The following is a 55,391-nucleotide window of genomic DNA, read 5'->3' as shown; positions in this document are numbered from 1 at the left end:
TACCCATGTGAGAGTAGGGAGCCGCCAGACTTTTAAATATAGAGAGAGCCCAGCAGGAATGCTGGGCTTTTTTGCATATAGAGATTATAAAACTGACTGAAATTTATATAAGTGTTATATTCAAGTATATAACTAAACATAAAAATCAACGTTATATTTATCTTACACATCATACATAACCTTAAATATTTCTTATAAGTATCATTATTTTAACTATATTAATGATATACAATTCTATTCTATTGAAAACTAAAATTTGTTTTTTTACTAAAACTATATTGGTATTCAATGAAAATACATATAACATATTCGTTAGTGATGATAAGGAATTTATATGGATTTATTGGAATTACGCGAACAATATAGAAGTGGTAAACAATACAAATATATATACTTTTGGGGGCATGTAGAAAAGCAACCTTCTATCATAACAAAGAGTTGTTTTAGCCAATGGTATCCAAGTCGTTTTGAGGTTGATAATATTTACTATGCAACAGCAGAACATTATATGATGGCTGAGAAAGCAAGATTATTCGGTGGTGAGCAAATATTATCAAAAATACTTACTGCTAATTCACCTGGATTAGCAAAAGCATTAGGGCGTCAAGTAAAAGGCTTCATACCGGATATTTGGGATGCACACTGTTTAAATATAGTCATAAATGGTAATTTTGCTAAGTTTTCACAGAATCCAAAGTTAACTGATTTTATATTATCAACCAAACAAAGAATATTAGTAGAAGCAAGCCCCGTCGATAAAATATGGGGGATAGGTTTGTCTATGGATGATCCTAATATTGATAATCCGTTAATGTGGCGTGGAAAAAATTTGCTTGGATTTGCTTTAATGAATGTTCGACAACAGTTACAAAAAAAATTATGAAATTATTTAACTAATCTTGGATAAGAAGCAATATTCTGCTAATAAATATTGCTTCTTGATTTATTAACCTAATAATAAGGCATCGTCAGTTACTTTTTCACCACGAGTTTTTTCAAACATAGCGAGCAAATCGTTTACTGTTAGCTTTGAACGTTGTTCTCCAGAAACATCAAGTACGACCTGACCTTGATGAAGCATTACTGTTCTATTGCCGTACTCTAATGCTTGTTTCATAGAATGGGTAACCATCATGGTAGTTAAATGATTTTTAGAAACAATTTCATCGGTTAGGTCTAAAACAAATTGTGCTGTTTTAGGATCGAGAGCTGCTGTGTGTTCATCAAGTAATAATATCTTGGATGGTTGTAATGTTGACATGAGTAGACTGACGGCTTGTCTTTGTCCACCAGAAAGCAATCCCATCATATCGGACAATCGATTTTCTAAACCTAAATTCAGCGTTGCTAGTTTTTCTTTAAATATTCCGCGTAACTTTTTATTTAAAGCAGGAGATAATGTAAAGCTATGACCCCGGTTATAAGCAATAGCAAGATTTTCTTCAATGGTTAAGTTTTCACAAGTCCCAATCATTGGGTCTTGAAATACTCGAGCAACTAAACCAGCCCTTTTCCATGCAGGCCATCGTGTTACATTTTTTCCATTAATAATGACACTGCCTGAGTCGGCAAGTAAATCACCACTAATTACATTGAGTAATGAGCTTTTTCCAGCTCCATTACTACCTATAATTGTAACAAATTCACCTTCGCTTATATTAAGATTTAATCCTCGTAATACATGATTTTCGATAGGTGTCCCTTGATTAAAAGTTAATTGTAATTCTCCAACTTTAATCATGCTTACTTCCTCTTTTCTTTGCACGTTTTTTTAACTGTTTAGGTAAAACTAAAGCAAGTACTACCAAGATTGCTGTAATAAGATTTAAATCTTCGGTTCCAACACCAATCGCTTGTAAAAATTCATTACTGAGTGCAAATGCAATGAATAAGCGATATAAAATCGAACCAAAAATAACCGCCAGCATAACAGCCCAAATACGCTTAGTTGGAAAAATACTTTCACCAATAATAATTGATGCAAGCCCTATAACTATAGTACCTACGCCAATCGTAATATCTGCTCCGCCTTGGGTTTGTACGAATAATGAACCGCCAAGAGCAATTAAGCCATTCGATATTGCCATACCAAGAATCGTGATACCACCAGTTGGAATACCTTGAGATTTAGCCATTCGTTGGTTGGTTCCTGTTGCTCTTAAAGCTAATCCCATTTTAGTATTTAAAAAGAGATTAAGTAATAACCAAAATAGAATTACAAAACCTAATATCATAAGTGGTTGTACAATATATTGGTTACTGTAATCCTCAGCAATAAATGGTGAAAATATTGTTTTGGCATCAAGCAAAGAAAGATTAGGCGAACCAGCCAACCTTGGTGTTTCGTCCATAATATAAGGTCCAATACCTAATATTCTTAAATTGATAGAATAAAGACCTATCATGACGATGATACTTGAAAGTAGTTGTAGTATATTGAGTTTAACATACAATATTCCAGTCATTGCTCCAGCAATACAACCTGCAAACATACCTAACAATGTCGCTATCCATGGATCAATACCTACGTAAATACATAGACCACAAATAGCCCCTCCAAGCGGAAAACTTGCATCAGCGGTAAGATCCGGAAAATCGAGTAAACGGAATGAGATAAAAACACCTAAACTAACCAGTGCATAAATAAGTCCAATTCCAATAGAACTTAATAAAAATTCAAAAGACATGAAAACATCCACTAAAAATTAACCGCCAAAATGGCGGTTTAGTTATCAAAAGTTACAATTATTTTTCAACAATTTTGGCTGCTGATTTTAATACATCTTCAGATAAAGTAATACTTTGGCGTTCAGCAGCTTTTTTATTAATTGTTAATTGAGTAATATTACCAACTTGTGGTGGAATATCCCCCGGTTTTTCGCCATTAAGTATACGAATAACTATTTTACCAGCTTGGCGGCCAAGATCATAATAACTCATTCCTAAAGCTGCAATTGCACCACGTTCGGCTGATTCAGGATTTGATGCAACAAGAGGAATTTTACTTTCATTAGCAATTTTAGCTAAAGCTTCATAAGATGAAACAACGTTATTATCGGTAGTCGTATAAATCATATCAACCTTACCTTTTAAACTTCTTGCCGCTGTTGATATATCAGAGGTTCGCTGTGCAGGAGCTGCGATAATTTTCATCCCTCTTTTTTCAAGTTCGATTTGCAATTGTTTTAATATAATCGTTGAATTAATTTCACTTGGACTATAAACATAACCAATATTTTTAGCATCAGGTTTAATTTTTAACATCATCTCAATTTGAGAATCTAGAGATAAGGCATCGGATACGCCTGTCACATTAGTTTTTGATGCATCCCAACTTGGTGTTAATTTAGCAGCCACAGGATCAGTAACAGCGGTAAAAACAATAGGAATAAGTTTTGTTGTTGCAACTAAAGTTTGTGAACTTGGTGTTGCGATACCAACAATTACATCAGGTTTATTTGCGACAAATTGTTTCGCTATTTGAGCTGCATTTGCACTGCTACCTTGTGCACTGGCAAACTGAAGTTTTAAATTTTCCCCAGCAATATAGCCATTATCTTTAAGTTCATCTTCAACACCTTTGCGTACATTATCTAGTGCTGGATGTTCAACAATGGCAGTAATGGCTACAAATTTTTGTTCGGCTTTTGTATCTGCGTAAGAATAAAATGCAGCGAACGGTAAACTGAGAAGCATAAAAAGTTTTATAATATAATTACGCATAGAGAGTACTCCTGTACTGTTTTTTTTACAACCAAGCTAAATTTTGACTTACTATAAAGCAAAATTAAATATTTTTCCAGAATAAAAAAAGAACTCGCAAGTGTAAATATTTCATTACACTGTGAGTGATGATTGGCTATAAATAGGATGTTATTTGTAATATCACACTCTGCTCATACCATTAAGCAAAATTATTCTATACTATTTTTAATAAAATTTTAATTAATTATTGCCCAATTATTTTATAAGCTGATTGAATAATTTCGGGGGATAAATTTACTCCTTGTTTTTTTGCTGCGTCAGTATTAATTACAAGATGTAAGGTTTGTCCAAGTTCTGGGGCAATACTTCCAGGTTTTTCACCATTTAATATCCGAACAACAAGCTTACCTGATTGGCGGCCAACATCATAATAACTCATACCGTAAGCAGCAACAGCTCCTCGTTCGATTGCATCAGGAAACGATGCTAAAAGGGGGATTTTATTTTCATTGGCAAATTTTACTAACGATTCATAAGCGGAAACAACATTATTGTCTGTTGTTGTATAGATTAAATCTACTTTACCTTTTAAAGTATTGGCTGCTGTTGAAATATCAGCAGTTCTTTGTGCGGGAACAGCTACAAGTGAAATATTTTGTTTGGATAAATGAATTTGTAGATTTTTTAGAACCACGGTAGAGTTAATCTCACTTGGACTATAAATATATCCTACAGATTTAACATTCGGCACAATTTTCTTCATAAAATCAATTTGAGGAATAATTTCTTGATAATCTGAAACTCCAGTAATATTTGTGCCCGTCGGTTGCCAGTTTTTAATTAATTTTGCAGCAACGGGATCAGTAATTCCTGCAAATATAACAGGGATTTGTTTGGTTGCTGCAGCAGTTGCTTGTGCGCTAGGAGTTGCAATGGCTACAATGGCATCAGGTTTTGCTGAAACAAATTGTCTAGCTATTTGAGCGGCAGTGGCACTACTTCCTTGTGCACTTTTATATTGTACCGTTAAGTTTTCGTTTAACTTATAGCCACTATCTATTAATTCATCTTTCACGCCATCACGGATTTGATCTAATGATGGATGTTCAACGATTGCTGTAATTGCTACATGTTTAATCTTATCAGCGAAACTAAGCTGCGGGATAAATAGCATTATTATCAAAAAAATAAAGCGTCTCATAAAATACACTCATAAACTAGTACATTAGTTCAATTCTAACCTTATTAATATAAAATGTTAAGATGTATTTTATTCAAATGATAAATATCGCTAATCAAGGCTCTCGTTTGCAAATAAAATTGATTGTGAAATTAATAATATTGATAAAAATTAGTTTAAAACTATCAATGTCAATTAACGCTGTTATTGCGCAAATATAAAAGGATTTATGCCACTTTTAGCAAATCCTTCCTCTTCTGTTTTGATATCTAAGATCAACGAAGCGATATCATCTGCAATAATTTCAATACGAGGATCTTTATCTTGATCTAGAATTTTTAGATAACTATGGCAAGCATCACAACATTCTGTTTTTGTTGCAGATAGCTCTTTATCCAGTGAAAAATATTGAATGTCTTGCATATTATCACAACAAGTACACTTTATTCGAGGTACGTACCATTCACTTTCACATAAGCTACAGTGTAAATAACGTAACCCATTGTTACTTCCAAGTTGAATAATACTGGCAACGGGCATACTATTACACACTGGGCATAACCAGTTTTTATCGGTGCTCTCTGCGATAGCCTTACCTTTGATTTGACTTGCTAGCTGGCTATAGTAAACCGATAATGCTGACCAAATAAACATAGCTTCATTACCTTCTACACAATTAAATTCACCATTAATTAAATGGGTTGCTTTATCTTGTAGTTGTTCTGAACTATTTTGTCTGAGTTGTTCTATCACTAATCGAATTTGTTCTGTGGTTGCGGTAACTGAACTTAATAGGTCGCTTAAATATGTCTGCCAAAAAGTGGATAAAGTAAAGTTATATAAACTTAAAGGTGGGTGTTGACCATCAAGGATATTAGGTAAATCAATGTTCACTGGTTTTTGTTTTACAATATTGGCTTGTACTTCAGCAATTGTGGCACAAAATTTCAAATATTCACTAAATGAACTACTTGTTGCCAGATCTTTTAAACGTTCCGCGCGATGAATATACAGTGTTTTCGGAGATGGATAAAAGAGTAGTGGAATTTGTCGAATAACTGAATTTGTTGTTTGTTGTTCGAGTTGCTCTTGTGGGATGATTTTTATACTCATTATTGATTACCGTTTACTATCGTTTTATCCATAATTTTTCATAATTAAATGTTATCGGTTAATTGAAATTAACCGATAACATTTATTCGATGTAATGAGTTATTACGCTGGTTTATGCTCTACTTTTGTTGTTTGTTCTGTTTCTGTTTCTGCTTCTGCTTCGGTATTAGCATTAAGTTCTTTCTGATATATTTTTGCCATTTCTTCTTCATACCATGCAGAATGGTTTTTACGAGCCCAAGCACGTGATACATAACCGGTTATCATGCCTTTAATTGATCCTTTAACCCAAAGAGCCATATAAGCATGGCCAATAGCGAGTAAAATTAATCCTATTGCAGCAAGCGAGTGGAAGAATATCGCGATACGGACAATTTGAACTGGAAAATAGTCAGAAACATACCTACGCCACATAATCATTCCAGTGATAAATAACACAGATATCAGGCTCATAATACACCAGAATAAAAACTTCTGACCAACATTGTATTTACCAATTGGAATACCTTCTTCTTTACCCATAATTACATGCTTAAAGTTCTTTATCCATATAATATCTGCTTTATTTGGAATATTATGGTGTGCAAGTTTCAGAAACATAAACATTAATAGTACGAACACAACACAGCCAATCATTGGGTGCAATGCTCTAACTAATTGAGGGGTTCCGAGTACTAAACCAAACAGTTTAATTGATGGAAAAAATAAAAATAGGCCAGATAGTGCAGTTAGAATAAAAAGACACACCATGCACCAATGACAAAAGCGAACAATAAGTGGTGTTCTTAATATCATGTCTTTTTTATTCATGACGATTCTCCTGTTGTGCTGAATTAGTGCTATTTTTACGTTCAAAAATTGGTAATCCTAGACGTTTTCTAGCTTGTTTATCAGCTTCTTTTTCATGCTCTATATCTTCTTCATCAACTTCAATTGCACCAACACCCATATAATGGAATAGTAGGCCCCCAAATGTTGCAATGAATGCAGCTGCGGATAACGGTTTCCATGCACCTTTCCAGAATTTAACAATTTCACTAATGTGAGGATCTTTAGGTAAACCGTGATATAGTTCTGGTTGATCTGCATGATGTAAAACATACATTACATGAGTACCGCCAACACCTTGAGGATCGTAAAGACCAGCGTGTTCAAAACCACGTTTTTTAAGATCCTCAATGCGATGTTCTGCATGACGAATCATATCTTGTTTTGTACCAAAATGAATTGCTCCCGTTGGACAAGTTTTGACACAGGCGGGCTCTTGTCCCACTGAAACGCGATCGACACATAATGTACATTTGTACGAGTGATTATCCTCTTTACTGACTCGTGGAATATTAAATGGACAGCCAGCAATACAGTAACCGCAACCAATGCAGTGTTCTGATTGAAAATCTACAATACCATTTGCATATTGAATGATTGCACCTTCTGATGGGCAGGCTTTTAGACAACCTGGATCAGAACAGTGCATACAACCATCTTTACGAATCAGCCATTCAAATTTACCGTTTACTTCGACTTCAGAATAACGCATTACTGTCCAAGCTTTAGGCTCTAAGTCTGCTGGGTTATCATAAACACCAACAGTATGACCGATTTCTGCACGTAGATCGTTCCATTCGCTACATGCAACTTGGCAAGCTTTACAGCCGATGCAGGTAGTCACATCAATCAGTTTTGCCACTTCCTGTTGATAATCTCGAACTCGAGGAGCTGGAGTTAAAGCATTCGTTGCTGAGCGGCGGATAATATCTTGAGTTTGTAATGACATATCTTTTATTCTCCCTAACTTATGCCGCTGTAGTTACTTTTTCGATATTCACTAAGAAAGATTTGTATTCCGGTGTTTGCGAATTAGCATCACCTAAATGAGGAGTTAATTCGTTAACTAAAAATCCTTTCTTTGTTTGCCCAGTAAAACCCCATACGATTGGAATTCCAATGGTTTCAACTTCTTTACCATCAACGGTTAGTGTAGGAAGGCGCTTAGTCACAACCGCTTTTGCTTTGATGTAACCGCGGTATGACGTTACTTTAACGGTATCACCAAGTTTTATTCCTTTTTTATTTGCTAAATTCTCACTTAGCTCAATAAATTGTTCCGGTTGTGAAATAGCGGCCAACCTTGCATGTTGCGTCCAAAAATGGAAATGCTCTGTTATGCTGTAAGTTGTTCCGACATAAGGGAATTGGCTGGCATCTCCTAAGCGAGCCAAGTCTTCTTTAAATGCACGAGCTACCGGATTGTTGATCTGGTTAGGATGTAATGGGTTATTGGTAATTGGTGTTTCAAAAGGTTCATAATGTTCTGGGAATGGCCCATCGACTAACCGATTCAAACAAAATAGTCCGCCTAAACCATCATTATTCATAATGAAAGCTCCTGCGCCAGAACTTGGCGATAATGTTGCGGTGAAATCGGCAACGTCATTACCATCCCAACTTGAACCATTCCATTTTACTAAGACTCGTTTAGGATCCCATGGTTGACCATTTTTATCAGCAGAGGCGCGATTATAAAGTACGCGTCGATTCATTGGCCATGCCCAAGCCCAGCCAGCGTGAATACCTTTACCTGATGGATCGCTTGGATCGCGCCGAGCCATTAGGTTGCCTTGCTCTGTCCAAGAACCGCAGAATATCCAAATCCCTGATGACGTTGTACCGTCTGCTTTTAATTGAGAAAAACCACTTAATAATTGTCCTTTTTTAAGAATAATATTGCCATTCGCATCAGTCATATCTGCCAGTGTTCGGCCATTACACTCTTTTGCTAGCTCTTCAGCAGATGGCCCTTCAGGATCTTGATAATCCCACGATAAATTATTAATTGGTTCGTGATAAGCACCACCTTCTTCTTCATAAAGTTCTTTGATTCTTAAATAAATGCGCGCAATAATTTCTGGATCATAAAGTGAATCATAAGGTGGTCTTGCCGCTGCCCAGTGCCATTGCAATAAACGTGATGAGTTAACGATTGTACCGTTTTCTTCAGCAAAACAGTTAGCAGGTAGTCTAAATACTTCGGTTTGAATTTTGCTTGGATCTACATCATTTGATTCGCCATGATTTTTCCAAAATTCAGCCGTTTCTGTTGGCATTGGATCAATGTTAACCAGAAATTTTAGCTTAGATAATCCTTCACGAATACTATTTTTATCTGGTAGCGCAGCAAGCGGGTTAAAACCTTGACAAATAAAGCCATTGGCTTGACCATCACGCATCATTTTGCTGAATCTTAAAACATCATAGGTTTTATCCCATTTCGGTAACCAATCAAATCCCCAATTATTGTCAATAGTGGATTTATCACCATACATAGTTTTCATGAAACTGATAAAAAATTTAGGGTAATTCCCCCAGAAATTAACTTCATTAGGACCGAGTGGTTTTGGTGTTTTTTCATCTAAATATTGTTGAAGTGAAACTTGAGAATCTTTAGGGAGTTCAAGATAGGCAGGTAAACGATTGGATAATAAACCAACATCGGTTAAACCTTGAATATTCGAATGTCCACGTAGGGCATTAATGCCGCCACCCATCATACCAATATTACCTAAAATTAGCTGGATCATCGCGGCCGTACGAATAATTTGTGTACCGTAGCTATGTTGCGTCCAACCTAATGCATATAAAAAGGTTGCAGCTCTGTCATTTGTTTTGGTACTCGCTAAGGATCGGCAAACATGTAAAAATCCTTCAATAGGACTACCAGTTACTTTATTAACCATTTCAGGTGTATAGCGACTTACGTGCTGTTTGAGTAGATTCCAAACACAACGAGGATGATTTAATGTTTTATCACGAAGTGCAAAACCATTTTCATCTTTTTGATATGCCCAACTGGTTTGATCATATTGTTTGGTTGTTGCATCGTAGCCACTAAAAAGTCCACTGTTTGCATCAAAATTAAAATCATCACGAATAATTAAACTTGCGTTACTGTGAGTAACTAAATAATCATAATTAACTTCATTATGTGTAATAAGATAATTAATGATACCGAGCAGAAACGCAATATCCGATCCTGCTCTAATCGGTACATAATGATCAGCAACAGAAGCAGTTCGGTGAAAACGTGGATCAATGGCAATTAATTCTGCGCCGTTAGTAATTTTCGCTTCAATCGCCCATTTAAAGCCAACCGGATGTGCTTCTGCGGCGTTCCCTCCCATGACAATAACAACATTGGCATTTTTAATGTCATTCCAATTGTTGGTCATTGCTCCTCGTCCATAAGTTGCTGCTAAGCTTGATACTGATGGGCCATGACAAACTCTTGCTTGGGTTTCAAGACTTAACATACCTAATGAACGTGCCACTTTAAATGCTAGCCAACCTGTTTCATTGCTAGCGGCAGAAGTAACAAGCCAGCCTGTTGTTGTCCAACGGTTTACTGTTGTACCTTGTTCATTTTTTTCAATAAAATTTTTGTCACGATCTTCTTTCATCAAACGAGCAATGCGATCAATCGCTTCATCCCAACTAATACGTTGCCATTTATCCGAGCCGGGTGCACGATATTCTGGATATTTAACGCGTTGTTCACTTTTGATGTAGTCAAGTACTCCTGCACCTTTTGGACAAAGCGAGCCACGACTAACAGGATGGTCAGGATCACCCTCTACATGAAATATTGATGATTCGGCATTTTTGGCGCCATCTCCCCGGCTATAAAGCAACATTCCACATCCAACAGAACAATACGTACAGTTATTGCGGGTTTCTTTTGATTTTAGTAATTTAAATTGGCGCGTTTGTGCAAGCGCTACATTCGGCATTAAACCCAGTGTAGCTACAGTTGTTCCTGCCATGCCACCAGCACAGATCTTAAAGAACTGCCTACGGTTAAATAGCATATAGACTCCTTAGAAAGCAGACATTACATTATTAAATTTATTGTATTGGAGGCGATAAATATCCTTATTGCTATTAATAATAATCGTTTATTGAACAGAAATAAAGGGAAAAACAAATAGTAATTGTTAAAATTTGATGTTTGTCAAAAAATAAATTGATGTATATATTTAATACGATGAATTTAAGAAAAAGAAAGGTTATATCCTAGTGAAAAAGCTTTAGGAATACATAATGGTTAAGCATATTTATCGCTACTTATTTAATAGTGTATCAAATAAAAATAATTATATATTCCTAAAAACAATACATTTTTAATCTTTTATTAATGGATTGATTTCATCAATAGTTTGCATGACTCGCGCGGTAATTAAAGGTTTAAGTATTTTGTTCATAATTTCAATTTTTGGCAAATTGGCTTCATCTTTATCATCTAAGTAGCCTTGTTCACGTAGTGATGCGACTAATATTGAAAATACGCCTTTGTCAAAAAATTCAGGCGCATTAATACCATGTAAAACAGACAATCTTTCAGCAATTAATCTACCTTCTTTTTCCAAAGTAGCACGACTGATAGATGGATCCTTTTGTAACAAAGAGAATGCAATCATATAGCGCTGTAATGTATCTTTCGATGATGAAGCAAGTAATTGCAATCCTAAAATTTTTAAATAGTTTAACGTTAATTTATCCGGTGAATAATTGATTAAATTTAGTTCAGCATAAGTTGCAATTATATTATTCACATATTCAGTGAGCTGTTCATCATTGTGGTAAAGGAATAATTCGGATTTTATCAATGGGAAAAGTAATTTTACTTGTTCAATGACCTCTTGTGATGAAATTCTATTATGCTTTAACAATATTCTGGCTACTATTGCAGGAATAATGAGTAAATGTTGGATATTATTACGGTAATAGGTCATTAATACCGCTTGTTCGGGTGTAAGACCAACCATTTCACCAACTTCATCTGTTGTGATAATAAATTTTCCCATCTGTTTTGCATGTTCAAACAGCTCTTCGGGAGTTTGATCTGGGATAGTAACTAAATCAGAATAGGGCACTTTGTTTAATAATTTTATGAGATAACCAATATGTTCAATTAATCTAACTTTCGTTAATGCACACTGATCTGCTGCTAATAATATTGAGCTACATAAATTCATTGCATTAATTGCTGCTGATGAATTAATGCGTTCCATTATCTCCTTGGCAAGTAAGTTGGTTGTTGGTGTTAACCAGTGTGGGCGTTGAGAGCCTGTTGGTTCAATTTCATCACGCCAATTAGGGATATGTTGATTTAAAAATTGATTTAATGGGATAGGTTGCCCAAAATTAACATAACCAAAACCTAATTTTTTTAGTTTAAAAAAGGCTTTAATGGTCCGCCATAAACTCTCTTTTTCTTTTTTGGCTCCTCGCAATTCATTTGCATAGGTTGCAACTTCTAAAACATGTTCATAACCAATATAAACAGGAACAATCGTAATTGGTCTGCTATCGCCACGTAATAAGGTCTGTACTGTTATTGTTAACATGCCTGTTTTAGGATCGAGTAATCGTCCTGTACGAGAGCGACCACCTTCAATAAAATATTCAACAGAATAACCACGAATAAATAGTTCAGCTAAATATTCACGAAAAACAGCGGTATAAAGTTTATTTCCTCGAAATGAACGACGAATAAAAAAAGCACCTAAACGTCGAAAAATGGGACCAGCTGGCCAGAAATTTAGGTTAATACCTGCGGCAATATGTGGAGGAACTAATCCTTGACGATAAAGAACATAGGATAACAACAAGTAATCCATATGACTACGATGGCAAGGCGCATAAACAATCTCGTGCCCGTTTTGTGCTAACTCCCGAATTGGGTCCGCATTGGTAACTTTTAATCCTTGGTAAAGTCTATGCCATGCCCAAGTCAGAATAAAGTCAGTTACTCTGAGCATACGATAAGAAAAATTAGCTGCAATTTCATTTAAAATGGATAAGGCATTTTTTTTAGCTTTATCAAGATTAATGTTTTTGCTTTTTGCTTCTTCTTGTATGGCTTCTGAAATGTTTGGATTATGTAATAATTTATTAAGCATTTCTTGTCGAACAGGCAGTTTTGGCCCAACTGATGCTGTTCTTTGTTTAGCAAAATGAATTCGAGCAACACGTGATAATTTGCGTGCTAATGTTGAAATATCTTGGTTATTGTCAAGTTGGAGCGTTTTAAATGAAACGGTTCGAGAAAAGTGAGTATAACAATCTCGCCCAGAAACAATTATTTTATATAACTTATACGTTGCACCCACCACTTGCAGTGATGGCATTTTTTTGCCTTCTTTATCTGGTCTTCGCCCAAACATTACCGAAACTGGTAACATTTGCACATCCAGATCATGATTTTGCTGATGTGCAGAAATATAATCTCTTAGAATCTCAATAGCTTTAGTTTGTTGTCGATAAGAGGCAAAAATACCCGGTCCTTTATCAATATAAATATACGACGGTACGATCTTTCCATTGATTTCAATGCCTGTCAGGGGATCAGGTAAATGATATTTTAAACAAAGAGATCTAACGACCATCAAATCAATTTGTGAGTTATAAGGAAGTACATATAAAATAGGTTTACTTGAATCCAGATTCAGTTCTTCTATTGGATCGGTAGGAATCGGTTTACTTTTAACAAAAAGTTTGACTAAGATTTGGATAAGCAAAAAATAGACTTTAGTCCACCATGAAAACATAAAAAAATAAACCTCAGAATTTTACACTATTGATATACTTAAATAAATTTAATTATAAGCTTGTTAATTAAACAGAACTATTTGTTAATCTTATAAAACTAAACGTTTTTTAAATAAAGAGATAACTTAAGTATATACTCGTTACTAATTAATTGTTAGCAATTTTGCACGATCTTTAGGCTATGCGATTTACTGAACGTAATTAATTTTTAACGAAATATAAACTTATTATAAGTGGTTATTAATCTCAACTCTACAAATCAAATCTATTCGGTACTATTTTCAGAAAAATATTGAAAAATATTAAATTTAACTACCCATGTAACCACACTTAAATCATTATTTAAGCCAAACTCACTTAACCTCATAAATATGACGATTTATTCTATTTTTAATGATGTTTACTTAAACAGTATTTTTTATTGATTAGATTGAATTACATAATTTTATTAAGCTTTACTTCGATACAAGACATTTAAAATATATCGTAACTCTTTCACATCTAATTGACCTGGCGCGGATGCATTTTTAGCTGCACCAAATGTCATTGAAGATCCAAAGGTTATTCCAGACACTCGACTGATTGCGCCAAGACCTGCCATCGACATAGTAATAATAGGTTTTTCAGCGTAGTTTTCGTTCATTTCGGTTGTTGCAGCAAGTAATGTTAAAACATCATCCGTTGTTTTTGGCATAACTGCAATTTTGGGAATGTCTGCACCTAAATCTTGCATTTTTCGTAACCGGTAGATGATATCGCTTTTAGAAGGTGTTTTGTCAAAATCGTGATTGGATGCTACTACAAAAACATTGTGCTTATGGGCAACATGAATCATCTCTTTTACATAATCATCACCAATAAACACTTCAACATCAATAAGATCGATTAAACCACTATGCACCATTTGTTTATTTAACTCGATATATGAGGTTAATGGCCAAGGTTTCACGCCACCTTCGTTTGCGGTTCTGAAAGTAAATAAGATCGGCTTATTAGGTAAAAGTTCTCGAATTTGTTTTGCTGTTTGTTTTACAGCATTGATATCGTCAACTTGAGTAAAGTGATCAACACGCCACTCTAAAACATCAAAATCGATTGATTGTAAAAACTTTATTTCGTCAAGTAGTTCTGCTTCGGTTTTACCGACAACAGGAACGATAATTTTAGGTGCGCCTGAACCTATTTCAAGTCCTTTAATATTAATGGTTTTCATTTTATATCCTGTTAGTAAAAAATCATATTAATTCAAACTAGTTAAATAAATTTTATCACCAATTATGGTGGTGGTATTTAAGTCTAAAAAACAAGTTTAATTATCTATTAATCATTAAATCCCATTTTTTCTTTTACATATTCAATCGGAGCTTCTTCGCCAGTCCAAATTTTAATTTGTGCAGCACCTTGCCATAGCATCATGCCAATACCATTGAGTATCTTACAACCTTGTTGCTCTGCTATTTCAAGTAATTTTGTTTTTCTAGGACTATAAATACAATCAGTTACCACAAGATCAGTTCTTAGCATCGTTGGATCGGTTATTAAACTTTGGCCTTCTAATGGTTTCATACCTACGCCAGTAGCATTACAAAGTACGACACTTTCGGCAATCTCTTTACGTAATTGCTCTTTATCATCAAGATCCGTCACATAAACTTTACATTGAGTATTTTGGTTTAATTTTTTTGCTACTGCTTCGATTTTTTGGTAACACTCGTCTTTTTGGTTAAATATGGCAATCTCTTTTACACCATCTAATGCCGCTTGTACAACAATCGCTGTTGCCGCACCACCCGCCCCCATAATTGTCATTTTTTTACCAATAACCTCAACGCCAGCCTCTTTGAGCATACGCATATAGCCTATACCATCGGTGTTGTAACCTGTTAGCACGCCATTGTCATTTGAAATTGTGTTACAAGCACCGCTCATTTCGACCGCTGGGGTTAATTTATCTAAATATTGGCAAACCAATTGCTTATTTGGCATCGAAACGGCACTTCCACGCAGCCCTAATGCCCGTAAGCCTTTTATTGCGCCGGGTAATTTTTCTTGATCTACTTCGAAAGCTAAATATACATAAGGTACATTCAATTTAGAATAGATTGTATTTTGCATTTGTGGCGATAAACTGTGGCGGATTGGGTAGGCCATTAATCCGATTAATAAAAAATGACCGTCGATATTATCTCTCATTGAAATTCTCCAGAATAACCTTATTGATACGCAACGTTTTATAAAATAGATATTTTTATACAAATTGTGTAAGTCATGCGCAAATATTTTCAATATACATTATAGCGCGTTTAATGAGTGATTTTGACAGGGATAGTTCATCATTACAACATTCAATTTAACTAGTTATTTAAATAATGGTTTTAATAATGACACAAGATCAATTTTTATAAACCCCATTAATAAATGATAATTACGTGCTTGGTAAAGTCATTCTTTTCTATCTTTTATTTTTTTATGTCATGGTAACGTTGCATATATCATTGATAATGATTTTTTTAGATTTTTAGGTGAGTTTGCGTCATGATGAAAATTAAGTAAATTGGTTATCATGCCTCAATTATGGTGGTATGCTTCTTTCAGTTGTTCATTACTGGTATTAATATTTGGCATATCTTTCTTCTTAATTAAAAATTTAATTCATATAAAATATAAATTCTATGTAATTTTTAAATTAGCCTAAGTATGATTTGTCATGATATTTGTATAAATATTTATTGTTTAAATTAAAGTGATATTGTTCACTTAGTAAGTTAAAAAAGGAATTTTCATAAAAATGGGGTCTATATCAAAAAATTAAAAATCAGTAGATTAAAAGTGATGTTGCACAAATATAAGACAATCTATTGATTTTATTTTTAATTAAAATATTTTTAGAAATGTTGCAAATTTGTTCAAAAGTCAACATGTTTTGCGTTAACGTTATTTACAATCTATGTATTACGCTATCAATTGCACTTTCCATATCTATAGCCTAAAATGTTAAACTTTGCTTCTTAACCCAGAATCTTCTTATGAATACAGTGCTTGATTTGTTCTCGTCCATAAATGCAGTTGTGGTCGCGGTAATTTGTATGTTAATTTTGTCTCTTTGCCGTGTTCATGTGGTAATCAGCTTAATTATTGGTGCATTTGTCGGTGGATTATTTAGCCATTTATCATTGAAAGAAACGATCGATGCCTTTAATACTGGTATTAGTAATGGTGCCAATATTGCGCTTTCTTATGCTATGCTCGGCGCTTTTGCTGTGGCGATTTCAAAATCAGGCTTACCTGAATTATTAGCAGATAAGGCGATAAAACAGCTTACAACCAGTAGTGCCAAAAAGCGTATTAAATGGTTATTAATTATCATTATTGCACTAGTTAGTATTTCGTCACAAAACATTATTCCTATACATATCGCTTTTATTCCTCTCTTAATTCCGCCACTTTTATATGTAATGTCGCGGTTGCAATTAGATAGAAGAATGATTGCTTGTATTATGACCTTTGGTCTTATTACACCTTATATGTTCTTACCAGTTGGTTTCGGTAATATCTTTTTAAATCAAATATTATTAAAAAATATTATTTCATCGGGTATGGATGTCAGTCATGTTAATGTCATGCATGCGATGGCGATTCCTGCATTGGGCATGTTTCTTGGCTTATTATGGGCTATTTTTGTCAGTTACCGCAAACCAAGAGAATATAAAATTATTCGTGAAGAAACCAATTTAGACGCACTAAACAATGTGAATAAGCGTTCACTTATTGTTTCGTTATTAGCGATTGTTTTATCGTTCACGATTCAACTTTACACAGGATCAATGATTTTAGGCGCATTAGTTGGTTTTATTTGCTTTATTGTATCAGGCTCTATTAAATGGGGTGAAGCAGACGGCGTATTTACCGATGGCATCAAAATGATGGCAATGATTGGTTTTGTGATGATTTCAGCCCAAGGCTTTGCCGAAGTTTTAAAACAGACTCACGAAATTGAACCTTTAGTTATCAATAGTGCTGAGTTGTTTGCGGGCAATAAAGTTATTGCTTCATTTATGATGATGCTCGTTGGACTGGTTATTACCTTAGGTATTGGCTCTTCGTTTTCAACTGTACCAATTATTGCCGCTATTTATGTACCGCTTTGTGTGCAACTTGGTTTTTCTCCTATTGCTACCGTTTGTTTGATCGGTGCATCTGGAGCGATTGGTGATGCGGGTTCTCCACCTTCCGATACCATTTTAGCAACATCAGCAGGTTTAAATAGCGATGGTCAGCATGATCATATCCGTGATAGTGTTATTCCAACATTCACCCACTTTAATATTCCATTATTTATTGCGGGTTGGGTTGGATCATTAATTTTATAATCATTTAGGTAGATGAGTTAAGGTCATTATTAGTTATGAATAAAAAGTTACACTCAAATATTCGAGCTATTTGTGCGCAAGCGATTTTTAATGTACTTGAAGATGGGCAATCGCTAAGTACGGCCTTAACGTTATCGAGCCATAAAATAGCGGAAAAAGATCGCGCATTAGTACAAGAGATCTGTTTTGGTGTGATGCGAGTTTTGCCTGAACTTAACTTTTATATTCATACTTTGATGAGTAAAGTACTTACTGGCAAAAATCGAGTTCTTCACTATTTATTGTTAGTGGGTATTTACCAAATTTTATATACCCGAATACCTGAGCATGCTGCAGTAGGTGAAACGGTTAATGCAGTAAATGATTTAAAAAAGTCAGCGCTCAAAGGGTTAGTAAATGGTGTATTGCGTGAATTTTTACGCCAACAGGCATCATTACAGCAAAAATTTATACAGGATAACAAACAACAGACAAGTCAAACCTTGCACCCAAGTTGGTTACTTAACCGTCTTAAGCAAGCTTATCCACAGCAATGGCAAAATATTATTAATGCAAATAATCAAAAACCACCAATGTGGTTACGGGTTAATCTTAATCACTATTCTGTCAGTGAGTACCAACAATTATTGGCTGAACAGCAAATTGAGTCAGAAGCTTTTGCTGATTTGCCTTGTGCAATCCGGTTATTGTCACCAGTGAATGTAACGAAATTACCTTATTTTGCTGAGGGAGCGGTTACTGTACAGGATCTATCAGCACAGTATGCTGCATATTTACTAGCACCAAAAAATGGTGAGCAAATTTTGGATATGTGTGCCGCTCCAGGTGGTAAAACAACTCATATTTTAGAAATTGCTCCGAAAGCGAATTTATTAGCGGTAGATGTTGATGCGAGTCGTGCCAAACGTATTGAAGAAAATCTGGCTCGCTTAAAACAAGTAGCAGAAGTTAAAGTAGGTGATGGGCTTACTCCTGAAAAATGGTGCTCAGGCAGACAGTTTGACCGAATTTTGCTTGATTCACCATGCTCGGCAACTGGCGTGATTCGTCGTCATCCTGATATTAAGTGGTTACGTCGTGATAGCGATATTGCGCAATTAACTGAGTTACAACACGCTATTTTAACTAATATTTGGTCATATCTAAAAACAGATGGCACTTTAGTTTATGCCACCTGTTCAATCCTACCCGATGAAAACAAATTACAAATTGAGCGTTTTTTAAAAGAAAACAACAATGCTCAACTCGTGGGTGACATGAAGCAATTTTTACCAACGGCACAAGGTGGTGATGGGTTTTTCTATGCTGTTTTAAAAAAGAGTAGTTAGTACATGTTAAAAATGTCATACTCTATTAAAAATGATTAACCTATTATCTATCGTTGCTCTACTTACTATAATTTTTAATCAATTGAGCTAATTGCTTACTGTGCTGTGATGCTTTTACTTTTATCGTTGCTTTTTCTCCTTCAATAACAGGTGATACACCATATAAAAGTATTGGAGGAAGATATTTCATTTGTGTGTAGAGTGCTGAAACTTTAACGGATTCAAGTAAATTATTTATTAATTCAGAGCTATATTTTTGGTAATTCTCCTCTACTTGTCCTACTGTTAAACTTTGTAATAACTTTTTATCTTTCAATTTATCTCCCTGCGAGCCATAAGCAAATTGGTAGGTTAATACCTCATCAAACCATAATTTAAGTATTGCTGGCATATTAAACCAATACATAGGGTATTGTAGAACGATAAGATCATGTCTAAGTAAAGCGGCTTGTTCTTCTTGTACATTTATTTTGTAATCTGGATAAAGCTGGTGAATATTACGAATTTCTAAATCAGTAATATGTTCTTGCAATGATTCTATGATGGTTTTGTTTGCAATAGATTGTTCAATATTGGGATGACCTAACACGATTAATGTCATGATAATTCCTTTTTAATTTATGCTATAAAAATTTGAGTTACTATAATTAGTTTATTCCTTAATGAGGTTATGGCAATATCTATCAAATTAGATAGTTATAAAAAAATAGTTAGGTAAGTTAAATGGAACAAGACAAACAAAGACTTTCAAAAATTTATAAAAATAAAACGTATTATTGTCCTATCAGTCTAGCGATGGATTTAGTTGGTGGAAAATGGAAAGGTGTAATACTTTACTATTTACTTTCTGGAGAAAAAAGATTTAGCGAACTAAAAATAGTGATCCCTGAAATTACCGATATGACGTTAAGTATTCAACTAAAAAAACTTGAAGATGATGGTTTAATTACTCGCACAGTTTTTGGCGATAAGCCCCCGTTAAAAGTATTATATAAATTAACGTCACTCGGTGAACGAATTGGTCCTGCATTAGAACAACTTTGTTTGTGGGGATTAACTGTATAGTGTTAAATGATTATATCAGTATATGTTTAAAGCTTTTTCGAAGATCGATGTTTGAATATAAAATTAATTTTTTGTGATAATTCTTATATAGTTAACATTAATTTAAGAATGACCAATATTATTATATTTAGGGAATTGATACTCTTCTGGAATGCTATCTAAATATTCACCTGAATAAGCATTTGGCATGGTAAAAATTAAACTTAATAACATAAACAGTACTATTTTATATCTCACTGTAACTCCTTATTTAAAAGAAACAGAATTAAAAATTTTTGCTCTATTTAGTTTTTCTAACCAACAATTTTATATTCTGTTTTCATTCTTGACCTATTTTATAGAGATTGAGTGTTGTTATCATACAATTTTGTTCATGATGATATTCCAAATGATTTAATAGTACTATTATTAGATAAATTATTACCTACTTTTCTCTTTATCAAGATATTTTATTAATCCCTCTTTCGTTGAAAATTCACAACGTTCATCGGTTTCAAAATCATCAATACAAATAATTTTTGATAGGAGTTCATTTTCACCTAAAAAAAACAACACCCTTAGTATACCATCTTCTTCTATAAATAAAGATAATTCAGTAAAGTTATAACTGTACGATTTGTTTGGTGTTATAGTATCTTTAAATAAAATATATATGTATTTGTCACCTGTTTTTTTATCAGCATATTCAAAAGCGCTTACTAGTTCCTGATTACCATATTGATATGTATAAAGTTCGTATGCTTTATTCAATTCTTTATTATTATTTGTTAAAAAATAAACCTCTAAATTACGCTTTCCATCTTCAAAAGTATTACTAAGAAACATCGCTGTTCCTTTATGGCCTTTATATTCAACATTAATTGGAGGATGGGCTATATTATTATATTTAGGAAATCGATATTCTTCTGGAATGCTACCTAATTCAAAATATTCACCTGAATAAGCATTTGGCATGGTAAAAATTAAACTTAATAACATAAACAGTACTATTTTATGTCTCATTGCTACTCCTTATTTGAAAGAAACAGAATTAAAAATTGTTTACTTCATCTACTTTTTTATATAACTTACAATTTACCCATAGATAACTGTTTGATGATAATGAATAATTTTTAGCAACAAAGTAGGATTTGCAAGAGAAACATTTATTTTAAATGTTTCTCTTGCCGTTTAAGATTTATTTTATTAATCAGAAATACAAGCATTAATAGCAGAACAGTGAAGCCATTTTTTAATTATCTTATTTTTTTTTGTTGTATAATTAATCTCATAAAAATTATTTTGTGATCGTACTAAATCAACGATATCTCCCTTGATCAAATACATATTTGTCATATTATTTTTATCGGGTTTATCAAATAGGTGGGATTTCATAATAATATTGTAAGAATTTTCGTAACCAACTACTTTTTTGCTCACAATACAATTCCCTTTTACTGTACCATTTTCCCATCCATAATAGGTAGGCCGTATTTTATGAAACCAATCATCATCATTCATTAACTCATTTAACTCTTGATTGATTTGATGGTAACAATAAATAGTGGTTACATCTGTATCCGATGACCACACTTGTGATTCGAAACTTACTTTATTTAGCGTAAATAAATTTCTATTTTTATTAAATCCTATATCATAATATATTTTATAATGACCTCGATCAGGGAAACGAGTAATTACCCTAATGATATTATTTTCATCATAGCGGGTTAATATTTTCTCGACACGATTTCCACCATCCTCATCAAAAAGATAGTTAATATTAATTTAAATTTCATTATTGTATTTACCTCGATTAAGGTATTTACTAATCCTTTTTTAGTTAAATAGTTGCCTAGCTTATTTATTTTAAATACTTTATACGAATAATTTTTAATTTCTACTATTCAAATAATTCCGTATAAGATTATTTTTATCGACGGGACAAAGTTTATTAACTGATTCAAGTTTAAAATATTTTTCATTACTCCACCGCTATGCAGTTCATTCATATCTTTCTTCTATTTTTTAGATATTTACTTAGTTAATAATGTGATCAATCACAATTTTAATTAAGTTCTTAATAAGTTAATTATCTTAAACAAGTTAAATATTTTGTTTAAGGCTCATCTCCAACCTCTACTACAGCTTTTTCACAATCCAGTCTTTCTTTTTTGGTACATTGTCTTAAATAATAATTATCACCATCAGGAATAGCTTCACAATACTTATCTATATAAGTATATTTTTTTCTTTATTATTAAAATAATATAATTTTTTTAATAAAACATTAGATGAATAAATAACTACATCACCACATGTTTTTGTACTGGTTGCTGTTTTATTTTCTGAATCAAACTGAATCGAATATCCTTCTAAATTCGCTTCAATATATTTATTTTGTGTACTTCCTAAATATAAATATTCTTTATTTGAAGAGTCAATAAATACTTCTTGAGCTAATAGTAATTTAGGAAAATCAATAAAATTAAAATTTTCATAAAGTTACTTTATTTTTTATGAGGATTACCATCTAAAACAAGGGAATATAGATAATTATCCTTTGTATATAATTTGTTAGATTCAGCCTTGTCACCAACAACGTTCATAATTAAATTGTTAATGATTATTCATAAATATTTTTTTCTCAAGTTGGATTAATCTCTAGAAATATTCACCTTTATCCGAAAATCAAATAGACAATTATCTATTTTTAGAGCGTATTTTTTTTGTCTTAATCTTAGAAGCCAGTTGACAAGCATCGGTTAAATCATTTTTGCAAGCTTGATTAAGCCACAATAATGCTTGTTGGTAATTTGATTGAGCCATTTGAATAATACCTAAGTTAAGTTGAGCAAACGCATTATTCTTTTGTGCTGCTTTTTCATACCAATAAACTCCTTTTTTGTAGCTATCTAAATCTGAACCCAAATCGAAAGTTGTTAAATATAAATTACCTAATTCAACTTGCGCAGGAATATAATCTTGTTGAGCCGATTTTTCTAAAAAATATAATGCTTTTGAACTGTCTGCTTCAACACCAAATCCAAATCGATAATTTATGCCTAATTTATATTGAGCTTTTGCATGATTTTGTTTTGCAGCTTTTTCTAACCAAAACAACAATTGTGGAAAGTTACTGCGCTCTGAATAAATAACCGATAAAGCAAATTCAGCTTCAGCATATCCTTGTTCTGCTGATTGCTGATACCAATAAAAAATTTTATCATTATATTTTCCATCAACATTTTTCGATAACAACAAATTTGCTAAATGATACTGAGCAACCTTATCTCCATTTTCTGCTTTAATGATTAAATTATTTTCGTTATCGATATCAGCCTTTGCAAGATTTATTACCAACAAAATGCAAGTTAATCCGACTGCTGTAATAAATTTTTTATTGAGGTATTTCATTAAGTTCTTCTTCCTCTGTTTCATATAAATCATCATAATTATATATTTTTTTAGTTAATACCTTACCATTTTTATCATAAGTTGTAATAATCTTATAATCTTTGCCAAACTCATCAGGATGATAATAATTCGTGCGAACAGGCATACCTAATAAATCATATTCATACCAATTACCTACAGAAATACCTGTCGCATTATAATGCCCTTGGCAACCCTGTTCTTTAGTTTGACCATTTGGATAATAAATAATGCGTAAAGAGTAACAAAAAGGACCACTATGATTAGCGGCTGACCGTGCTGCACGAATATCAATGTGTTCCTTTTGATTATTGGCAAAAACATTATTAACCAAAAATAGTGGAATGAGCGATAAAAAAATTATTCTTTTCATTATATAACCTTTAATGATATTTTTTTAAATTCTTTAGTAATCCTTTATATAGCTGATGAGCAATTAAATCAATATTTGAAAATAAGGCTTTTGCATCTTTGGGTGATGAAATAAATCCTAATTCAATGAGAACTCTCCGTTTGGTTTTATTTGAATTTCTTAATACTTGAAGACCTCTTACATCTTTCTTAGGGGAAGATGGCTCAACAGGAACCACAGTATAATAACTAAATATATCTTCTGCTAATTCTTTACTAAGTGCAACAACTTCGCTGTTTGTTATATTAGGATATATTACGTGAGATCCTGAAATAGAATAATTTGGAACGTCATCAGCATGTATGGAAATAAAATAATCGGCATTATTTTTATTAGCTAGATCAATTCTAGCTTGTCTAGTCTCTTGATCATCTTTTCCTTCAATTCTCCTCTCTGTTCGGGTGAGAATAACATTATAACCGTTTGCTTCGAGTAATTGTTTGAGTTTTATTGATACATCAAACACTAAGCCTCTTTCATTTCTTTTCAAATCCTCTGAAGAATTCACAATTAAATTTGTGTTATCAATAACTTTTTGTGGTAAATTTGTGATATCTGCTTTTGCTGTTTTATTTTCATCTATTTTATATTCATAAATTTTAGCTGATGCACCTGTACTTCCCTGTGTATATCCATGACCAGGATCAATTACAATTGTTAAATTATTCTTTGTAAATTTAAACATTTCCATTATTATCGGATTAATAAACCATGCTTTCCCCTTAGAGCAAAATTCAGCTGGAGGTTTTACTTTGGCTGAACTCGATGATTTATTTGCTGAATTGCTATTTGTAGCATTTGTATTATTTTGTTTCGCTAAACCTTTTACGACATCATCCCACCATAACATTTTTTTTATCTTTTCTTTTTCATTATCCCAACGTGCTACTTGTAGTTTTAATTCTGTATAAAATGAGTCTTCAATTGTTTTATTATTATTGATTCCCTTTTTTTCCAATTCTTGACGTTTTAATAGTAATCCTCTTTTTACTGATTCTTGTTCGTTTTCGGGTAATGTACTTATATAAGCATCACATTTTGTAACATCACCATCTTCTAAATAACCCAAGACTTTTTTTGCTTTCTCGTTAAATTCACTGTCTAAGGCATCCCATTTGGGCATTTTTCCTTGCGCATCAATTTCACTATACCATTCACTTTCGCTCTTAATCAGTAAACGTGAAAGTGCCGATGATAATTGTGGTTTATCTTTGATTCCGTTGAAACTTTTTGCATCTATCTTGGCATATTTTTTTTGGTCTAAATGATATTGCCTATCTAAAATTGTTAATGTCTCTTTTAACGTCGGTTTATAAGCTTCAAGAGATGCATTGTCTCGAGATAAAGACTTTTTCACATCTAAATAAAACTCTTTTGTAGTCGCCTTTTCTTCGATCAGCTTAAAATCAAACCAATCCCAACAACTCACTTTTTTTACATTTTCTTTATTTATAACTAACCAGCCACGGATAGGAGCATTATTTTTATCAAGAGCATGCTCAATATAAACCCATAATGTTCCATCTTTATCAACAGCCCGATGACTCAACTTTTTAAATACTCCATTATTAATATCAAGTAATAATGGAGTATCAATAATCGAACTATTATTCGCTAATTCGCTTGCCTGTAATGGATATTCACTCCAGGCTTTATTATCAGTCGCTAAAGTGATATTACCCTTTGAGTTTATGTTTTTTGATATCTCTTCACTATTTTCTATCCATACCGTTTTTTTCTTAGTTTTGGATTCTGTGATTTCGATTTGTAACCATTTGACATTGATATCTTTACTGATTACTTTAATCTCAGTATGTTGCCCCACGTCTGTGTCTGCATCTTTCGGTGATTTAAGTAGTTTTGCTTGTTTCGAAATACCTAATAAGGTCTTCTCTTCCTCAGGAAGTTTACTGGCTTCTGCTTGAGTTAGTGCAATAAAATTAGGCAGGTCATCACAAGTAAAACATTCAACATGCAAGTTGGTTTCGCATTTAATTTCAGTACTGTTCTGGGAAAGTGATATCTTAGGGGTATGGTCATGCCCAATATGCCCAATCAAATCACCTGCTTTTATTGGAAATGGTGTATCTAATACAACCACTTCATTGTATTTTTTACCTCGGGAAATTCTTTCAAGGCAATCAAACCAAATTTTTGTGTTTCCCTTTGGTAAAGGAATGGTGGGTTTACCATCCCGAATCACTTCAGTTAACTCAACAAAATGTTTTGCTTTTTTATTTCCCGATATTTTAACTTGGGTTCCTCCAGGTAGCATTGATAAGATTTTTTTATCTTTTCGAACTCTTAATCCTTTAGATTTCACCCAATTAGTATTAAATTCTTTTGTTAGTATGCTAATTTTTTCAGACTGATCAGAAAGAAGTTTTTCGTGCGCTTTTAATTCTAAAATTTCAAATTCTAGCGAAGTCACCTCTTTACCAATAAAAATCCAACCTAAAATGTCTATTTGACTTTCACCTTGAGTGTGTTTGATTGATTTTAACTCGGGAATAGAGGAATAACCTTCCGCTAAACTTGTAACAGCATACCAGTTATGATTTTCGTCATGTAAATCAAGATTTAAATTTACTTTGGTACCGACTTGTAATACCGCTAATATACTGTCATTTTTTGAATTGTCCGCTTTATCGCGAATACATAACCCTTCGACCTTATTCAACTCCTTATGGTTAGGTAATACACGATAAATATCTTGTTCCCAAAATGCAGGTGTTGGCATTTTAGAATTTTTATCATAAAAAGCAGTATCGGCCAGATGCATATAAAGGCTATAAAAATAGAGTTGATGCGGCGGCAGCTTTTCTTTTTCAGCTTCGGCTGGTTTGTTTTCTGATTCAGTATCAGCTTTATCTGCCGTTGAATTAGTAGAAGTTGCAGTATCATTTGCCTTAGAAGCAGAAGATGCGGGAGAATTATCTTCAGCAGGTTTTTCTGTTGTTGAACTATTTTCGGTATTAGGCTCTGTTGGTTGTTTTTTTTCTTCAACTCGCTCCATTTCGAGTAGATGACGTACCAAAACAAAACCTGTTGAATAGTAAGCAACTGTATCTCCGTAGCTAATAGTTTGATAGTTACCATTAATTCGATAAGCAACTACTTCACCATCGGCAATACAATGAACCTTTCGTTCGTTTTCATCACCTAATTCTTTAAGTACCGTTTTATCAAAGTGAATACCCATATGCATAAGATTAGTGACGCTAACTGGATAAAATCCTGTTGAAGTTGACATTAATGCTGCATGATAGTCATCAGCAGTGAGAGGTTCTTTTTTACTATTAATGATAACTGGAAATGTCCATTTTTTTACTGGTGATAATGTCATTGTTCATTCCTTAAACTATGAAGTTATTATAATAATTATTTATTAAACGTAATATGGTAACACTAAAGACATCTTTAAATTTAGGATTATTTTTCTCCTCCGATGCCTTACACGCCATTAAGCTAAACATGAACATCACAAATATAGTCCATAAGTTATAACGCTATGAAATTAACTCGTGATAAAAAATAATATAAAGTCGTTTGTAAAAATACATTATTCCGCATAATTTGCAATCTTTTTTAAAAAAAATTTTAATTTAAATTAGATAGATAACTTATTAATGACTGTAATAAATTAACACAATACCAGTTAAAAATTGATTTCCAAGCGGCCGCAAAAAAGGTTGAATAGAATTTATTCGTTACGGATTTGTATAAATTGATATTCAATCATTATCTTTAAAAATTAATTTTTTACTGAAACGTATGCATAACCTGAAACTTTTTGACAAAAATAGTCATCTATTCATGATAAAAATAGGGATATCTAAAAAATTATTGAAAGGAGTTGTTTAAAATTTAGATGTGATTGGATAGTCAGGTTTAGATTGACTTAAAATATAATTATAATAGATTTTTTGTAAAAAATATTCAGGAGTCTATACCGTTTCAAATTTTGTGTGTATTGATATTTGTATTTAAACGTTGAATGAAAAATAAGCTAAATCCCAATTTGGACAATCTTTTATAGATATGTTAAATTTTGGCTTCGTTTTACGTTATAATGATTTTCTGATATGGCTTATACACTCACCTATAATGATTTACCTGAGAATATTCAAGATTGGCAAGGATTACCACTTTCTTTAAATGGCTGTGAGGTTGTTCCACTTGATTACAATGCAGGTAAAACCGGTTGGATTATTTATGGAAAGAAATTAAATAAAACAATATTATCAACATTTCAAAATAAACTGGCTATGCCAATGGTGATTGTGTCATCTTGGAAAATTAAAACCTATCAAATTGTTCGAATCGCTGGGGTGATGCCTAAAAAAGCTAAATCTATTTCACTTACTTTAGGTATTGATGTTGCACCCATTGATAATTTACCAACGTTGCATTCTCCTGGTTTACTTGTCATGGATATGGATTCAACTGCAATCGGTATTGAATGCATTGATGAATTAGCCAAACTGCATGGGGTTGGGGAGCAAGTTGCTGCCGTTACTGAACAAGCTATGCGCGGAGAGCTAGATTTTTCAACGAGTTTACGTAAAAGAGTTGCAACATTAAAAGGTGCTCATCAAAACATCTTACAAGAAGTGAAAGATAAACTACCACTTACGCCAGGTCTAACTTATTTAGTTCGTGAGTTATACAAAAAAAATTGGCATGTTGCCATTGCCTCTGGGGGCTTTACCTATTTTGCAGATCATCTCAAACAAAAATTAAAATTAGTTGATGTTTATGCAAATCAATTAGAAATTAAAAATGAAAAATTAACCGGCAAAGTAATTGGTGATATTGTTGATGCTAAATACAAAGCAAGAACATTGCAGCAATTAGCTGCCTCGCTTGATATTCCAATCGAGCAAACCGTAGCAATTGGCGATGGGGCAAATGATTTAATGATGATCCGCATTGCAGGTCTTGGGGTGGCTTATCATGGTAAACCCAAAGTTGTTGAAAAGGCGAGAATTAGTATTAATTATGCAGATTTAACTGGTTTATGGTGTATTTTATCCACCAGTTTATTAAGTGAAGGTTAGGAGAATAATTTGGCAAAATCCGTTAAACGTGCTTATGTGTGTAATGATTGTGGTGCAGATTATCCGCGTTGGCAGGGGCAATGTAGTGCGTGTCACGCTTGGAACACGATTACTGAAGTTAGGTTAGCAAGTACTTCATCACGTAATGACAGATTAACAGGTTATGCGGGTGGGGCAGGTCAAGCTAAAATTCAAAAGCTATCAGAAATAAGTTTAGAAGCCTTACCAAGATTTTCAACTGGATTTTCTGAATTCGATCGCGTATTAGGTGGCGGAGTTGTACCGGGTAGTGCCATATTAATTGGTGGTAACCCTGGTGCTGGTAAAAGTACTTTATTGCTACAAACCATGAGTAAACTATCAGCCCAAATGAACACTTTGTATGTAACAGGTGAAGAATCACTGCAACAAGTTGCTATGCGTGCACATCGTTTAGGTTTACCAACCGATAATATTAATATGTTATCTGAAACCAGTATTGAACAAATTTGTCTGCTGGCTGAACAGTCACAACCTAAACTTATGGTCATCGACTCTATTCAAGTGATGCACCTTGCTGATATTCAATCTTCACCAGGTAGTGTTGCGCAAGTGCGAGAAACGGCAGCCTATTTAACACGCTTTGCCAAAACGAAAGGGATTGCCATTATTATGGTTGGACATGTGACTAAAGATGGCTCACTAGCAGGTCCTAAAGTCCTTGAACACTGTATTGACTGTTCTATTTTATTAGATGGCGATGCCGATTCTCGTTTTAGAACACTACGCAGCCATAAAAACCGTTTTGGTGCAGTAAATGAACTGGGTGTATTTGCCATGACAGAACAAGGTTTAAAAGAGGTCAGTAATCCATCGGCGATATTCTTAAGTCGCGGTGATGAGATGTTGCCTGGCAGTTCTGTTATGGTACTTTGGGAAGGCACGCGCCCACTGTTGGTTGAGATTCAAGCGTTAGTTGATCACTCTATATATGGTAATCCTAGACGTGTTACCGTTGGACTTGACCAAAATAGATTAGCGTTATTATTGGCTGTCTTGCACCGTCATGGTGGGTTACAAATGGCCGATCAAGATATCTTTGTTAATGTTGTCGGTGGTGTAAAAGTTACCGAAACTAGTGCTGATTTAGCCTTGATTGCTGCATTAGTATCAAGTTTTCGTAATCGTCCTTTACCGCAAGATGTCGTAATTTTTGGTGAAATTGGCTTAGGTGGTGAAATTCGCCCAGTACCAAGTGGGCAAGAGAGAATTTCTGAGGCCGCTAAACATGGCTTTAAAAAAGCGATTGTGCCGATTGCCAATATGCCGAAAAAGAAACCTGACAATATGCAGATTTTTGCAGTGAAGAAAGTGTCAGAAGCTTTAGATATTTTGAGTGACTTTTAAAGTTACGTTTAATAAAGATTTTTCCGCCGATTCTATTTTCGGCGGAATATTATAAAAGATGTGTTTTGACTTTCTGTTAATAACAAATCTCATAACATGGTTGGTAAGCGGTTCCTCCCGGCAGTTTCATACGATCTTGTTTTACAAAGCTTCTTAATAAATTATCGAGTTGTTTCATAATTTCAGGATCACCTTGTAATTTATATCGACCATGTTCGGCTATTTGTTTCATCCCGAATTCTTTTACATTGCCAGCAACAATGCCCGAAAACGCTCGGCGTAAATCGGCCGCGAGTAATTCGACAGGTTGATTTCTATGCAGATTTAATGCAGCCATGTTTTCATGCAGTGGTTCAAAAGGACGTTGTAGGGATTCATCAATTTTCAATAGCCAGTTAAAACCATAGGCATCACCCGTTTTTAAGCGCGAAGATTTTACGTGTTTTACACCATCTTTCATTATACGAGCAACTTGTTCAGGTGAGTCGATCACTATTTGATAAAGCTTGGTTGCTTCTTCACCTAATGTATTACGTATAAAATCATCAATGGCAGCAAAATAGCTTTCACACTCTTTAGGACCAGTTAAAATCAGTGGAAGAGTTTGGTTTTTATTGGCTGGGTTCAACATGATACCAAGAATATAAAGTAACTCTTCAGCCGTTCCCGGCCCACCTGGAAATATAATAATACCGTGCGCCATTCGTACAAAAGCTTCAAGACGTTTTTCAATATCCGGCATAATAATCAGTTCATTGACTAAAGCATTTGGTGGCTCAGCGGCGATAATAGAAGGTTCGGTCATACCAATAAATCGACTATCTTTATAACGCTGTTGTGCATGACCAACAGCCGCACCTTTCATTGGTGCTTCCATAATACCTGGACCACACCCCGTACAAATATTGAGTTCACGTAACCCAAGTTGCATACCAACTTGACGAGCATAATAATATTCGTTTTCATTAATTGAATGTCCACCCCAACAAACAATGAGATTCGGTTCTTCACCAACATGGAGTGCATTAGCATTACGTAAAATAGAAAAAACAAGATTGGTGATGTAATAGGAATGTTCTTTTTCAAGTTTGTCATTAGGAACCAAATGTTTTATTGCCATTATTTGACTATTTAAAAAAAGAATATCACGTAAAACCGCAAATAGATTAGCTTGAATTGAGCGAATGATTCGTTTATCTACAAATGCACTTTCGGGGGCATTAATAAGCTCTAACTTAACCCCACGTTCTTTACTAATAACATTAATTTCAAAAGATTGGAATCTATCTAACAGATCTTTAGTATTATCGGTTTTACTGCCTGCATTGAGTGTTGCTAAAGAACAGTTTCTAAACAATTGATAAAGATCACTATTGGCTGATTTTTTTAAAATATCGACTTCAGCTTGAGCAAGTAAGTCCATTGATCCTAATGGGCTAATATGGGTAATCATTACAACCTCCATTTGACGGTTTTATCGGCAAAAAATCGTTATATATTCAAACAGAATAAAGAATAAGTAAAGCTGATAATAGCTTAATTTATAAATAACTTAATTAATACCAAATGAAAAAATACAATTGTTCTTCTTTTATCCAATTTTTTCAATATGATATTTAACAATGACTTAAAGGTAAACGCAGTATAAAATTATTTCAATTTTAGTTATTAAGTAATGATGTTATCAATGAAAACTGATTTTTGATTATTTAAGTGGATGGTCAGTCAGCTAATAAAGGATTTTTATTATTCTTCATTTAAACAATTGGAATCAGGATCGCCAGTAGCTGATAAGATTTTTGCAACTTTAGGCTATGTTAATCCTAAAAATTTTGCAATCAAAAAAGAATATGATTTTTTTATTGATAAATTGAATTTTTTATATAAACAATATAAAGCTAGCTATAGTGGTTCATTAACAGATGAAGAAGAATTGTATGAAGAGTTTACCGATTATTATAGAAATCAACAATCGGATAATGATACTGAGGATGATATTTTACTAAAACGATTTTTAAGTGACGAGCCACCAGGAAAAATGTGGGTTTATATTTATCGAACAGCAACGGTTATTCCTAGCTACATAACGGTTATTCATACCGAGGATAATAATGACAAAGTCGAATCTTAGGTAAAAAACAAATTGATTTTTATTATTATGATATTAAATAATTGCTCATAGTCAATAAATTAAGACTGTGCTAGACTTAACCAAACTCTGAAGCTATTTTACCTAAGTGATAATGTTACTCATATGGTCAATTAGCCGCGGTATAGCACAGAAATGGCTATGCTTCCCGACTTGGATAAGGTGTTTAAAGTATATATATGCAATTAGTTGATAATTATCAACGGCGATTTCAATATTTGCGTTTATCGATTACTGAGCTGTGTAATTTTCAGTGTCAGTATTGTTTACCAAATGGTTATCGACCTAATAAAAACCATACGTTTCTTTCGCTTAATGAAATTGATAATGTAGTATCTACGTTCACTGAACTTGGTGTGCATAAAATTCGTTTAACTGGTGGAGAACCCACATTACGACGCGATTTTGTTGATATTTTGTCAATGATTTCCTCTTATTCTCGTGTTAAAGAGCTGGCAATTACCACCAACGGATCGCGTTTATTAAAAAATATTGCACATTGGCAACAAGCTGGACTGAATGCGATTAACATCAGTATTGATAGTCTATCTCCACATTTATTCAAATTAATTACCGGCCAAGATAAACTCAAAGAGCTAATGCAATGTATTGAAAAATCATTGGAAGTTGGTATAAAAAAGGTCAAAATTAATACCGTTTTGATGAAAAATATGAATGATAATCTCGATGATTATTTGTTATGGATTAAACATCGACCAGTAGAGTTGCGCTTTATTGAGTTGATGGAAACAGGTGATAGTAATGATGTGTTTAAACGATATCATACCGCAGGTAGCATAATTGAATCACAGCTCATTGCTCAAGGTTGGCAGTTACAGCCCAAAATGCCATTGTCAGGACCTGCCAAAGTATATGTACATAACGATTACCAAGGTAAAATTGGGTTAATTATGCCGTATTCTAAAGATTTTTGTAAAAGTTGTAATCGATTGCGAGTTTCATCGGTTGGTAAATTACACTATTGCCTGTTTGGTGATGCCGCCGTTGATTTACGTGATTTGTTGGTAAGCCCTGAGCAAAAAACACAATTAAAAACCAGAATTTTTGCTTCATTAATGATCAAACCAGAAAAGCATTTGCTACATGATCATCAGGTTGGCATCACGCCAAATTTATCCTATATCGGTGGCTAATTGGGTATTTTGTTTAGGGACATTTGTGATCTGCCAATGTTGTATTGCCCAACCTAAAAGTTGTTGTTGGGTTGCATCTTGCCAATCTTTTGGCACTTTTTGCCCTAAAAATTGCAAAGCTTGAACTGTTAAGGCTTTAAGGTTGTTTAAATCGATAGGGCGGGCATGATTTTGTTTTGAAAGCTTATTACCATTCTTATCTAAAGCTAATGGTAAATGGCAATACGTCGGTACACTAAAATCAAATAGCTGATAAAGTGAAATTTGTTTGGTTGTGACGGGTAAAAGATCCGCGCCCCGCACTATTTCTGTAATGCCTTGCTCATGATCATCAAGTACTACCACTAGATTATAAGCAAATAAACCATCTTTGCGATGAATAATAAAATCTTCTAAGGCATCTGCTAGTTGGGCAGTTTGTTCGCCTCGGATTTTGTCAGTAAAAGTTAAAACTGGATGATTTTGTTTTATACGAATAGACAATTGATCTTTATCTTTAACTGACAATAGTCGATTACGGCAAAAACCGTCATAAATTCTATTTGCTAAATTGTGAATTCGTTGCCTTGTGCAATTACAATAATATGCTTGTTGTTTATTGAGTAGCGATTGCAGGACAGCTTGATAACGCTCACTACAGTTTGATTGATATAAAATCTCATCATCCCAATATAAATGAAGAGCTTCAAGCGTTTTTAGAATGAGAGATGATGCCCCTTTAACTTCTCTAGGTGGGTCGATATCTTCAATGCGAACAAGCCACTTACCAAAACAGGATTTGGCCTGTAAGTAGCTACCTAAAGCCGTCACCAACGAACCAAAATGTAATGGTCCCGAAGGTGAGGGGGCAAAACGACCAATATATTGCATGGGCGTATTAAGTAAACAAGTAGATTAAATGGAATTATATACCCATTTGTTTTTCACGAAGTTCAGCTAATGTTTTACAATCGATGCATAAATCAGCCGTTGGTCGTGCTTCTAAACGGCGAATACCAATTTCAACGCCACAAGATTCACAAAAACCAAAATCATCTATTTCGATTTTCTTCAATGTTTTTTCAATTTTCTTAATGAGTCGACGTTCTCTATCGCGAGCACGTAACTCAAGACTGAACTCCTCTTCTTGAGTTGCTCGGTCAGCTGGATCTGGAAAATTTGCAGCCTCATCTTGCATGTGAGAAACAGTTTTACCCATTTCACCTTGTAATTGTGAAAGCCATGCTTCTAAGATAAGTTTAAAATGTTTCAATTGGTTAGGATTCATATACTCCTCACCTTTTGCCTCTTTATAAGGCTCAAGTCCTGCAATTGAAAGCAGGCTAAGCGAAGAGGTATTTACTTTTTGTTCCTTTTTCAAAACAATCCCCTTATGTACAGATTATTTGCAGGCGGTAAACTATAGCAATAATTTAGCCTTTGGCAAATTTTTTTTAATTATTTTTTGCGTTAAATAGGGGTAAAATAAAACAACTCCATGTTATTAAACAAAATAATTAATTATTCCACTTTATTAAACCATTGAGGGGGCATTTAACCACTAACTCGTGCAGTTTATCGTTATCAGGTAAAATTAAATCCGGTGCGATATCAAACAGTGGATAAAGAACAAATTCTCTATTTTTCATATGGTAATGAGGAATGGTTAATCGATCACTATCCATTATTAAATCATCATACAATAAAATATCCAAATCTAAGGTTCTTGCTCCCCAGCGGTTGTCTTTACGAACGCGCCCTTGCGATTTCTCGATTGCTTGCAGTTCGTCAAGTAAAGCGATTGGTGGCAAATTTGTGGACAGTTTAATAACCGCATTGAGATAGTCATTTTGGTCTTTAGGACCTAATGGTTTGCTACGGTAAAATGGTGAAACAGCTAAAATATGAGTATCTGGTAATTGTTTTAATGCGGTAATAGCCTGATTGGCTTGTGCAAATGGATCATCCAAATTGCTACCTAAAGCGATATAACAAATTGACATAATGGATTTAATTTTTGTGGTGTTAGATGTAATGTTATGCTCATATTTTAACATATAAATTAAAAGTAAAAAAAGAGATATCCAAAGTCTAAAAGTTATGACTAAAAGTTATTAAAATATAACCATATAGTCTTTAACTTATTACTTTTTATACGTTATGGTAATTAAGATCAGTTTCTTATATAACGATATATTTTTTGAGATGGAAAATGAATTTAGGTCAGCAATTGAGTTTTTTAATAGCAAATACCCCCATCATTAATGATCCTAAGACGATTGAATGTGCAATCAATGGTGTGATTGATTATTTTGCGAGTAGTTTACAAGCTCGTCATGAAGTCGATATCCATCGATTGCTCAATTGGATTGATAACGAAGGGGGCAACGCTAAAGCTTGGTTAGTGGGGCAAAAAAAATTAGTTACAGCTCGGCAAGCGGCACTATTTAATGGTTTTCAAGCACATTGTTTAGACTATGATGATGTCCATTCAGATGTGCGTGGACATCCATCCGCCGTTATTTTATCAGCACTATTTGCTAGTGTTCAATTAGATAAAGTTCAATATTATATTGATGGTAAGCGTTTTTTAACCGCTTATGTTATTGGTATTGAAGTTATGGCGCGATTGGGCAAAAGCGTTAATCCTAAACATTATGAGAGAGGATGGCATACAACCCTTACCTTAGGCGGTATCGCTGCCACAGCCGCCATTTGTTACCTTTATAATGAACCTTTTTTGTCGCAAGCTTTGACATTGGCGGCGACTCAGGCATCTGGTCTGCGTTTGGTTATGGGTACCCCTATTAAGTTTTTACATGCAGGATTAGCCGCTCAGCATGCGATACAATCGATTGAATGGTTACGCGTTGGAATAACGGCTGATAGAGACTTTTTAGATGATAAGTTAGGATTTTTAGCTGTTTATGGACAAGGTAATAATTTCGATTTAAGTCAGTGGGGAGTTGTTTGGAAAATTGTTGAGCCTGGACTATGGTTTAAAACTTACTGTTTTTGTTCTGCTGCTGCGTATGTTGCTGATGCAGGTAAGCTACTTTATCAACATCAACAATTGAATGTTCACCATATTAGCCGTATTACCCTATTTTTTTCGCCAGCAAACAGCGATGCCGCATTAATCTATAATAATCCTTTATTGGCCGAGCAGGGGCGGTTTTCAGCCGAATATATTTTAGCGTTAACTCTACTAGGTATTCCTCTTACTTTTGAGCAATTCAGTCCAAATCCTATTCCAGAACAGATTCAAGCACTGATGCAAAAAATGCAGCGTAGTTATCAAATTAATCTTGTGCCCCATGCTGACGCCTTTAACAGTCGTTATGTTGTGATAGAAATTGAGTTAGATACAGGGGAAAAAATTAGACAACGTATTGATGTTCCCAAAGGATCGCCTAAAAATCCTTACAACCAAACAGAGATGTTATTAAAACTAACGGATGCAATTAAAGAACAACAAAAAGCGATGAATTTATTAACTGATATTAAAGAATTAGCCTCAGGTTTAACCGTTAATCAATTTCTAGCACGACATTATTTAACATTGTAAAATGATACATGCTAAATGAGTTCAATGGGTTTACTTGTGCTAACTAAATTTCAAAATCTATTTCATCAGTAATTTGGCGTAAAAAGCGTTGTGTCAGTTCATGTTGTGGATTATCGATAATTGATTTTGCTGGCCCTTCTTCAACAATGACGCCATTTGCCATAAAGATGATACGATCGGCAACGTATTTAGCAAACTCCATTTCGTGCGTGACAATGATCATCGTAATATGTTCTTTAGCTAGCTGTAACATCACTTGCAGCACTTCATGGACTCGTTCGGGGTCGAGTGCTGATGTCGGTTCATCAAATAATAGTACTTTAGGTCTAACGGCGAGTGCTCTAGCTATGGCGACACGTTGTTGCTGGCCACCTGATAAAGTGATTGGATATTGATTTGCGTACGGCAGCATACCAACGCGCTCCAGTAAAGATAGCCCTTGCTGTTTGGCTTTGTCTTTACCTATTTTTTGTCCAACAATTAGTGGGTAGGTAATATTTTCTAATGCAGTTTTATTTTTAAATAAATTATAGTGTTGAAAAACCATTGCTGATTGTTTGCGTAAATTTATTTCGTCTTTACTGCGATATTGTTCACTATTTAAGGTAACCGATCCTATTTTGATTGTCCCTGTATTTGGTTTTTCCAATAAATTTAAACAACGCAACAAGGTTGATTTACCTGAACCCGATGGACCAATAATGGCTACCACTTCGCCTTGTTTAATATTTAAATTAATGTCCTTTAACACTTCATTATCAGCAAAGCGTTTAGACAAATGTGAAATAGAAATCATCACCTTTCTCCTTAACGGTGATAGGGTTTACTGAGCTTGTTCTCAAGCTTCTTTTGTATCCAAGAATAGATAACAACAGTAAACCAATAAACAATACCGACAGCCAAATAAGTTTCAAAATAGAGGAACGAATTGGCCGTTAACATTTTCCCTGCTGCTAATAACTCTTGTACGCCAACAAAAAAAGCCACTGATGAATCTTTAAGCAATGAGATAAACATATTGCCTGTATTGGGTAGGGCATTAACCACTGCTTGTGGCAGAATAATGCCACGATAAACTTGAAAAGTACTAAGGCCTGAGGTTAAGCCAGCTTCTTTTTGCCCGTGATCGACCGATGCTAAACCAGCACGAAAGATTTCAGCTAAATAAGCCGAATATTTTAAACTAAAGCAAATAATCGCCGCTGTCGTTGCGCCCATCTGTTTCAATATCGGGAAAATTTGCGGTAATCCATAGTAAATAATAAACAATAACACAACGGAAGGAATACCACGAAATAATGAAATAAATAGCGCGAACATAGCATCAATCACGATAATCTTATGATTACGTAATAATGCAATAGCTAACCCAAAAACAATGGCAAATAGGATCGAAACGATAGCAATAAAGAGTGTGACTGGCAGATAAGGTAATATCTGCGGGAACACACTAAAGAAATAAGTTACATTAAAATTCATGAGGTAATATCTTCACCAAAATATTTAATTGCAATGTTTTTCAATGTGCCATTGGTGCGAAGTTTTTCTAAAGCCTGATTGAACTTTTCACGCAGTGCTTGGCCTTTTTCATCTTTACTAAATGGGAACGCTACTTGTTCAATAGTAATAGGATCACCGACCAATTTAAACGGTAAGCTTTTGCGTTTAATTTCGGCAAGTAAGATAGGTTTTGAATTGATATAACCATCAACACGTTGATACTCAGTATCATACATAGCACCATCTCGTGTTTCATAGGTTTTGATTGTAATATCATTATTTGGAAAAGCGTTTTTTAAATTATTAATATGATTTGAACCAAGCACACCAGCAATGATCTTACCCTTAAAATCAGAAAGTTGGGTGATGTTTTCATTGTCTTTATGTGTAACAATTTGACTGCCATAAAAGCTGTAAGTATTGGAAAAATCATATTTGGCTTCACGTGCAGGGGTAATTGCAACTGCATTGGCAATGGTATCTAAACGTCCTGAATCAAATTGCCCCATTAAACCGCCAAATTCAGCAATCACCCACTCAACTTTATAACCGAGCTCTTTGGCGATAGCTTCAGTTATCTCAACATCAAATCCTACTAATTTATCGTTTTGTTTATAACCATTAGGATAACTTTGTCCTGTGGAACCTACTTTTAGAATATTTTGCTCGGTTGCTTGATTACTGGATTGGTTATCACAACCGACCAATGCTAAACCGGTTAATATTGCAGCAGATAATAATGTTATTATTTTATTCATTGTCTATGGCTCCTATTTTTCCATTCGGTATAGCTTTTTTGATTAAAAATTTTTTCAAAATAAACAGTAGTATGGTCTTCGGTTAAATCGGCTTGTCCAATTGGACTAAAACCTTTTTTGATATACATTTGTGCCAACCAAGGGTGATTTTGTGCTGTACCTAAAGTGACGGCTGGTAGTTTTAATTGATTAATCAGGATCTGTTGTTCTACCCAATCCCACAACTGATTGCCATAACCTTGTCCTTTATATTTGGGATCGGTTGCAAACCAACCTAAATGCGGTAATCCATAAGGTCCTGGATTATTTCCCCATGGAAAACGAATGCTTAAGGTGGAAACCAATTTACTTTCTTTTTCAAATAGATAAACTGCATTGGATTGTATATGATGATTAATTTGCTCATCATTTACTGTGGCAGCGGCAAAATGAATTCCCAAATTCGTTGTCATTTGATAAGCATTGTGTAATAAAGCCTGATACGCAGGAATATCGGACTTTGTAATTAAGCGAAAGCTCATGCTAGTACTCCACTTTGCTCAGCATAATTGATAACTTGCTGCACTTTTTCTGGTGCTGAGCCAAGATAGTTGATTGGTTCAAGCCAGCTATCAAGTTCTGCTACAGAAAATTCTTTATTCAATAATGGATCATCTAACAGTACATCTTTAAAATCTCTGTTTTGTTCAAAAGCTTGCATAGCACAGTTATACACCAGATGATGAGCAGTTTGTTTGCCTAAACGCTTACCAATTTCAAACATGACTTTTTCAGATAGCAACAGCCCATTTTGCATTAATAAATTTGTTAACATGCGATCACTATTGACTTTCAAACCTTTAAGAATAGTGAGTGCGGTCTGTAATTGAGCAGAGATGTATAAATTAATTTCGGGTAAGGCAATCCATTCTGCCCGCCAACTCATGGCATCGCGTTCATGTTCAACTTTCATCGATTCGTGGATTAACGCAACACTTTTTAATAGGGGCGCAGTTAAGCTTGCCAAACCTTCTAAAGCTGCTGGATTACGTTTGTGAGGCATGGTAGTTGAACCGATTTTCCCTTCCGAAAACGGCTCTTCGACTTCATTAATTTCAGTACGCATTAAGTTATAAAACTCGTTGCCAATTTTGCCTAGTGTGCCACTAATTAAGGCGATGACAGAGCCATATTCCGAAAAACGGTCGCGAGCTGATTGCCAACCGATATTTGGGGTATTAAGGCCAAGGCTCGATAATGCACGTGCTTCAATCATAGGACCAAAATGCCCCATTGATGCATAAGTGCAAACCGCACCACTAATATTTCCAACTAAAACACGCTGTTTTATTTCAGTTAAACGTTGTAAATGGCGTACAAACTCATCTAACCAAACCGCTAATTTAAAACCAAATGTAGTCGGTAGGGCTTGCATACCGTGAGTGCGTCCAACCATAGGCAGATATTGATATTGTTTTGCTAATCGTTTAAGTTCAATAGCAATAAGTTTGGTATCACGTTCAACAATAGCGAAAGATTGTTTTAATTGTAAAACCGTTGCCGTATCAACAATGTCTTGAGTGGTTGCGCCGTAATGGATAAATTGTCCAGCTTCGCCCACCTGTTTTTGTAGTGCATTAATCGTCGACATTAACGAGTGTTTCGCTTTCGCGGCTTCGTCAGCAATTTGTTGTAAAGATAATTTCGATGCATCTGCTTTTTTTACAATTTCATCAGCTACATCCGTTGGGATCACACCTAATTCACCTTCGGCTTTTGCCAAAGCGACTTCTACATCGACTTGCTTTTCTAAACGATTTTGTTCTGACCAAATGGCTCGCATTTCACTGGTGCTAAAGTTATTCCCTAAAATTAAAAAATCTAAAACATGTGATGCCACAACAGCCCTCAATTATTTTCTATATTTCATAATTCAATTATTAATAATTAATGGATTAGCGTCTAATAATCAGTTTGTATATTGATATAACTAAAAGGAATAAAAATAGGAAATTAAAATAGAGAATTAAAGAAATAGAGGATTATCCAACATCAGTTAAAAATGAAATTATTTTTATTTAATGGGATATTGTGATTTGAGTGGATTAGGATTTTTATTGTTACTCGCAATAACTAAGGAAATTTAATCATTCCCTTAGTTTTTATTTGAGATTTTGAATCATTATTCAATTTGTTAATGAGTTTTATAATACTTCAACAATTGATTCACAGAGTCTGGACATATTATCAATAGTCATTCCTGCAACATTGATTCGTCCTGAATTAACAATGTAGATGCCATAATCACTGCGTAACTTTAGAACTTGCTCTTCACTTAAGCCACTAAATGAGAACATCCCATTTTGTTTAGCAATAAAGCTAAAGTCTTGATTTGCACCTTTATCTTGTAACGTTTTAACAAATAATTGTCGCATACGATGAATGCGTTGACGCATGTTGGTTAATTCATCAATCCACTCTTCTTTTAACTCTTCATTATTTAGAATATAAGAGACAATTTTAGCTCCATGAGCTGGAGGATTAGAATAATTCGCGCGAATAATGGTTTTAACTTGACTAAAAGCACGATCGGCTATTTCGGCATTTGCAGCAATTAATGTAAATGCCCCCACTCGTTCGTTATATAACCCAAAGTTTTTTGAATAGGAGCTTGCAATAAGTAATTCAGGTTGATGATTAGCAAATAATCTTAATCCATAAACGTCCTCTTCAATACCTTGCCCAAAGCCTTGATAAGCTAAATCAAATAGAGGCAACCAACCATTTTTTAACGCTAAATCAGAAATAGCTTGCCATTGTTCTGGTGTTGGATCGATACCTGTTGGGTTATGACAGCAACCATGGAATAGTACTGCTTCGCCAGCTGCGACTTGACTTAAACTGCTCATCATGGCATCAAAATCAAGACTATGTGTCTGCGGGTTATAATAGTTGTATTCTCGGACTTCAAGACCAGCGGTTTGAAATACACTACGGTGATTAGGCCAAGATGGATTACTTATCCAAATACGTTTGACTTTGGTTCGGCGAGATAAGAAATCAGCCATTATGCGTAGCGCGCCCGTTCCTCCAGGTGCTTGGGCTGTTCTTGCGCGTTCATTTTTATTACCAAAAAGTAACGTTTGTGTCGCTTCATTAAATGTACTGGAACCATCAATCGGTAAATAACTTTTAGTGGTTTCGTCGGTTAATAAAAATTGTTCCGCCTTTTTTACACTTTCTAAAATAGGTGTTTTGGTGGTTTCATCCTTGTAAACACCAACACTTAAATTAATCTTATTGGTGCGTTCATCTTTATTATAAAGATCTGCTAGCCCTAAAATGGGATCGGCTGGCGCTGCTGTTAAATATTCAAACATAATTCACCTATCTAATCTAATGACTTTTAACGCATTATATACACATTATTTTATAAGTTACAATTTAGAAAATATTTACTTTTATGGATCGACATCAGTATTGAGTTATCGCTTGAGTTATAGCTTACTAATTGTTATTTAATTAATAACAATTAGTTTATTTAAAAAAGATGTTAAATCTTGAGTAAGTGTAGTTAACTCTCCTGTAATCAAATCTTCTTTTACAATTTCACCAGTTAAATTGTTCAAAGAAATTATTTCAGTACTTTCATCTGTTACTGCTATAAAAATGGTTGGAACACGTTTTAATTTTTTTTGTTGGGATAAATGGGCAATTAAATTTTGTTCTAAGTTAGAAAAATCATCATCATTCCAAGCTTGGATTAAAGTTAATTTGATGTCAGCTAATTTAGCTGTCATATTGCCAGCATATTGTGTGCCATAAAAAATATGTGAAGAGGGATGTAAAGTAATACCTACAACTTCTTCAACTATGGATAAATCTCTTGGTGGCTGTAAGGCAAACGATTGCCAAAATACGGTAAGTTGTTCGGTTTTTAAAATACAAGGTGACGGGATGGCATGCAATTCTTCACTTTGTGGGGCGTAATCAAATTGATTTAACCAACGAGTAGTAAATTCAATGAGTGCTGTTTTTTCAGATATGTCCATAAATTGTTTTTGTCTCTTGTTAATAGTTTTCCTTAATAATTATTATACTGATTAAGATTAGCGTTGCACCATGTAATTCATTGCTTATTTTTAATTATGTGAGATAAGCATCAGGACAAAAATTTGTAAAGAAGTTTCAGGTTAACATGATGTTTTAGTATAAAGTACTCATATCAGAAAGTGAGATTTTCTTTTTTAGTTGAACAAGAATTATGATAAATACAAAATACCTTGATAACCATTTATAAAATACCAATTTTAATTTGCTTGCTATCCTTTGCTGAAACGTTAAAATAAGAAAGGATTTTTTTATCCTTGTAATGCAGCAATGGCGTTAGACATTACAATTTTTTTAAAAGTAAAATAGCGTAAGTAGGATTATTATAATTAAATAATATGTTTATTTTGAACAATCATGTAACGATTTAATTTGGTAGCCAAAGTCAAAAAACTTTAGTTTATAAGTTAACCATAGAAATAATATCGATGAGTTATATGTTTAGGGATGGTTCATAAAGTGAGTGAAACTTTTGAACATTGATAATGCCTTAAATTTTAAAAAGATATTGTACAAATAATATCGGTTTCACATAATATAATAACAAAAATAACACAAATAAAATAATGAATACCATATTTGAATATTTAGTTAACAACCATTATTTATCATTGTTAAAATAAACGTTTATTATTGATAATAATATTCTACCTATAATTAATTAAGATTAATAAAGAGTGTAGAATAATGAAAAGAATGCTAATCAACGCAACTCAGCAAGAGGAGTTGCGCGTTGCGCTCGTTGATGGACAACGCTTGTATGATTTAGATATTGAAAGTCTTGGGCATGAGCAAAAAAAAGCCAATATTTATAAAGGCAAGATCACTAAAATAAACCCAAGTTTAGAAGCCGCTTTTGTCTCTTATGGTGGTGAACGAGATGGATTTTTACCATTAAAAGAGATTGCTGAAAGTTATTTCCCCGCTAATATTTCGGGTCGTCGTAGTATTAAACATCTACAAGAAGGGCAAGAAGTTCTAATCCAAATTGAAAAAGAGATCCGTGGTAAAAAAGGTGCAGCATTAACGACTTATATTAGCCTAGCGGGTAGCTATTTGGTATTGATGCCTAACGATCCCCGAGCTGGTGGTGTTTCACGCCGTATTGAAGGTGAAGATCGAGCGGATTTAAGACGCATTATTGATGCGATTGAAAAACCAAGAGGAATGGGGGTTATTGCTCGAACCGCCGGTGTAGGTAAAAGTCAGGAAGAATTACAACAAGATTTAGATGCCTTAGTCAACTATTGGACAGCTATTCAAAACGAAGCCAAAAACTACCCAGCTCCAAGCTTAATTCATAAAGAAAGTGATATCATTACCCGTGCATTTCGTGACTATTTGCGTGATGACGTGGGCGATATTTTAATTGATAACCCTAAAGTAATGGAAGTGGCTAAAAAGCGATTGGTTGATTTAGGTCGCGTTGAATATGTTAACCGTTTAAAACTTTATGAAGGTGATGTTCCATTATTTAATCATTTCCAGATTGAAGGGCAAATTGAGTCAGCATTCCAACGTGAAGTTCGCTTACCATCTGGTGGTTCAATCGTTATTGATACAACCGAAGCATTAACTGCCATTGATATTAACTCTGCTAAGTCAATTCGTGGTAGTGATATTGAAGAAACAGCGTTTAACACCAATCTTGAGGCAGCAGAGGAGATCGCTCGTCAATTACGTTTACGCGATTTAGGTGGTTTGATCGTTATTGATTTTATTGATATGACACCAATTCGTAACCAACGTGAAGTTGAAAACCGCTTAAAAGAGGCGATGAAAACTGACCGTGCCCGTATTCAAACTACGCGAATATCGCGCTTTGGTTTGCTTGAGATGTCTCGTCAACGTTTAAGTCCTTCATTACGCGAAGCAACCCATCATATTTGTCCTCGTTGTCAAGGTACGGGTACTGTACGTGATAACAATTCATTGTCTCTTTCTATTCTTCGTTTGATTCAAGAAGAAGCAATGAAAGATAATACCGTTCAAATTGATGTGATAGTCCCTGTACCAATTGCCAGTTATTTACTTAATGAAAAACGTCGAGCGATCACAAATATTGAAAAAATGCATCCTGATGTCAAAATTGTAATTGCTGGTGACGAAGAGATGGAAACCCCTCTTTATAAAGTTATTCGTAAACGTACCGGTGAAGAGACAGATATACTCAGTTATAATCTTCCTAAACTGATTCGTGAACTTGAAGAAGAGGAAGAAGAGCAAACGACAGATGTTATTGTAGAACAAGCTATATTATCAGGGCCTAAAGTCGAAGCTTATGCAACACCAAAAGTTAAAGCTGAGCCAAAAATTAAGAAATTATTTAACTTATGTAATACTATTTTAGGTAAAGTAAATAAATTATTTGCTGCTGAAAAACCTAAACCTGAGCCAGAAGTTAAACAACCATCACAAAAACGACGTGATAATCAACGTTCTAATAATCGACGCCAGCGTAATAATCGTAACAACAATGCTGTTAATAATATTATTGCTATGGTGACGCCGGCAACAGAAACCAATACGAAAGAGACGCCAAATAGAAGCAGTGGACGTCGTACAAGGCAAAACAATAATGCAAATGCATCAAATACGATAAATGCTACTGCTAAGGTAGATAAAACGGTTAATGAAGCCACAGCTATTAAGCCAAAAGAGCCTAAACCACGACGTCAACAACGTACTTTAACTAAAAGTGTCCGAGTTAAAAATAGTGAAATGATCGATCATGTTGTCGATGAAAAAGTTGTTATCCCAACTTTATTATTACCAATTATTGTTGATCAACCAATGAGTAACAATGTTGCTGATATTCAACCAAAACGCCAACGCCGTACATCTAGGCATTTGCGTATGAATGGTCAGCGCAACAAGCGACGCGTAAGAAATACTGAACAAAAACAGTCACCAATGCCATTGCCATTTGCTGCTGCATCACTCGAACTGGCCTTAGGTCGAGTATCTATTGATTATAGTCAATTGAAGCAGGAAGAACCAAAAATGACAACACAGGTGATTCCGTCGTTACTAGTACCAGTTATTATTAAAGATAATGAAGTTGTAGCGACCAATGACATTAAAGATAATACCGATATGACGTTAAGTGATACCTCAGCAAATCAAGTAAACGTTGATATGCAACCTGATTTTGAAGAGGTTAAACAAAGTAATGACAGTGAGAAATCAGTTAATGGAACTGAACAAACAACTGGTCATTCTTCGGCTGTAATGACCAAAGCGTCAGCACCAGAATACGAAGTATCGAATGAAAGTATAAAGTCGCGTGAAGAGTCAGACTATCATTTTGATGGTAAAGGTAATGCTGGTGGTTTAAGTGCACAAGATCATGCATATGCAGCTGCTAGTAAACCAGTAATATCAGAAGATTAATCCTTTAAATAGCTTAAAACACGGTAATAGAGATTTGTTACCGTGTTTTATTTACTTATAATAGCGATAAAGATAAATATGATTATCTATATTTTCAAAAAAATAGTAACGTTTTTATTTATTATCTGCGTATTGACTCAGATTTGTTTCTGTTTAGTCTATTTTGCTCCACATTCAATGCTTAACTTTAATAATCTCAGTTTTGTTGATGCATATAGTGCTTTTTTTAAGCAATTACTGCAAGGTCAATTCAGATTATTATCAGGTGAAACCGTTCCATTTTTTCACACTTTATTAGCGACTTTTGAGCTTTGTATACTCGCTTTAGTGGTTGCTTTAGTAATTGGATTACCGTTAGGAATATTTCTTGGTTTGAGTAATATTAATTGGCTAAATAGTACAATTCGCTTAGGCTCGTTATTTCTATATTCTTGCCCTATAGTTATGCTTGTTGTTATTGTTATGCATTGGTTATCGCCTACTTGGACGATATCAATGAATTTTGACGTGTCGCCGTCAGTAGCTGGGACATCGTTACTTGATATTTTAATTGCATCAAAAACATTTAAATTACAAGCGCTATTTGATCAACTTCATCATTTGCTTTTGCCTATTATTATTTTAGCCATTCAACCAAGTATTATGACAATACAATTAGTGAGTCAATCAGTAAAAAGTACCTCACGTCAAAACTATATTAGAATGGCGATTATTCGTGAACGATCCCCATTTAAAGTTTTACGTCGTCATTTGTTACCTAATTCTATTCCTGCAACGATTCCACAGTTAACATACAATACGACAACGTTGCTGTTTTCGACAATGGTAATTGAAATTTTATTTAATCGTGTTGGTCTAGGGCAATGGGTGATGATTGCTTATCGCCATCATAATTATTCTATTATTGCTATTGCTATTTTGGCATGTGGTACGGTTATCAGCCTATTAACATTATTAGGTGAGATTTCCGCAGTTGCTATTTATCCATTACGCCATAAGGTAAATTATGTCTAGGGTAACTAAATTAGTTAATACTATTGTATCTTGTTTTAATAAGCTACATAGTAATGTATATTTAATTATTAGCTTTTACGGCATATTAGCAATTGCATTTGTAGCATTATCGACTAAATGGTTTTTTCATGCTCATTTAAACCCTATTTATCCCGCCTCATTACCACCAGCTTGGTGGGCGAATGGTGATTTGAATCATATTTTAGGTACTAATGCTAAAGGACAAGATATTTTCGATTATTTATTGATTGGGTATCGTTCGACCATATCCATGACATTAAAAGCCGTATTTTATGTCATTGTTATTGGTGGGCTAATTAATTACTTAATGTTTTTTATCTCTTTTTTGCGACCGTTAGTTTTATTTATTTTTAAGTTTTGTATGGTTGTGCCACCGCTACTCGGTGTCATTGCCATTAGCATGGTATTTGAAGATGATATTACCAATATGTTATTAGTGGTAGGATTATCTTATACACCACGCTTTATCTATAATATTCATCAACGAGCGATTAATGAATGGCACAAAACTTACATTACCGCTTATCGATTGGATGGGTTGTCACCATTTTCAATTTTTAATCACTATATCTTACCTAATATTTTACCTGTATATTTGACCGAAATTGTCTCTTTATTTGGTTCGATTATTTTGGCCATTACTACCATAACTTTTTTAGGTTTTGCCAATGATATTTCTCGTCCCGATTTGGGTATGATGATGTTTAAAATGAAAGATATTATCGGTACTAATTATTTAGCCTTTCTTGCTCCAGGATTGGCTGTGGTCGTTACCATTACTTTGGTCTATTTATTCAATTTTGGATTATATGGCCGACGAGCAGGGCATTAATTATGGCTTTGTTAGATATTCGAAATTTAACCATAGAATTTATTACACCTGATGGTTTGCTTCGTGCAATCGATCGTGTAAGCTTAAAATTATCTGAAGGTGAAATTCGTGGTTTAGTTGGGGAGTCTGGTTCAGGAAAAAGCCTTATTGCTAAAGCCATTTTAGGGGTGACTAATCACAACTGGAAAATTTCGGCTGATCGTTTTCATTTTAATGATATTGATCTATTAAAACTGACTCCTAAACAACGTCGAAAAGTGATTAGTGATAATGTTTCTATGATATTTCAAGAACCACAATCATGTTTAGATCCCTCAATGAAAATTGGTCAACAACTCATAAATGCCATTCCAAGAAGAACATTTAAAGGGCATTGGTGGCAAAGATTCTTCTGGCGTAAAAATCGTGCTATTGAATTGTTGCATCGGGTAGGAATTAAAGACCATAAAGAGATATTGAAATCATATCCATTTGAGTTGACCGAAGGAGAGTGCCAGAAAGTAATGATTGCTATTGCTCTGGCTAATCGACCTAAATTATTAATTGCCGATGAACCTACTAATTCAATGGAAGCAACAACTGAGGCACAAATATTTAGACTTCTTGCAAGTATGAACCAAAATATTGGTACCACTATTCTTCTTATCAGTCATGATTTACAAATGGTGACACGATGGACAGATCGTATTAGTGTATTGTATTGTGGGCAAACGGTAGAAGTTGCTGATAGTGAGGATTTAATTAAATCACCTTATCATCCTTATACCCAAGCTTTAATTTATGCTATTCCTGATTTTGGTAAAGCGATGCCCCATAAAAGTCCCCTCAATACTTTACCGGGAGTGATTCCATCTCTTGAACATTTGCCGATAGGTTGCCGGTTAGGACCGCGTTGTCCTTATGCTCAAAAAAAGTGTATTCAAGCCCCTGAGTTAATACCGATAAAGGATCACTCGGTAGCTTGCCATTTTCCGTTAAATACAGATGAGTAGTAAATAATAGGAATATATCATGAGTCCAATATTAAAAGTGCGTAACTTATCTAAACAATTTAAAGTTCCTAAAGGTCTCTTAGGGCATTTACGGATTGATGCGGTTAAGCCATTGTCGTTTTCTCTAAGTGAAGGTAAAACATTGGCCATTATTGGACAAAATGGCTCCGGAAAGTCAACCTTAGCGAAAATGTTAGTTGGTATGTTAAAACCTGACAGTGGCGATATCTGGATTGATGGTAATAAAGTTGAATATGGTGATTATAGTTACCGTTGCCAACTTATTCGCATGATATTTCAACATGTCGAAAGCTCTTTTGATCCAAGATTACGTATTGGTCAATTGTTAGAAATCCCATTAAAACATAATACTAAATATAATGCTCAAGAACGTGAAAAGTTAATTAGTGAAGTCTTAAAGCAAGTTGGATTGTTACCTGAACATGCTTCTTATTATCCTTCGGTAATGGCGACGGGACAAAAACAACGAGTGGCATTAGCTCGAGCATTAATTCTGAAACCTAAAGTGATAATTTTAGATGAAGCTTTAGCTGCTCTAGATATTTCAATGCGTTCGCAAATTGTGAATTTAATGTTATCGCTGCAAGCGGAGCAAAATATTTCTTATGTATACGTTACTCAAGATATAGGGATGATGAAACATATCAGCGATGAAATTTTAGTGATGCATAATGGCGAGCTAGTTGAATATGGTAATACGGCTGAAGTGTTAGCTTCACCGTTAAGTGATATTACCCAAAAATTAATTAATAGCTATTTTGGCGAAGCATTAACCGCTGATACTTGGCGTACTGACACTCGTGCTTTCTAAGATTTCATGTCTCTAACAGCCATTTTACTGTGACAACCATTCAAGTATTATCTCCTATTGAATTCGCTACTATACTGATTTTTTAAATCTTATTTCTATTATTGTTCAATAAAAATCTCGACAAATATTATAAAACCCACTATATTTAGCTATACAGATATCTAGACGTCTATTTTAACTGTTCAAAAATAACTGATTATTTTAGGAGCTGTTGTTATGCCTATTTGTATTCCAGACTCATTGCCCGCTGTTGATGTATTACGCAATGAAAATGTATTTATTATGACTTCATCGCGTGCCAAAACCCAAGAAATTAGACCTCTTAAGCTTCTCTTTCTCAATTTAATGCCTAAAAAAATCGAGACTGAAAATCAATTTTTTCGGCTTTTATCGAATTCACCTTTACAAGTGAATGTTCAATTATTACGTATTGATCAGCGCGAATCAAAAAATACACCAATGGAACATTTAAATAGCTTTTATTGTGATTTTGATGATATTCGACATCAGAATTTTGATGGACTTATTATAACGGGAGCACCATTAGGAAAAGTACCTTTCTCTGATGTGGTTTATTGGCCTAAATTAGCTGAAATTATTACTTGGGCAAAAGAACATGTAACTTCAACAATGTTTGTTTGTTGGGCTGTGCAGGCTGCTTTAAACGTTTTGTATGATTTGCCAAAATTTACTCGCAGCCAGAAATTATCAGGCGTTTATCAACATCACATTATTAAGCCGAATGCGATTTTATCTCGAGGATTTGACGATACCTTTTTAGCACCGCATTCACGTAATGCTGATTTCCCCAAAGATAAAATTATAAATTACACCGATTTAACAATCTTAGCCGAGTCCGATATTACAGGACCTTATCTAATGACCACGGCAGATAAACGCATGGCATTTGTAACAGGGCATCCGGAATACGACTCTTTCACCTTAGCCAACGAATATTTTCGTGATATTAAAGCCGGTATAGACCCCAATATTCCAGAAAATTATTTTCCTGATAATAATCCAAATCTGACCCCTAAAGCCACTTGGCGCAGTCATGCCTATTTACTATTTAGTAATTGGCTTAACTATTACGTCTATCAATTAACACCATATGATTTAACAACACGTAATATGACGGTTGATGATTAAAAGGAAGTTAATTTACAAAGCTTGTTTGTATATAGATGTGGAGAATATCGATTATGGAAAATAACTAAAAATTTATAAATAAAACATGCTGTTCACTTGTTAGCGTAAAATAAAAAAGAAAACCATTTAATAGATAAATAAAATTCTAAAATATAGATATTCTTCAATCTATTATTGATTTTGTAGTATAGGAAATAAAAATAAGATTAATGAAATATTATAAACTCAGTACTCAAAAAAAATGGCAATATTGGCAACAATCCGTTTCCGAAAATCATTTAGTTAGATATAACTTTATTGATTTATCCAGAACGCAATTACAAGAATCTAGTTTTGAAAAAGCTCGTTTTGATTATAGTTCTGCTTAAGATGAAGTAATTAAATATTGCATTAATTATCCTAATCAAGTTAACAGATCTATGGAATGCTATATAAACTATATTTTTATTATGGCTATAGTCACTATCGTCATGATAATGCCAAAGTTATCCAAGCGTTAAAAGAAGCGCTCACTAACGATAGAGCGCTATTATTTGATTTAGTGGTATTAACTTATGAAACTAACTTGGCAACATAATTAGAAAATAAAATCCCACACAAATTAATATCAACTGAAATACGTGAACAAGAACTGTTTTTTATTGATGAAAAGAACTAGAAAGAATTTAACGTAGAAAACTTACCGAATAAACCCTCTACATTATTTCATATCGGAACTCAAAAAGTTATTTATCAAGTTTACACTGATAGTAAATACATTTATGACTCACGTTACATAGCAACCGATACCAAAAGGGGATTAGGAAAAACACATTAAAGCAATCAATCCTAATGAGTTATAATTTCAGATAAATTATATGTTTTTTAAAAGAGTAAATAAAATGACTACATATAAAATACTTAATCCAGAAAGAAATCCACTCAACATAATAGAAGAGATTAGCTCTTGAATGGAGGCATTATAGGTAACGATATCCAGAGATAAGAGTAAATAATCAATTAGAAAAAAACTGTTCAAATATTCCGTCATTTGTTGCATTTCGGTTTGAAAACGAATCAGTAGAAATAATTAATAAATTAAAACTATTTGCTGATTAATAATTATCAAGGCGATCTTAAATGGGAACTTCATGAGCATAAATGGGCACGTCTACCCGCAACAAATTTGGTGATAATGCTTTTATTTTATTTAAGAAACAATAACTTATAAAAATATCCAGTTTTTATATCCAGCAAATTTGAATTTAGAGTATTCTTTTTGATATTTATTTTGCCGAAAATAAGTAGTTTTTCTGACTGTATACTTATAGGCGATAGGAAATTACCGATTTGGTCGCCTTATTTTGACTTTTTTCCGCATATTAGTATTTTAAACATGAATTCATTAAACGAAAAAGTATGAAATCAATCAATTTAAAAAGCTAAGGATAAAATCTTAGTAATTGTAAAAAACAAAAGATAAAATCCTTATCTTGCATCATGTTAGGCATAGTTATATTATGGATAGCAGTGCTATATTAATTAAGGAATTAAATATGTTAAAGTCAATTGATCCAACTACCACTTCTTCTTGGAAATCCCTTCAAGCGAGTTATGAAAAGCATCATGAAAAGACAATTGCCCAAATCTTAAATGATGAGCCTAAGCGTGTTGAAAAACTGAGTATTCCTTTTGAAGATGAGTTTTTGGTTGATTTGTCAAAAAATAGAGTGACACAAGAAACTTTAGAGGTTCTTTATAAACTTGCTGATGAATGTGATTTAAATGGCGCTATTAACGCCATGTATAGCGGTGAGAAAATTAATCGTACCGAAAACCGCGCTGTATTACATGTTGCGCTCCGTAATGTTTCAAATACGCCGATTTTTGTCGATGGTAAGAATGTGATGGATGATGTCAACACAGTATTGGCTAAGATGGAATCGTTTAGTAAAAAGATCATTAGCGGAGAATGGAAAGGTTATACAGGTAAAGCAATTACCGATGTAGTTAATATTGGTATTGGCGGTTCAGATCTTGGTCCTCATATGATTACCGAAGCATTACGCCCTTATAAAAATCATTTAACAATGCATTTTGTTTCGAATGTCGATGGTACTCATATTGTTGAAGCGCTTAAAGGTTTAAATCCTGAAACCACTTTATTCTTAGTGGCATCTAAAACGTTTACCACACAAGAAACCATGACAAATGCTCAGACTGCTCGTAAATGGTTACTTGATGCAGCTAAAGATGAAAAAGCCGTTGCTTTGCATTTTGTTGCACTTTCAACCAATGCTAAAGAGGTCGAAAAATTTGGTATTGATACTTCCAATATGTTTGAATTTTGGGATTGGGTTGGTGGTCGTTATTCTTCTTGGTCTGCAATTGGCTTGTCAATTGTTTTATCAATTGGTTTTGACAACTTCAAAGCGTTTTTAGCTGGAGGTCATGCTATGGATAAACACTTCCAAAGCGCGCCAATCGAGAAAAATATTCCAGCATTACTCGCGTTAATTGGTATTTGGTACAATAATTTCTGTGGAGCAGAAACCGAAGCAATTTTACCGTATGATCAGTATATGCATCGCTTTGCAGCTTATTTCCAACAAGGAAATATGGAATCAAACGGTAAGAGTGTTGATCGTAATGGACATAAAACGTCTTATACTACAGGCCCAATTATTTGGGGAGAACCAGGGACTAATGGTCAACACGCATTTTATCAATTAATTCATCAAGGTACTAAATTAATCCCATGTGATTTTATTGCACCAGCAATCAGCCATAATCCAGTGGGTGATCACCATCCGAAATTACTGTCTAACTTTTTTGCGCAGACCGAAGCTTTAGCGTTTGGTAAAACCGCTGAGCAAGTTGAACAAGAATTCATTGCAGCAGGTAAAACACTTGATGAAGTTAAATCAATTGTACCGTTTAAAGTTTTTGAGGGTAATAAACCAACAAATTCAATTCTCGTGAAAAAAATAACACCTTATACTCTTGGAGCATTAGTTGCTATGTATGAACATAAGATCTTTACACAAGGTATTATTCTTAATATCTTTAGTTTCGATCAATGGGGTGTAGAGCTTGGTAAACAATTAGCTGGTCGCATTTTACCTGAATTGGCAGATGATAAACCTGTTACTTCTCATGATGATTCAACTAATAATCTAATTAATCAATATAAGAAATGGCGTTAAGAAGTTTAAAAGATTAAATTTGCTTAGCTAAAATAAAAAACCTTCAGTTTAGTGAAGTGACCCCATAAAGTTGGACACTTTTATTAAGCGGCTTGTAAGGCCTGATTTCGATATTCAACCGGAGTCAGGCCTTTT

Annotated in this window: 47 protein-coding genes and 1 riboswitch; of the genes, 18 read left to right on the top strand and 29 right to left on the bottom strand. The window is 34.0% G+C overall.

The window, feature by feature from the left end:
* Positions 1-334 precede the first annotated feature (334 nt).
* The gene (locus H3S73_RS13040; RefSeq protein WP_198236805.1) at positions 335-883 is read left to right on the top strand and encodes an NADAR family protein; all 549 of its coding nucleotides are present in this window, start codon (positions 335-337) and stop codon (positions 881-883) included.
* 63 nt (positions 884-946) lie between these two features.
* On the opposite strand, the gene H3S73_RS13035 is transcribed toward H3S73_RS13040, so the two are convergent.
* From H3S73_RS13035 to H3S73_RS12985, 11 genes are all read right to left on the bottom strand, one after another.
* Positions 947-1,741, bottom strand: a complete 795-nt coding sequence (locus H3S73_RS13035) for an ABC transporter ATP-binding protein (RefSeq protein WP_198229020.1) — start codon at positions 1,739-1,741, stop codon at positions 947-949.
* Positions 1,734-2,687: an ABC transporter permease gene (locus tag H3S73_RS13030; RefSeq protein ID WP_198229019.1), complete on the bottom strand. Its 954-nt coding sequence runs from the start codon at positions 2,685-2,687 to the stop codon at positions 1,734-1,736. Before H3S73_RS13030 ends, H3S73_RS13035 begins: the two co-directional genes overlap by 8 nt.
* 58 nt (positions 2,688-2,745) lie before the next feature.
* Positions 2,746-3,723: an ABC transporter substrate-binding protein gene (locus tag H3S73_RS13025; protein ID WP_232353003.1), complete on the bottom strand. Its 978-nt coding sequence runs from the start codon at positions 3,721-3,723 to the stop codon at positions 2,746-2,748.
* A gap of 226 nt (positions 3,724-3,949) precedes the next feature.
* Positions 3,950-4,906, bottom strand: coding sequence for an ABC transporter substrate-binding protein (locus H3S73_RS13020; RefSeq protein ID WP_198229018.1), 957 nt, complete (start codon positions 4,904-4,906; stop codon positions 3,950-3,952).
* Between the two features lie 183 nt (positions 4,907-5,089).
* Positions 5,090-5,998 (bottom strand): formate dehydrogenase accessory protein FdhE, encoded by a 909-nt coding sequence (gene fdhE, locus H3S73_RS13015; RefSeq protein ID WP_198236806.1) that lies wholly within the window; start codon positions 5,996-5,998, stop codon positions 5,090-5,092.
* A gap of 102 nt (positions 5,999-6,100) precedes the next feature.
* Positions 6,101-6,808 carry a formate dehydrogenase subunit gamma gene (locus tag H3S73_RS13010; protein ID WP_198236807.1) on the bottom strand — a complete coding sequence of 236 codons (708 nt, stop codon included), beginning with the start codon at positions 6,806-6,808 and terminating at the stop codon, positions 6,101-6,103.
* Entirely contained in the window at positions 6,801-7,775 is a 975-nt protein-coding gene (gene fdxH / locus H3S73_RS13005) for a formate dehydrogenase subunit beta (RefSeq protein WP_198236808.1), read from the bottom strand. Before fdxH ends, H3S73_RS13010 begins: the two co-directional genes overlap by 8 nt.
* Positions 7,776-7,794: 19 nt before the next feature.
* Positions 7,795-10,863: a formate dehydrogenase-N subunit alpha gene (gene fdnG / locus H3S73_RS13000; RefSeq protein ID WP_198236809.1), complete on the bottom strand. Its 3,069-nt coding sequence runs from the start codon at positions 10,861-10,863 to the stop codon at positions 7,795-7,797.
* 312 nt (positions 10,864-11,175) lie between these two features.
* Positions 11,176-13,605 carry a glycerol-3-phosphate 1-O-acyltransferase PlsB gene (gene plsB / locus H3S73_RS12995; protein WP_198236810.1) on the bottom strand — a complete coding sequence of 810 codons (2,430 nt, stop codon included), beginning with the start codon at positions 13,603-13,605 and terminating at the stop codon, positions 11,176-11,178.
* 449 nt (positions 13,606-14,054) lie between these two features.
* The gene (gene aroD / locus H3S73_RS12990; protein ID WP_198236811.1) at positions 14,055-14,819 is read right to left on the bottom strand and encodes a type I 3-dehydroquinate dehydratase; all 765 of its coding nucleotides are present in this window, start codon (positions 14,817-14,819) and stop codon (positions 14,055-14,057) included.
* Positions 14,820-14,926: 107 nt separating this feature from the next.
* Entirely contained in the window at positions 14,927-15,799 is an 873-nt protein-coding gene (locus tag H3S73_RS12985) for a shikimate dehydrogenase (protein WP_198236812.1), read from the bottom strand.
* An 833-nt stretch (positions 15,800-16,632) separates the two neighbouring features.
* Here H3S73_RS12985 and H3S73_RS12980 point away from each other — a divergent pair.
* Both H3S73_RS12980 and rsmB read left to right on the top strand, forming a co-directional pair.
* Positions 16,633-17,976: a Na+/H+ antiporter family protein gene (locus H3S73_RS12980; RefSeq protein ID WP_198236813.1), complete on the top strand. Its 1,344-nt coding sequence runs from the start codon at positions 16,633-16,635 to the stop codon at positions 17,974-17,976.
* A 35-nt stretch (positions 17,977-18,011) separates the two neighbouring features.
* Entirely contained in the window at positions 18,012-19,304 is a 1,293-nt protein-coding gene (gene rsmB / locus H3S73_RS12975) for a 16S rRNA (cytosine(967)-C(5))-methyltransferase RsmB (RefSeq protein ID WP_198236814.1), read from the top strand.
* A 58-nt stretch (positions 19,305-19,362) separates the two neighbouring features.
* Here the strand turns inward: rsmB and H3S73_RS12970 are convergent, their stop codons facing one another.
* Complete coding sequence (locus tag H3S73_RS12970; RefSeq protein ID WP_198236815.1) at positions 19,363-19,905, bottom strand: NAD(P)H-dependent oxidoreductase; 543 nt, start codon at positions 19,903-19,905, stop codon at positions 19,363-19,365.
* 122 nt (positions 19,906-20,027) lie between these two features.
* Here H3S73_RS12970 and H3S73_RS12965 point away from each other — a divergent pair, with 122 nt between their 5' ends.
* Positions 20,028-20,369: a helix-turn-helix domain-containing protein gene (locus H3S73_RS12965; protein WP_065737926.1), complete on the top strand. Its 342-nt coding sequence runs from the start codon at positions 20,028-20,030 to the stop codon at positions 20,367-20,369.
* Positions 20,370-20,471: 102 nt separating this feature from the next.
* Here the strand turns inward: H3S73_RS12965 and H3S73_RS13885 are convergent, their stop codons facing one another.
* From H3S73_RS13885 to H3S73_RS12940, 6 genes are all read right to left on the bottom strand, one after another.
* Positions 20,472-20,606 carry a hypothetical protein gene (locus H3S73_RS13885; RefSeq protein WP_255519618.1) on the bottom strand — a complete coding sequence of 45 codons (135 nt, stop codon included), beginning with the start codon at positions 20,604-20,606 and terminating at the stop codon, positions 20,472-20,474.
* Between the two features lie 183 nt (positions 20,607-20,789).
* Positions 20,790-21,371 (bottom strand): hypothetical protein, encoded by a 582-nt coding sequence (locus H3S73_RS12960; protein ID WP_198236817.1) that lies wholly within the window; start codon positions 21,369-21,371, stop codon positions 20,790-20,792.
* A gap of 183 nt (positions 21,372-21,554) precedes the next feature.
* Complete coding sequence (locus tag H3S73_RS12955) at positions 21,555-21,869, bottom strand: hypothetical protein (protein WP_198236818.1); 315 nt, start codon at positions 21,867-21,869, stop codon at positions 21,555-21,557.
* Between the two features lie 1,182 nt (positions 21,870-23,051).
* On the bottom strand, positions 23,052-23,765 hold the full coding sequence (locus H3S73_RS12950; protein ID WP_198236819.1) for a tetratricopeptide repeat protein: 714 nt from the start codon (positions 23,763-23,765) through the stop codon (positions 23,052-23,054).
* Positions 23,749-24,156 (bottom strand): hypothetical protein, encoded by a 408-nt coding sequence (locus tag H3S73_RS12945; RefSeq protein WP_198236820.1) that lies wholly within the window; start codon positions 24,154-24,156, stop codon positions 23,749-23,751. The genes H3S73_RS12950 and H3S73_RS12945 overlap by 17 nt, the downstream gene beginning before the upstream one ends.
* Before the next feature lie 10 nt (positions 24,157-24,166).
* Positions 24,167-27,541 carry an N-acetylmuramoyl-L-alanine amidase gene (locus tag H3S73_RS12940; protein ID WP_198236821.1) on the bottom strand — a complete coding sequence of 1,125 codons (3,375 nt, stop codon included), beginning with the start codon at positions 27,539-27,541 and terminating at the stop codon, positions 24,167-24,169.
* Positions 27,542-28,280: 739 nt separating this feature from the next.
* On the opposite strand from H3S73_RS12940, the gene serB reads away from it, so the two are divergent.
* Both serB and radA read left to right on the top strand, forming a co-directional pair.
* Positions 28,281-29,255, top strand: coding sequence for a phosphoserine phosphatase (gene serB, locus H3S73_RS12935; protein ID WP_198236822.1), 975 nt, complete (start codon positions 28,281-28,283; stop codon positions 29,253-29,255).
* Between the two features lie 9 nt (positions 29,256-29,264).
* On the top strand, positions 29,265-30,641 hold the full coding sequence (gene radA / locus H3S73_RS12930; protein ID WP_025316575.1) for a DNA repair protein RadA: 1,377 nt from the start codon (positions 29,265-29,267) through the stop codon (positions 30,639-30,641).
* A 76-nt stretch (positions 30,642-30,717) separates the two neighbouring features.
* Here the strand turns inward: radA and ppnN are convergent, their stop codons facing one another.
* Complete coding sequence (gene ppnN, locus H3S73_RS12925; protein ID WP_065737918.1) at positions 30,718-32,094, bottom strand: nucleotide 5'-monophosphate nucleosidase PpnN; 1,377 nt, start codon at positions 32,092-32,094, stop codon at positions 30,718-30,720.
* A gap of 264 nt (positions 32,095-32,358) precedes the next feature.
* Here ppnN and H3S73_RS12920 point away from each other — a divergent pair, with 264 nt between their 5' ends.
* Positions 32,359-32,772, top strand: a complete 414-nt coding sequence (locus H3S73_RS12920) for a hypothetical protein (protein ID WP_198236823.1) — start codon at positions 32,359-32,361, stop codon at positions 32,770-32,772.
* 73 nt (positions 32,773-32,845) lie between these two features.
* A riboswitch (molybdenum cofactor riboswitch) is annotated at positions 32,846-32,971 on the top strand.
* Positions 32,970-33,944 carry a GTP 3',8-cyclase MoaA gene (moaA, locus tag H3S73_RS12915; RefSeq protein ID WP_232353002.1) on the top strand — a complete coding sequence of 325 codons (975 nt, stop codon included), beginning with the start codon at positions 32,970-32,972 and terminating at the stop codon, positions 33,942-33,944. It overlaps the preceding riboswitch by 2 nt.
* On the opposite strand, the gene gluQRS is transcribed toward moaA, so the two are convergent.
* The 3 genes from gluQRS to folK form a co-directional block, all read right to left on the bottom strand.
* The gene (gene gluQRS / locus H3S73_RS12910) at positions 33,924-34,814 is read right to left on the bottom strand and encodes a tRNA glutamyl-Q(34) synthetase GluQRS (RefSeq protein WP_198236824.1); all 891 of its coding nucleotides are present in this window, start codon (positions 34,812-34,814) and stop codon (positions 33,924-33,926) included. The genes moaA and gluQRS overlap by 21 nt on opposite strands.
* A 34-nt stretch (positions 34,815-34,848) precedes the next feature.
* The gene (gene dksA, locus H3S73_RS12905) at positions 34,849-35,304 is read right to left on the bottom strand and encodes an RNA polymerase-binding protein DksA (protein ID WP_065604032.1); all 456 of its coding nucleotides are present in this window, start codon (positions 35,302-35,304) and stop codon (positions 34,849-34,851) included.
* Positions 35,305-35,440: 136 nt separating this feature from the next.
* Positions 35,441-35,926 carry a 2-amino-4-hydroxy-6-hydroxymethyldihydropteridine diphosphokinase gene (gene folK / locus H3S73_RS12900; RefSeq protein WP_144092905.1) on the bottom strand — a complete coding sequence of 162 codons (486 nt, stop codon included), beginning with the start codon at positions 35,924-35,926 and terminating at the stop codon, positions 35,441-35,443.
* 209 nt (positions 35,927-36,135) lie between these two features.
* Between folK and H3S73_RS12895 the strand changes: the two genes are divergently transcribed.
* Positions 36,136-37,491: an MmgE/PrpD family protein gene (locus H3S73_RS12895; RefSeq protein WP_198236825.1), complete on the top strand. Its 1,356-nt coding sequence runs from the start codon at positions 36,136-36,138 to the stop codon at positions 37,489-37,491.
* 43 nt (positions 37,492-37,534) lie between these two features.
* Here the strand turns inward: H3S73_RS12895 and H3S73_RS12890 are convergent, their stop codons facing one another.
* From H3S73_RS12890 to syd, 7 genes are all read right to left on the bottom strand, one after another.
* Complete coding sequence (locus tag H3S73_RS12890) at positions 37,535-38,287, bottom strand: amino acid ABC transporter ATP-binding protein (RefSeq protein ID WP_086326678.1); 753 nt, start codon at positions 38,285-38,287, stop codon at positions 37,535-37,537.
* A gap of 11 nt (positions 38,288-38,298) precedes the next feature.
* Complete coding sequence (locus H3S73_RS12885; protein WP_065737911.1) at positions 38,299-38,970, bottom strand: amino acid ABC transporter permease; 672 nt, start codon at positions 38,968-38,970, stop codon at positions 38,299-38,301.
* On the bottom strand, positions 38,967-39,749 hold the full coding sequence (locus H3S73_RS12880) for an amino acid ABC transporter substrate-binding protein (protein ID WP_198229002.1): 783 nt from the start codon (positions 39,747-39,749) through the stop codon (positions 38,967-38,969). The genes H3S73_RS12885 and H3S73_RS12880 overlap by 4 nt, the downstream gene beginning before the upstream one ends.
* The gene (locus tag H3S73_RS12875) at positions 39,746-40,270 is read right to left on the bottom strand and encodes a GNAT family N-acetyltransferase (RefSeq protein ID WP_086308333.1); all 525 of its coding nucleotides are present in this window, start codon (positions 40,268-40,270) and stop codon (positions 39,746-39,748) included. The genes H3S73_RS12880 and H3S73_RS12875 overlap by 4 nt, the downstream gene beginning before the upstream one ends.
* Positions 40,267-41,628, bottom strand: coding sequence for an adenylosuccinate lyase (gene purB, locus H3S73_RS12870; protein ID WP_198236826.1), 1,362 nt, complete (start codon positions 41,626-41,628; stop codon positions 40,267-40,269). The genes H3S73_RS12875 and purB overlap by 4 nt, the downstream gene beginning before the upstream one ends.
* Positions 41,629-41,932: 304 nt before the next feature.
* Positions 41,933-43,108, bottom strand: coding sequence for an amino acid aminotransferase (locus H3S73_RS12865; RefSeq protein ID WP_065737908.1), 1,176 nt, complete (start codon positions 43,106-43,108; stop codon positions 41,933-41,935).
* 138 nt (positions 43,109-43,246) lie between these two features.
* A complete protein-coding gene (syd, locus tag H3S73_RS12860) occupies positions 43,247-43,780 on the bottom strand; it encodes a SecY-interacting protein (protein ID WP_198236827.1) in 534 nt (177 codons plus the stop codon).
* Positions 43,781-44,525: 745 nt separating this feature from the next.
* Here syd and rne point away from each other — a divergent pair.
* The 9 genes from rne (at position 44,526) to pgi (ending at position 55,256) form a co-directional block, all read left to right on the top strand.
* Positions 44,526-47,231 carry a ribonuclease E gene (rne, locus tag H3S73_RS12855; RefSeq protein ID WP_198236828.1) on the top strand — a complete coding sequence of 902 codons (2,706 nt, stop codon included), beginning with the start codon at positions 44,526-44,528 and terminating at the stop codon, positions 47,229-47,231.
* Between the two features lie 78 nt (positions 47,232-47,309).
* Entirely contained in the window at positions 47,310-48,245 is a 936-nt protein-coding gene (locus H3S73_RS12850) for an ABC transporter permease subunit (RefSeq protein ID WP_198236829.1), read from the top strand.
* Positions 48,238-49,098, top strand: coding sequence for an ABC transporter permease subunit (locus H3S73_RS12845; RefSeq protein WP_144092887.1), 861 nt, complete (start codon positions 48,238-48,240; stop codon positions 49,096-49,098). The genes H3S73_RS12850 and H3S73_RS12845 overlap by 8 nt, the downstream gene beginning before the upstream one ends.
* A gap of 2 nt (positions 49,099-49,100) precedes the next feature.
* Positions 49,101-50,090: a putrescine export ABC transporter ATP-binding protein SapD gene (sapD, locus tag H3S73_RS12840; protein WP_086308330.1), complete on the top strand. Its 990-nt coding sequence runs from the start codon at positions 49,101-49,103 to the stop codon at positions 50,088-50,090.
* A gap of 16 nt (positions 50,091-50,106) precedes the next feature.
* Complete coding sequence (locus tag H3S73_RS12835; protein WP_198229022.1) at positions 50,107-50,922, top strand: ATP-binding cassette domain-containing protein; 816 nt, start codon at positions 50,107-50,109, stop codon at positions 50,920-50,922.
* A 216-nt stretch (positions 50,923-51,138) separates the two neighbouring features.
* Positions 51,139-52,071, top strand: a complete 933-nt coding sequence (gene metA / locus H3S73_RS12830; protein ID WP_065737901.1) for a homoserine O-succinyltransferase — start codon at positions 51,139-51,141, stop codon at positions 52,069-52,071.
* Between the two features lie 209 nt (positions 52,072-52,280).
* Entirely contained in the window at positions 52,281-52,439 is a 159-nt protein-coding gene (locus tag H3S73_RS12825; RefSeq protein ID WP_198236830.1) for a hypothetical protein, read from the top strand.
* A 56-nt stretch (positions 52,440-52,495) separates the two neighbouring features.
* On the top strand, positions 52,496-52,648 hold the full coding sequence (locus H3S73_RS12820; protein WP_198236831.1) for a hypothetical protein: 153 nt from the start codon (positions 52,496-52,498) through the stop codon (positions 52,646-52,648).
* Positions 52,649-53,606: 958 nt separating this feature from the next.
* Positions 53,607-55,256 carry a glucose-6-phosphate isomerase gene (pgi, locus tag H3S73_RS12815; RefSeq protein ID WP_198236832.1) on the top strand — a complete coding sequence of 550 codons (1,650 nt, stop codon included), beginning with the start codon at positions 53,607-53,609 and terminating at the stop codon, positions 55,254-55,256.
* Positions 55,257-55,391: the final 135 nt, after the last annotated feature.

The sequence above is a fragment of the Gilliamella sp. B14384G12 genome (genome assembly GCF_016101825.1).
Lineage (GTDB): Bacteria > Pseudomonadota > Gammaproteobacteria > Enterobacterales > Orbaceae > Gilliamella > Gilliamella apicola_N.
Note: the sequence above shows the minus strand (reverse complement) of the source record. Positions and strands in the feature narration are given on the sequence as shown.

Bases quoted from the DNA above. Each gene is read 5' to 3' on its own strand.
- H3S73_RS13040 (WP_198236805.1), top strand. From the start codon at position 335: ATGGATTTATTGGAATTACGCGAACAATATAGAAGTGGTAAACAATAC.
- H3S73_RS13035 (WP_198229020.1), bottom strand. From the start codon at position 1,741: ATGATTAAAGTTGGAGAATTACAATTAACTTTTAATCAAGGGACACCT.
- H3S73_RS13030 (WP_198229019.1), bottom strand. From the start codon at position 2,687: ATGTCTTTTGAATTTTTATTAAGTTCTATTGGAATTGGACTTATTTAT.
- H3S73_RS13025 (WP_232353003.1), bottom strand. From the start codon at position 3,723: ATGCGTAATTATATTATAAAACTTTTTATGCTTCTCAGTTTACCGTTC.
- H3S73_RS13020 (WP_198229018.1), bottom strand. From the start codon at position 4,906: ATGAGACGCTTTATTTTTTTGATAATAATGCTATTTATCCCGCAGCTT.
- fdhE (WP_198236806.1), bottom strand. From the start codon at position 5,998: ATGAGTATAAAAATCATCCCACAAGAGCAACTCGAACAACAAACAACA.
- H3S73_RS13010 (WP_198236807.1), bottom strand. From the start codon at position 6,808: ATGAATAAAAAAGACATGATATTAAGAACACCACTTATTGTTCGCTTT.
- fdxH (WP_198236808.1), bottom strand. From the start codon at position 7,775: ATGTCATTACAAACTCAAGATATTATCCGCCGCTCAGCAACGAATGCT.
- fdnG (WP_198236809.1), bottom strand. From the start codon at position 10,863: ATGCTATTTAACCGTAGGCAGTTCTTTAAGATCTGTGCTGGTGGCATG.
- plsB (WP_198236810.1), bottom strand. From the start codon at position 13,605: ATGTTTTCATGGTGGACTAAAGTCTATTTTTTGCTTATCCAAATCTTA.
- aroD (WP_198236811.1), bottom strand. From the start codon at position 14,819: ATGAAAACCATTAATATTAAAGGACTTGAAATAGGTTCAGGCGCACCT.
- H3S73_RS12985 (WP_198236812.1), bottom strand. From the start codon at position 15,799: ATGAGAGATAATATCGACGGTCATTTTTTATTAATCGGATTAATGGCC.
- H3S73_RS12980 (WP_198236813.1), top strand. From the start codon at position 16,633: ATGAATACAGTGCTTGATTTGTTCTCGTCCATAAATGCAGTTGTGGTC.
- rsmB (WP_198236814.1), top strand. From the start codon at position 18,012: ATGAATAAAAAGTTACACTCAAATATTCGAGCTATTTGTGCGCAAGCG.
- H3S73_RS12970 (WP_198236815.1), bottom strand. From the start codon at position 19,905: ATGACATTAATCGTGTTAGGTCATCCCAATATTGAACAATCTATTGCA.
- H3S73_RS12965 (WP_065737926.1), top strand. From the start codon at position 20,028: ATGGAACAAGACAAACAAAGACTTTCAAAAATTTATAAAAATAAAACG.
- H3S73_RS12960 (WP_198236817.1), bottom strand. From the start codon at position 21,371: ATGAGACATAAAATAGTACTGTTTATGTTATTAAGTTTAATTTTTACC.
- H3S73_RS12955 (WP_198236818.1), bottom strand. From the start codon at position 21,869: ATGAATGATGATGATTGGTTTCATAAAATACGGCCTACCTATTATGGA.
- H3S73_RS12950 (WP_198236819.1), bottom strand. From the start codon at position 23,765: ATGAAATACCTCAATAAAAAATTTATTACAGCAGTCGGATTAACTTGC.
- H3S73_RS12945 (WP_198236820.1), bottom strand. From the start codon at position 24,156: ATGAAAAGAATAATTTTTTTATCGCTCATTCCACTATTTTTGGTTAAT.
- H3S73_RS12940 (WP_198236821.1), bottom strand. From the start codon at position 27,541: ATGACATTATCACCAGTAAAAAAATGGACATTTCCAGTTATCATTAAT.
- serB (WP_198236822.1), top strand. From the start codon at position 28,281: ATGGCTTATACACTCACCTATAATGATTTACCTGAGAATATTCAAGAT.
- ppnN (WP_065737918.1), bottom strand. From the start codon at position 32,094: ATGATTACCCATATTAGCCCATTAGGATCAATGGACTTACTTGCTCAA.
- H3S73_RS12920 (WP_198236823.1), top strand. From the start codon at position 32,359: ATGGTCAGTCAGCTAATAAAGGATTTTTATTATTCTTCATTTAAACAA.
- moaA (WP_232353002.1), top strand. From the start codon at position 32,970: ATGCAATTAGTTGATAATTATCAACGGCGATTTCAATATTTGCGTTTA.
- gluQRS (WP_198236824.1), bottom strand. From the start codon at position 34,814: ATGCAATATATTGGTCGTTTTGCCCCCTCACCTTCGGGACCATTACAT.
- folK (WP_144092905.1), bottom strand. From the start codon at position 35,926: ATGTCAATTTGTTATATCGCTTTAGGTAGCAATTTGGATGATCCATTT.
- H3S73_RS12895 (WP_198236825.1), top strand. From the start codon at position 36,136: ATGAATTTAGGTCAGCAATTGAGTTTTTTAATAGCAAATACCCCCATC.
- H3S73_RS12890 (WP_086326678.1), bottom strand. From the start codon at position 38,287: ATGATTTCTATTTCACATTTGTCTAAACGCTTTGCTGATAATGAAGTG.
- H3S73_RS12885 (WP_065737911.1), bottom strand. From the start codon at position 38,970: ATGAATTTTAATGTAACTTATTTCTTTAGTGTGTTCCCGCAGATATTA.
- H3S73_RS12880 (WP_198229002.1), bottom strand. From the start codon at position 39,749: ATGAATAAAATAATAACATTATTATCTGCTGCAATATTAACCGGTTTA.
- H3S73_RS12875 (WP_086308333.1), bottom strand. From the start codon at position 40,270: ATGAGCTTTCGCTTAATTACAAAGTCCGATATTCCTGCGTATCAGGCT.
- H3S73_RS12865 (WP_065737908.1), bottom strand. From the start codon at position 43,108: ATGTTTGAATATTTAACAGCAGCGCCAGCCGATCCCATTTTAGGGCTA.
- syd (WP_198236827.1), bottom strand. From the start codon at position 43,780: ATGGACATATCTGAAAAAACAGCACTCATTGAATTTACTACTCGTTGG.
- rne (WP_198236828.1), top strand. From the start codon at position 44,526: ATGAAAAGAATGCTAATCAACGCAACTCAGCAAGAGGAGTTGCGCGTT.
- H3S73_RS12850 (WP_198236829.1), top strand. From the start codon at position 47,310: ATGATTATCTATATTTTCAAAAAAATAGTAACGTTTTTATTTATTATC.
- H3S73_RS12845 (WP_144092887.1), top strand. From the start codon at position 48,238: ATGTCTAGGGTAACTAAATTAGTTAATACTATTGTATCTTGTTTTAAT.
- sapD (WP_086308330.1), top strand. From the start codon at position 49,101: ATGGCTTTGTTAGATATTCGAAATTTAACCATAGAATTTATTACACCT.
- metA (WP_065737901.1), top strand. From the start codon at position 51,139: ATGCCTATTTGTATTCCAGACTCATTGCCCGCTGTTGATGTATTACGC.
- H3S73_RS12825 (WP_198236830.1), top strand. From the start codon at position 52,281: ATGAAATATTATAAACTCAGTACTCAAAAAAAATGGCAATATTGGCAA.
- H3S73_RS12820 (WP_198236831.1), top strand. From the start codon at position 52,496: ATGCTATATAAACTATATTTTTATTATGGCTATAGTCACTATCGTCAT.
- pgi (WP_198236832.1), top strand. From the start codon at position 53,607: ATGTTAAAGTCAATTGATCCAACTACCACTTCTTCTTGGAAATCCCTT.